56 protein-coding genes, 1 pseudogene and 1 riboswitch are annotated in these 54553 nt (G+C 69.6%); of the genes and pseudogenes, 22 read left to right on the plus strand and 35 right to left on the minus strand.

Translation table 11 applies throughout. The annotated features are described in order from the left end of the window. Positions 1-111: 111 nt before the first annotated feature. Positions 112-549 carry a DUF4442 domain-containing protein gene (locus tag ABZS64_RS31345; protein WP_355837147.1) on the minus strand — a complete coding sequence of 146 codons (438 nt, stop codon included), beginning with the start codon at positions 547-549 and terminating at the stop codon, positions 112-114. Positions 550-659: 110 nt separating this feature from the next. Between ABZS64_RS31345 and ABZS64_RS31350 the strand changes: the two genes are divergently transcribed. Further along, positions 660-1697 carry a hypothetical protein gene (locus ABZS64_RS31350; protein ID WP_355837051.1) on the plus strand — a complete coding sequence of 346 codons (1038 nt, stop codon included), beginning with the start codon at positions 660-662 and terminating at the stop codon, positions 1695-1697. 41 nt (positions 1698-1738) lie between these two features. Next, complete coding sequence (locus ABZS64_RS31355) at positions 1739-3061, plus strand: MFS transporter (protein WP_355837053.1); 1323 nt, start codon at positions 1739-1741, stop codon at positions 3059-3061. Here ABZS64_RS31355 and ABZS64_RS31360 read toward each other — a convergent pair. The 5 genes from ABZS64_RS31360 to ABZS64_RS31380 form a co-directional block, all read right to left on the minus strand. Then, a complete protein-coding gene (locus ABZS64_RS31360) occupies positions 3023-3868 on the minus strand; it encodes a fused MFS/spermidine synthase (protein ID WP_355837055.1) in 846 nt (281 codons plus the stop codon). The two genes, ABZS64_RS31355 and ABZS64_RS31360, sit on opposite strands and share 39 nt — an antisense overlap. A gap of 4 nt (positions 3869-3872) precedes the next feature. After that, on the minus strand, positions 3873-4715 hold the full coding sequence (locus ABZS64_RS31365) for a patatin-like phospholipase family protein (protein WP_355837057.1): 843 nt from the start codon (positions 4713-4715) through the stop codon (positions 3873-3875). Between the two features lie 64 nt (positions 4716-4779). After that, positions 4780-5955, minus strand: a complete 1176-nt coding sequence (tuf, locus tag ABZS64_RS31370) for an elongation factor Tu (protein WP_355837059.1) — start codon at positions 5953-5955, stop codon at positions 4780-4782. Positions 5956-6055: 100 nt separating this feature from the next. Continuing rightward, entirely contained in the window at positions 6056-6178 is a 123-nt protein-coding gene (locus tag ABZS64_RS31375; RefSeq protein WP_324983621.1) for a hypothetical protein, read from the minus strand. Between the two features lie 67 nt (positions 6179-6245). Next, entirely contained in the window at positions 6246-6956 is a 711-nt protein-coding gene (locus tag ABZS64_RS31380; RefSeq protein ID WP_355837061.1) for a DNA alkylation repair protein, read from the minus strand. Between the two features lie 49 nt (positions 6957-7005). Here ABZS64_RS31380 and ABZS64_RS31385 point away from each other — a divergent pair, with 49 nt between their 5' ends. The 4 genes from ABZS64_RS31385 (at position 7006) to ABZS64_RS31400 (ending at position 10258) form a co-directional block, all read left to right on the plus strand. Further along, entirely contained in the window at positions 7006-7770 is a 765-nt protein-coding gene (locus ABZS64_RS31385; RefSeq protein ID WP_355837063.1) for a TVP38/TMEM64 family protein, read from the plus strand. A 146-nt stretch (positions 7771-7916) separates the two neighbouring features. Then, positions 7917-8792, plus strand: coding sequence for an undecaprenyl-diphosphate phosphatase (locus ABZS64_RS31390; RefSeq protein ID WP_355837064.1), 876 nt, complete (start codon positions 7917-7919; stop codon positions 8790-8792). A gap of 53 nt (positions 8793-8845) precedes the next feature. Further along, positions 8846-9019: a hypothetical protein gene (locus tag ABZS64_RS31395; RefSeq protein WP_355837066.1), complete on the plus strand. Its 174-nt coding sequence runs from the start codon at positions 8846-8848 to the stop codon at positions 9017-9019. 81 nt (positions 9020-9100) lie between these two features. After that, entirely contained in the window at positions 9101-10258 is a 1158-nt protein-coding gene (locus ABZS64_RS31400; protein WP_355837067.1) for a methyltransferase, read from the plus strand. A 45-nt stretch (positions 10259-10303) separates the two neighbouring features. Here ABZS64_RS31400 and ABZS64_RS31405 read toward each other — a convergent pair whose 3' ends face one another. Then, positions 10304-10927, minus strand: coding sequence for a flavin reductase family protein (locus ABZS64_RS31405; protein ID WP_355837069.1), 624 nt, complete (start codon positions 10925-10927; stop codon positions 10304-10306). 147 nt (positions 10928-11074) lie between these two features. On the opposite strand from ABZS64_RS31405, the gene ABZS64_RS31410 reads away from it, so the two are divergent. Together ABZS64_RS31410 and lnt are read left to right on the plus strand one after the other, a co-directional pair. After that, positions 11075-11533: a nuclear transport factor 2 family protein gene (locus ABZS64_RS31410; RefSeq protein ID WP_355837070.1), complete on the plus strand. Its 459-nt coding sequence runs from the start codon at positions 11075-11077 to the stop codon at positions 11531-11533. A gap of 95 nt (positions 11534-11628) precedes the next feature. Then, positions 11629-13245 carry an apolipoprotein N-acyltransferase gene (lnt, locus tag ABZS64_RS31415; protein ID WP_355837072.1) on the plus strand — a complete coding sequence of 539 codons (1617 nt, stop codon included), beginning with the start codon at positions 11629-11631 and terminating at the stop codon, positions 13243-13245. Here lnt and ABZS64_RS31420 read toward each other — a convergent pair. Next, positions 13169-14074 (minus strand): Gfo/Idh/MocA family oxidoreductase, encoded by a 906-nt coding sequence (locus tag ABZS64_RS31420; protein WP_355837074.1) that lies wholly within the window; start codon positions 14072-14074, stop codon positions 13169-13171. The two genes, lnt and ABZS64_RS31420, sit on opposite strands and share 77 nt — an antisense overlap. A gap of 122 nt (positions 14075-14196) precedes the next feature. On the opposite strand from ABZS64_RS31420, the pseudogene ABZS64_RS31425 reads away from it, so the two are divergent. Then, a pseudogene (locus ABZS64_RS31425) lies at positions 14197-14457 on the plus strand (TetR/AcrR family transcriptional regulator); the annotation flags it as partial. A 127-nt stretch (positions 14458-14584) separates the two neighbouring features. Continuing rightward, positions 14585-14995 (plus strand): hypothetical protein, encoded by a 411-nt coding sequence (locus ABZS64_RS31430; protein WP_355837076.1) that lies wholly within the window; start codon positions 14585-14587, stop codon positions 14993-14995. A gap of 3 nt (positions 14996-14998) precedes the next feature. Here ABZS64_RS31430 and ABZS64_RS31435 read toward each other — a convergent pair whose 3' ends face one another. The 7 genes from ABZS64_RS31435 to ABZS64_RS31465 all read right to left on the minus strand — a co-directional run bounded on the left by ABZS64_RS31435 (position 14999) and on the right by ABZS64_RS31465 (position 21046). Next, complete coding sequence (locus ABZS64_RS31435) at positions 14999-15502, minus strand: hypothetical protein (protein ID WP_355837149.1); 504 nt, start codon at positions 15500-15502, stop codon at positions 14999-15001. A 134-nt stretch (positions 15503-15636) separates the two neighbouring features. Continuing rightward, positions 15637-16320 carry a uracil-DNA glycosylase gene (gene ung / locus ABZS64_RS31440; RefSeq protein ID WP_355837078.1) on the minus strand — a complete coding sequence of 228 codons (684 nt, stop codon included), beginning with the start codon at positions 16318-16320 and terminating at the stop codon, positions 15637-15639. A gap of 68 nt (positions 16321-16388) precedes the next feature. Beyond that, the gene (locus ABZS64_RS31445) at positions 16389-17969 is read right to left on the minus strand and encodes an ABC transporter substrate-binding protein (protein WP_355837080.1); all 1581 of its coding nucleotides are present in this window, start codon (positions 17967-17969) and stop codon (positions 16389-16391) included. Between the two features lie 116 nt (positions 17970-18085). Next, positions 18086-18847 (minus strand): SDR family oxidoreductase, encoded by a 762-nt coding sequence (locus tag ABZS64_RS31450; RefSeq protein ID WP_355837082.1) that lies wholly within the window; start codon positions 18845-18847, stop codon positions 18086-18088. Positions 18848-18864: 17 nt separating this feature from the next. Beyond that, complete coding sequence (fabG, locus tag ABZS64_RS31455) at positions 18865-19626, minus strand: 3-oxoacyl-ACP reductase FabG (RefSeq protein ID WP_355837084.1); 762 nt, start codon at positions 19624-19626, stop codon at positions 18865-18867. 188 nt (positions 19627-19814) lie between these two features. Then, a complete protein-coding gene (locus tag ABZS64_RS31460) occupies positions 19815-20198 on the minus strand; it encodes a DUF3037 domain-containing protein (RefSeq protein ID WP_355837085.1) in 384 nt (127 codons plus the stop codon). Continuing rightward, positions 20195-21046: a HipA family kinase gene (locus ABZS64_RS31465; protein WP_355837087.1), complete on the minus strand. Its 852-nt coding sequence runs from the start codon at positions 21044-21046 to the stop codon at positions 20195-20197. The genes ABZS64_RS31460 and ABZS64_RS31465 overlap by 4 nt, the downstream gene beginning before the upstream one ends. Before the next feature lie 84 nt (positions 21047-21130). On the opposite strand from ABZS64_RS31465, the gene ABZS64_RS31470 reads away from it, so the two are divergent. Together ABZS64_RS31470 and ABZS64_RS31475 are read left to right on the plus strand one after the other, a co-directional pair. Continuing rightward, positions 21131-23266, plus strand: coding sequence for a prolyl oligopeptidase family serine peptidase (locus ABZS64_RS31470; protein ID WP_355837089.1), 2136 nt, complete (start codon positions 21131-21133; stop codon positions 23264-23266). 80 nt (positions 23267-23346) lie between these two features. Then, complete coding sequence (locus ABZS64_RS31475; RefSeq protein WP_355837091.1) at positions 23347-23793, plus strand: Rieske (2Fe-2S) protein; 447 nt, start codon at positions 23347-23349, stop codon at positions 23791-23793. On the opposite strand, the gene ABZS64_RS31480 is transcribed toward ABZS64_RS31475, so the two are convergent. Next, the gene (locus ABZS64_RS31480; protein WP_355837093.1) at positions 23780-24442 is read right to left on the minus strand and encodes a cysteine hydrolase; all 663 of its coding nucleotides are present in this window, start codon (positions 24440-24442) and stop codon (positions 23780-23782) included. The two genes, ABZS64_RS31475 and ABZS64_RS31480, sit on opposite strands and share 14 nt — an antisense overlap. Before the next feature lie 125 nt (positions 24443-24567). On the opposite strand from ABZS64_RS31480, the gene ABZS64_RS31485 reads away from it, so the two are divergent. Then, positions 24568-25035: a pyridoxamine 5'-phosphate oxidase family protein gene (locus tag ABZS64_RS31485; protein WP_355837095.1), complete on the plus strand. Its 468-nt coding sequence runs from the start codon at positions 24568-24570 to the stop codon at positions 25033-25035. 84 nt (positions 25036-25119) lie between these two features. On the opposite strand, the gene ABZS64_RS31490 is transcribed toward ABZS64_RS31485, so the two are convergent. Then, positions 25120-26040, minus strand: a complete 921-nt coding sequence (locus ABZS64_RS31490) for a LysR family transcriptional regulator (RefSeq protein WP_355837097.1) — start codon at positions 26038-26040, stop codon at positions 25120-25122. A gap of 38 nt (positions 26041-26078) precedes the next feature. On the opposite strand from ABZS64_RS31490, the gene ABZS64_RS31495 reads away from it, so the two are divergent. Then, positions 26079-27095, plus strand: coding sequence for a DMT family transporter (locus ABZS64_RS31495; RefSeq protein ID WP_355837099.1), 1017 nt, complete (start codon positions 26079-26081; stop codon positions 27093-27095). Here the strand turns inward: ABZS64_RS31495 and ABZS64_RS31500 are convergent. Then, positions 27086-28417, minus strand: coding sequence for an aminotransferase class I/II-fold pyridoxal phosphate-dependent enzyme (locus ABZS64_RS31500; protein ID WP_355837101.1), 1332 nt, complete (start codon positions 28415-28417; stop codon positions 27086-27088). The genes ABZS64_RS31495 and ABZS64_RS31500 overlap by 10 nt on opposite strands. Before the next feature lie 23 nt (positions 28418-28440). Between ABZS64_RS31500 and ABZS64_RS31505 the strand changes: the two genes are divergently transcribed. Next, positions 28441-29109, plus strand: coding sequence for a pyridoxamine 5'-phosphate oxidase family protein (locus ABZS64_RS31505; protein ID WP_355837103.1), 669 nt, complete (start codon positions 28441-28443; stop codon positions 29107-29109). Between the two features lie 49 nt (positions 29110-29158). Here the strand turns inward: ABZS64_RS31505 and ABZS64_RS31510 are convergent, their stop codons facing one another. The 3 genes from ABZS64_RS31510 to ABZS64_RS31520 all read right to left on the minus strand — a co-directional run bounded on the left by ABZS64_RS31510 (position 29159) and on the right by ABZS64_RS31520 (position 32027). Further along, entirely contained in the window at positions 29159-30106 is a 948-nt protein-coding gene (locus ABZS64_RS31510; protein WP_355837104.1) for a DMT family transporter, read from the minus strand. A 231-nt stretch (positions 30107-30337) separates the two neighbouring features. Then, the gene (locus tag ABZS64_RS31515; protein ID WP_355837106.1) at positions 30338-31393 is read right to left on the minus strand and encodes an EamA family transporter; all 1056 of its coding nucleotides are present in this window, start codon (positions 31391-31393) and stop codon (positions 30338-30340) included. Between the two features lie 121 nt (positions 31394-31514). Then, entirely contained in the window at positions 31515-32027 is a 513-nt protein-coding gene (locus ABZS64_RS31520; RefSeq protein WP_355837108.1) for a Clp protease N-terminal domain-containing protein, read from the minus strand. 210 nt (positions 32028-32237) lie between these two features. Between ABZS64_RS31520 and ABZS64_RS31525 the strand changes: the two genes are divergently transcribed. Both ABZS64_RS31525 and ABZS64_RS31530 read left to right on the plus strand, forming a co-directional pair. Next, a complete protein-coding gene (locus tag ABZS64_RS31525) occupies positions 32238-32432 on the plus strand; it encodes a hypothetical protein (protein WP_355837110.1) in 195 nt (64 codons plus the stop codon). Between the two features lie 89 nt (positions 32433-32521). Further along, positions 32522-32950 carry an SRPBCC family protein gene (locus ABZS64_RS31530; protein ID WP_355837112.1) on the plus strand — a complete coding sequence of 143 codons (429 nt, stop codon included), beginning with the start codon at positions 32522-32524 and terminating at the stop codon, positions 32948-32950. A 64-nt stretch (positions 32951-33014) separates the two neighbouring features. Here the strand turns inward: ABZS64_RS31530 and ABZS64_RS31535 are convergent, their stop codons facing one another. Then, the gene (locus ABZS64_RS31535) at positions 33015-33623 is read right to left on the minus strand and encodes a PadR family transcriptional regulator (protein ID WP_355837113.1); all 609 of its coding nucleotides are present in this window, start codon (positions 33621-33623) and stop codon (positions 33015-33017) included. A gap of 138 nt (positions 33624-33761) precedes the next feature. Between ABZS64_RS31535 and ABZS64_RS31540 the strand changes: the two genes are divergently transcribed. After that, the gene (locus tag ABZS64_RS31540) at positions 33762-34583 is read left to right on the plus strand and encodes a PhzF family phenazine biosynthesis protein (protein ID WP_355837115.1); all 822 of its coding nucleotides are present in this window, start codon (positions 33762-33764) and stop codon (positions 34581-34583) included. A gap of 102 nt (positions 34584-34685) precedes the next feature. On the opposite strand, the gene ABZS64_RS31545 is transcribed toward ABZS64_RS31540, so the two are convergent. After that, entirely contained in the window at positions 34686-35465 is a 780-nt protein-coding gene (locus tag ABZS64_RS31545) for a type II CAAX endopeptidase family protein (protein ID WP_355837117.1), read from the minus strand. Positions 35466-35647: 182 nt separating this feature from the next. On the opposite strand from ABZS64_RS31545, the gene ABZS64_RS31550 reads away from it, so the two are divergent. Further along, a complete protein-coding gene (locus tag ABZS64_RS31550) occupies positions 35648-37447 on the plus strand; it encodes a hypothetical protein (RefSeq protein WP_355837119.1) in 1800 nt (599 codons plus the stop codon). Positions 37448-37470: 23 nt separating this feature from the next. On the opposite strand, the gene ABZS64_RS31555 is transcribed toward ABZS64_RS31550, so the two are convergent. Beyond that, a complete protein-coding gene (locus ABZS64_RS31555; protein ID WP_355837121.1) occupies positions 37471-38982 on the minus strand; it encodes a glutamate--cysteine ligase in 1512 nt (503 codons plus the stop codon). Between the two features lie 483 nt (positions 38983-39465). Here ABZS64_RS31555 and ABZS64_RS31560 point away from each other — a divergent pair, with 483 nt between their 5' ends. Together ABZS64_RS31560 and ABZS64_RS31565 are read left to right on the plus strand one after the other, a co-directional pair. Continuing rightward, positions 39466-40053 carry a hypothetical protein gene (locus ABZS64_RS31560; RefSeq protein WP_355837123.1) on the plus strand — a complete coding sequence of 196 codons (588 nt, stop codon included), beginning with the start codon at positions 39466-39468 and terminating at the stop codon, positions 40051-40053. A 329-nt stretch (positions 40054-40382) separates the two neighbouring features. Next, complete coding sequence (locus ABZS64_RS31565; RefSeq protein WP_355837125.1) at positions 40383-40574, plus strand: DUF5999 family protein; 192 nt, start codon at positions 40383-40385, stop codon at positions 40572-40574. A gap of 103 nt (positions 40575-40677) precedes the next feature. Here ABZS64_RS31565 and gcvP read toward each other — a convergent pair whose 3' ends face one another. Next, positions 40678-43563: an aminomethyl-transferring glycine dehydrogenase gene (gene gcvP / locus ABZS64_RS31570; protein ID WP_355837127.1), complete on the minus strand. Its 2886-nt coding sequence runs from the start codon at positions 43561-43563 to the stop codon at positions 40678-40680. A gap of 177 nt (positions 43564-43740) precedes the next feature. Further along, positions 43741-43837: riboswitch (glycine riboswitch) on the minus strand. Between the two features lie 114 nt (positions 43838-43951). On the opposite strand from gcvP, the gene ABZS64_RS31575 reads away from it, so the two are divergent. Further along, on the plus strand, positions 43952-44332 hold the full coding sequence (locus ABZS64_RS31575) for a PRC-barrel domain-containing protein (RefSeq protein WP_355837129.1): 381 nt from the start codon (positions 43952-43954) through the stop codon (positions 44330-44332). Here the strand turns inward: ABZS64_RS31575 and ABZS64_RS31580 are convergent. From ABZS64_RS31580 to ABZS64_RS31625, 10 genes are all read right to left on the minus strand, one after another. Continuing rightward, entirely contained in the window at positions 44245-45759 is a 1515-nt protein-coding gene (locus ABZS64_RS31580; RefSeq protein ID WP_355837131.1) for a DNA polymerase IV, read from the minus strand. The genes ABZS64_RS31575 and ABZS64_RS31580 overlap by 88 nt on opposite strands. A gap of 68 nt (positions 45760-45827) precedes the next feature. Beyond that, complete coding sequence (locus ABZS64_RS31585) at positions 45828-46424, minus strand: MerR family transcriptional regulator (RefSeq protein ID WP_355837133.1); 597 nt, start codon at positions 46422-46424, stop codon at positions 45828-45830. A gap of 167 nt (positions 46425-46591) precedes the next feature. After that, positions 46592-47065, minus strand: coding sequence for a bifunctional nuclease family protein (locus ABZS64_RS31590; protein ID WP_006123076.1), 474 nt, complete (start codon positions 47063-47065; stop codon positions 46592-46594). A 53-nt stretch (positions 47066-47118) separates the two neighbouring features. Continuing rightward, positions 47119-47862 carry a MerR family transcriptional regulator gene (locus ABZS64_RS31595; RefSeq protein ID WP_355837135.1) on the minus strand — a complete coding sequence of 248 codons (744 nt, stop codon included), beginning with the start codon at positions 47860-47862 and terminating at the stop codon, positions 47119-47121. Positions 47863-47904: 42 nt separating this feature from the next. Further along, positions 47905-48441, minus strand: coding sequence for an FHA domain-containing protein (locus ABZS64_RS31600; protein WP_355837137.1), 537 nt, complete (start codon positions 48439-48441; stop codon positions 47905-47907). A 493-nt stretch (positions 48442-48934) separates the two neighbouring features. After that, positions 48935-49798: a DUF881 domain-containing protein gene (locus tag ABZS64_RS31605; protein ID WP_355837139.1), complete on the minus strand. Its 864-nt coding sequence runs from the start codon at positions 49796-49798 to the stop codon at positions 48935-48937. A 5-nt stretch (positions 49799-49803) separates the two neighbouring features. Further along, the gene (locus ABZS64_RS31610) at positions 49804-50136 is read right to left on the minus strand and encodes a small basic family protein (protein ID WP_003970459.1); all 333 of its coding nucleotides are present in this window, start codon (positions 50134-50136) and stop codon (positions 49804-49806) included. Then, complete coding sequence (locus ABZS64_RS31615; protein ID WP_355837141.1) at positions 50133-51059, minus strand: DUF881 domain-containing protein; 927 nt, start codon at positions 51057-51059, stop codon at positions 50133-50135. The genes ABZS64_RS31610 and ABZS64_RS31615 overlap by 4 nt, the downstream gene beginning before the upstream one ends. A gap of 97 nt (positions 51060-51156) precedes the next feature. Beyond that, positions 51157-53652 carry a mannose-1-phosphate guanyltransferase gene (locus ABZS64_RS31620; RefSeq protein ID WP_355837143.1) on the minus strand — a complete coding sequence of 832 codons (2496 nt, stop codon included), beginning with the start codon at positions 53650-53652 and terminating at the stop codon, positions 51157-51159. A gap of 112 nt (positions 53653-53764) precedes the next feature. Beyond that, entirely contained in the window at positions 53765-54373 is a 609-nt protein-coding gene (locus ABZS64_RS31625) for a CDP-alcohol phosphatidyltransferase family protein (RefSeq protein ID WP_355837145.1), read from the minus strand. Positions 54374-54553: the final 180 nt, after the last annotated feature.

Genomic DNA, 54553 nt, shown 5'->3' on the forward strand with positions numbered 1-54553 from the left:
CCGATGTGCTCGCTGCGGGGAATACGAGAGACTCCTCCGCGACGAGCTGAACGCCAAACCGCTGGACCGCGCCACGCCGGGCAGCCTACCCCGGGCGCTCAGGCAGTGCGGTCAGGCGTTGGGGCGCAGGGTCCACACGATGGTCATCTCGCCGGTCACCGCGCCGTCCGCGCGCTGGATGGCGATCTCGACGGGGAACTCCGGACGCTCTCCCGCGTCCAGTTCCGCGACGACGTCCGCGATCGGGCGGCCCAGGGTGGCGGTCGCGGTGACGACGCCCATCGCCAGCTTCTTGTAGCCGATTTCCGCCTTGACGGCGAGCGGTACGGCGCGCGTCATCTGGTCGCCGAAGGCGGCGATGACGATGGCGCCGCTCGCGGTCTCGGCGAGCGTGAACATCGCCCCGGCGTGCGGCCCGCCGACGTGGTTGTGGAAGTCGGACTGGTCCGGCATACGGACGACAGCACGCTCGGCGGTGGTCTCCACGAACTCCAGGTTGAGGGTCCGGGCCATGGGGACTGTGGCGGCGAGCATCTCGCCGACGGACATCTGATCAGCGCTCATGGGACGCGATGTTACCCACGAGTAGCCGACTTGGCCATCCCCTGCGTGGGGGCGGACGTAGCACCTGTGGCGCCGCACCTCTATCGTTACTCGCCATGTGGCCAGGACAGCAGCCGCCCGGGGGCGAGCAGAACCCGCAGGACCAGAACCCGTACCAGCAGCCGGGGTACCAACAGCCGAATCCCTATCAGCAGCCGGGACATCAGCAGCCGGGGTACCAGCAACCTGGTTACCAGCAGCCCAATCCGTACCAGCAGCCGACGGCGCCGCAGTACGCCGTGCCCGGGCAGCCGCCCGGTGCGCCCCAGCCGCCGCAGGACGACAAGAAGAAGACGACCATCGTCGCGATCGTCGCGGCCACGGCGGTCGTGGCGGCCGCGGTCGTCACCGGCGTCATCGTGCTGAAGGACGACGGCAAGGGCACCGGCGACGAGGGCAGCAAGGTCAGCGCCTCGAAGACGCCCGCCACGAAGAAGCCCAGCCAGGCACCCGCGGCGCCGACCGAGAACCCGCGCGGCGGCGAGGACGCCAAGCCGCTCATCGCAGGCTGGAAGGTCGTCACCAACCCCAAGCGCGGTACGCAGTTCGACGTCCCGCCCACCTGGGAGGTCGCCGGCTCCAGCATGAGCACCTTCTTCGAGGACGAGAAGAAGGGTGACGGTTCGCCCGTCGTCGTCATGTCGGCCCCGGCCCACTACAAGTCCAAGTGGTGCACGTTCGACACCGACAAGGACGGCAAGCCCGAGCAGTGGGGCCTGAGCACGACCGGCACCAAGGGCGGCAAGGGCGCGACCGACACAGCCACCGGTGCCTACAACGAGGCGGGCAACTGGGTCTGGGCGGGATACGCGCAGAAGGAGCCCAAGGGCACGGTCAAGATCACCAAGGCCAAGCCGTACACCACCAAGTCCGGGCTCACCGGAAGCGTCGCCACGGCCACCGCTCTCGGCGTCAAGAAGACCAACCAGTGCATGTCCGACGGCAAGTCGATCGCGTTCACCTTCAAGAACAGCAAGGGTGACTTCGCGAGCTGGGTCCTGTACGCCAACACCGGCGTCAAGGACGAGGTCCCGGACGCGACCATCGCGCAGATCCTCAGCACGGTGCGGCTCGCGGGAACGCCCACCGACTAATCCGTTTGGCAATGCGGCCGGGCAGCGGGGATAGTCCCGAGGTGACCTCTCCAGCCACCTCTCCCCGCCGCCTGGCACGCCGCCCGGAATGGGCCGGACGCAACTACACCCTGCTGACCGCCGCCGCGATCGTCACGAGCCTGGGCACCCACGGTGCGATGATCGCGGCGGCGTTCGCGGTTCTGCAGTCCGGCGGGGACGGCGGCGACGTCGGGCTGGTGGTGGCGGCGCGCACCCTCCCCCTCGTCCTGTTTCTGCTGATCGGCGGCGCGATCGCCGACCGGCTGCCGCGGCATCGGGTAATGGTCGCCGCCAATGCGCTCAACTGCGTCTCGCAGGCGGTCTTCGCGGTACTCGTCCTGGCCGGGGATCCGCGGCTGTGGCAGATGATGCTGCTGAGCGCGCTGTGCGGCACCGGCCAGGCGTTCTTCAACCCGGCCGCCGAGGGCATGCTCATGTCCAGCGTCAGTGGCGAACAGGTCAGCCGGGCCTTCGCGCTCTTCCGGATGGCGATGCACGGCGCGGCCATCGGCGGAGCCGCACTCGGCGGCGCGCTGATCGCGGCGGTCGGTCCCGGCTGGGTACTCGCCCTGGACGCCGCGGCCTTCGCAGTCGCGGGTGCGTTGCGTGCCTTCCTCGACGTCGGCCACATCCGCGAACGCGAGCCCGGCGGCGGTCTGCTGTCCGATCTGCGGGAGGGCTGGAAGGAGTTCAGCAGCCGGCCGTGGCTCTGGGGCATCGTCGCCCAGTTCTCGGTGGTCGTCGCTGTCGTCGGCGCGGCCGAGTCGGTCTACGGACCGCTGGTCGCCCGGGACGAGCTGGGCGGCGCGGGCCCCTGGGGCGTGGCGCTCGCCGCGTTCGGTGTGGGCACGATCGGCGGGGCGCTGCTGATGATGCGCTGGAAGCCCCGGCGGATGCTGCTCGCCGGGACGCTGTGCGTCTTCCCGCTGGCCGCGCCGTCGGCCGCGCTCGCCGTACCGCTGCCTGCGGCGGGGCTCGCCGCGGTGATGCTGGTCAGCGGACTGGCGATCGAGGTGTTCGGTGTGGCGTGGATGACGGCCCTGCACCAGGAGATTCCGGAGGACAAGCTCTCCCGGGTCTCGGCGTACGACTGGTTCGGCTCGGTCGCGATGCTTCCGCTGGCCACCGCGCTCGCCGGTCCGGCGGAGGGCCTGTTCGGACGGCGCGAGTCGCTGTGGGGCTGCGCGGCGCTCGTCATTGTGGTCACCGCCGCCGTGCTGCTCGTCCCCGACGTACGGAACCTGACCCGTCGTACGAAGCAGGTGGCGGCGGCCCCGACTGCTGTCTCAGCCGATGCCGCTGTCTCAGCCGATGCTGAAAGCGCCGTCGGGCGGCTCGGGTGACGCCACCGCGTCCACGTCCCGTACCGCCGTCGCGTCCCCGATGAGCCGGGTCAGCGACGGGCCGTGCTCGACTCGCGCCGGGAAGGGATCGGCGGAGGTGCGGCGGGTGAGGGCCGCCGTGTCGATGGGGGTGTGCGAGGCGAGCAGCAGCGCGTTGCCGAAGCGCCGCCCGCGCAGCACGGAGGGTTCGGCGATCAGCGCGAGCTCCCCGAACACCTCCGCGAACGTGGCCAGTTGGGAGCGGAGGAAGGCGAAGGGCGCGCCGTCGGCGAGATTGGCGGCGTAGATCCCGCCGGGCCGCAGGACGCGTTCGGCCGCCCGCGCGTACTCGACCGAGGTGAGATGGGCGGGTACCCGCGAGCCGCCGAAGACGTCCGCGATCAGCAGGTCCACGGAGTCCGCGGGGGCCGCTTCGACCCAGGCGCGGGCGTCTGCTCCGTGCACCTCGATGCCTGATCCCTCGGGCAGCGGCAGCTGCTCGGCGACCAGCGCCAGCAGTCCGCGGTCCGCCTCCACGACGTCCTGGCGCGAGCCCGGCCGGGTCGCTGCCGCATAGCGCGGCAGGGTCAGCGCCCCGCCGCCCAGGTGGAGAAGGTCGAGCGGGACACCTTCGTCCGCGGCGCAGTCGACGACATGGCCGAGGCGCTGCGCGTACTCGAACTCCAGATATGTGGGCGCGTCCAGGTCGACATAGGACTGGGGCGCGCCGTCCACGGTCAGCAGCCAGGCCCGCTCCCGGTCGATGTCGGGCATCAGCTTGGCGGTGCCCCCGTCGACCTGGCGGATGACGGGTATCTGCTCGTTCACCGTCTCATTGTGCCCATACCGCGGCGACCGCCTCGGCGTGCGCGGCGGCCTGGGCCAGCCCGGCGCGGGCGGCGGGGGCCCGCCGGGCGGGGTCGAGAACGTTACGGCCGAATGCCTTCTTCGCTGCGGCGTCCGGGGTGATGACCTCGACCCGGGCTCCCCCGGCCGCGAGCTGTGCCGCCTGGGCCCGGGGCGAGGGGATCGTCTTGGTACCGGAGGCGATCGGCGCGATGACGACCACTCGCTCGTATCCGGCGGCGAGGTGGGCGTTGGCCGTGGTGTGCACTCCCCCGTCGATCCACTTGCGGCCCTCGATGGTGACCGGCGGCCAGACGCCGGGGACCGCGCAACTGGCGGCGACGGCGTCCACGAGCGGAACACCGCTGTCCTTCCCGTAGGCCTTCAACTCGCCCGTCAGCGCGTCGACCGCGGTGACGAGCAGCTGCCGCTCGGGCCATTCGGCCGAAGCAAGCCGCCCGGCGATCACCTTGCGCCGTTGGGCCTCGTCGACGGTGTCGGTGGCGAGTGCCAGCCGGCCGAGCCTGCGTCCGTACTCCTCGGGCGTACGGGACATGGCGATCCCCCGTACATACCTCAGCATCGTCGGGAGACCGAAGCGGGCCGCGATCTCGCCTTCGTGAGCGGCGAGTTGCCTCTGGTACAGCTCGGCGAGGCTCAGCTTCCCGGAGGTGAGCTGGGCGGCGACGACGGCGCCCGCCGAGCTGCCGACGACGAGGGAGGCGGAGGTCAGATCCACTCCCGCTTCGGCGAGTCCGTGCAGGATGCCGATCTCCCAGCCCACCCCGGTGATTCCGCCTGAGCCGAGTACAACTGCCGTGTCAGCCATGGGAATCAGTGTCGCGCATGATTGCGGGCCCGCCTCCCGCGAGGTGCGGGAAGCGGGCCCTGGATCACACCAGCTCGGTCACCGTTCCGGCGCCGACCGTGCGACCGCCCTCCCGGATCGCGAAGCCGAGACCGGGCTCCAGCGGGATGTCACGTCCCAGCTCGACGGTCATGGTGACCGTGTCGCCGGGCCGCGCGACCGCCGCCTCACCGAGGTCGATGTCGCCGACGACGTCCGCGGTGCGGATGTAGAACTGCGGCCGGTAGCCGGTGGAGACCGGAGTAGTACGGCCGCCCTCGCGGCCCGAGAGCACATACACCTGGGCGGTGAAGCGCCTGCTCGGCACGACGCTGCCGGGCGCCGCCACCACATGGCCGCGGCGCACAGCGTCGCGCGCCATGCCACGCAGCAGCAGGGCGACATTGTCACCGGCCTCCGCGGACTCCATCGGCTTGCCGAAGGTCTCCAAGCCGGTGACGACCGTCTCGGTGTCCGCGCCGAGCACCTGCACCCGGTCGCCGACGCGGACGGTGCCGCGCTCGACGGCGCCGGTGACGACCGTGCCGCGCCCGGTGATGGTGAGCACGTTCTCCACCGGGAGCAGGAACGGCGCGTCCGTGTACCTGACGGGCATCGGCACATAGGTGTCGACGGCGTCGAGGAGCGCCTCGATGGCGGCCGCCCAGCGTGGGTCGCCCTCCAGCGCCCTGAGTCCCGAGACGCGCACGACCGGTGCGGCGTCACCGCCGTACCCGTGGGAGGTCAGCAGCTCGCGGACCTCAAGCTCCACCAGGTCGGTGAGCTCGTCGTCGCCCGCGTCCGCCTTGTTGAGGGCGACGACGATGTGGTCGACGCCCACCTGGCGGGCGAGCAGGACGTGCTCGGCGGTCTGCGGCATGACCCCGTCGAGCGCGGAGACGACGAGGATCGCCCCGTCGAGCTGCGCGGCTCCGGTGACCATGTTCTTGACGTAGTCGGCATGGCCCGGCATGTCCACATGCGCGTAATGCCGGGTGTCGGTCTCGTACTCGACGTGCGCGATGTTGATGGTGATGCCGCGCAGCGCCTCCTCGGGCGCCCGGTCGATGCGGTCGAACGAAACGTAGGAGGTACCGCTGCCGGTGCGCTCGCTGAGAACCTTGGTGATGGCTGCGGTGAGAGTGGTCTTGCCGTGGTCGACATGGCCCATGGTGCCGATGTTGAGGTGCGGCTTGGTGCGCACGTATGCCGTCTTGGGCATGGCTGTTGTCCTCGGTTTCCTCGGAACTCGAAGCGTGAATGGGACCCCTGGGCCTTGCCGACCCTCCCCCTGTGGGGTCCGCCGGACGATCCGGGAAGGGTCAGCTTCGGGCGCCGTCGAGGGGCGCTGCGGCAGCGGCGGCTGCGGCCGCTGCGGGGAATGCGGCAGCCTTCGGCGCGTCCGCGACTGCGGACGGCGCTGCGAGGAAGGCGTACCGGAACATGTCGACGATGATCGCTCAGGGCGCTTCGCCGCGTCGAATGGTTTTCCCTGTGCGGGAGTTCAGCAGCTCACAGATTCTTGAGCGCTTCGCGTACGGACAGCGGCGCGAGCCGGTCCCGGTGCCGCTCGACGAACTCGCGTACCGCGTCCGGATCGGACTTGGCGTACTCGCGCAGGCACCAGCCGATCGCCTTGCGGATGAAGAAGTCGGGGTGGTCGGCGCGGCGCAGGCAGTAGGCGAAGAGCCGCCCGGTGTCGGTCGCGTCCTTGTGGCGGAGCTGGTGGAGCAGCGCGGTGCGCGCGACCCACAGATCGTCGTCCTCGATCCAGCTGTCCATGACGGATTTCAGCCTGGGATCGGCGGTCACGAGCGGGCCGACGACGTGTGAGGCGAGCGCGTCGACGGTGTCCCACCAGGAGAGTGTGACGACGAGATGGCGCACGACCGGAAGGAAGCCGGAGGAGCAGCGCTTCACATGGCGGCGCAGATAGTCGACGGCGAAGTAGTGGTATTCGCGCTCGGGCAGCGCCCAGCAGCGCAGGGCGATCGCCGTGCAGTCGGCTTCGTCGGGGGCAGTGGTGCCTTCGAGGACGGTGCGGGAGAGCTCGCGGCGGGCTGCGGTGTACAGCCCGAGGAAGGGCGCGATGCCCTTCATGTACGCGCCGGCTCCCTCGGCCCTGGTCGCGTCGGCGCCGGTGGGATAGACGGCGGTGAGCCGCTGAAGGACGGCGTCGGCGAGCTCGCTGCGCGGGACGGCCGGGGGCTTGACCGGGGTCATGCCGCCCACATTACGGCGATCACACCCAGTTGTCGGTTAGTCTCCCCGGATGCTCGACCCCGTCCCCCGGCCCGCCTCGGGCCTAGCCGTGCGCTGCACCCGGGCGCTGTTCTCGCCGTGGTCGCGGCTGTCGCTGCTCCTGGCGATGCTGGCTGCCGCGGCGGTGATGGTGGTCCTCTACGAGCCGCAGCGGCTGCTCTCGGCAGGCTGGCCGGCGCAGCTGAGCGGAGCGGCGGCGGTGGTGCTGTTCGGTGTCGCGTACGGGGCGTGCACCGCGGCTTTCGTACCGCGGCCGCTGCTCAATCTGGCAGCGGGCGCGCTCTTCGGCTCCCAGGCCGGGTTTGTCTCGGCGCTCGCAGGGACGGTGCTGGGCGCGGGCATCTCCTTCGCCTTGGGGCGTCTCCTCGGCCAGGGTGCGCTGCGGCCGCTGCTGAGGGGCCGCTGGCTGAAGGCGGCCGACACCCAGCTGAGCAGGCACGGCTTCCGCTCGATGCTGGCGCTGCGGCTCTTCCCGGGTGTGCCGTTCGCCGCGGCGAACTACTGCGCCGCCGTCTCACGTATGGGCTATGTGCCTTTTCTGCTGGCGACCGCGCTCGGCTCGGTCCCGAACACGGCGGCCTATGTGGTCGCGGGCAGCCGGGCGGGCTCACCGACGTCCCCCGCCTTTCTGATCGCGATGGGCTTCATCGTGGTGACGGGGATGGCCGCGGCCTGGATCGCCTGGCGCAAGCGGCACCGGCTGCGGGAGGCCCGTCCGGCATACGCCGTCGACGATGCGGCACTGCCCACCCGGCAGGCGCCGGGCGGGAGTTGAGCAAGCCGGGTCGCCCGCTACCTGTGCTGACAGGGGCTGCGACATTCGCCTCGATCCGGGGACGCTACGCTTCCTCAGAACTGGCGCATGATCGGGAACGCGCGCGCCGTCAGACCGTGATCATTTCTTGGGTGGCGTAGTTTTCGATGTCTTGGTTCGAATCATTCATCCTCGGGCTCGTCCAGGGACTGACCGAGTTCCTGCCGATCTCCTCCAGCGCGCATCTGCGGCTCACCGCCGCGTTCGCGGGCTGGAACGACCCGGGCGCCGCCTTCACCGCCATCACCCAGATCGGCACGGAGACGGCCGTCCTCATCTACTTCCGCAAGGACATCGCCCGGATCGTTTCCGCCTGGTTCCGTTCCCTGACAAACAAGGCCCTGCGCAGCGACCACGACGCCCAGATGGGCTGGCTCGTCATCATTGGCTCGATCCCGATCGGTGTGCTCGGTGTCACGTTCAAGGACCAGATCGAGGGCCCCTTCCGTGATCTGCGGCTGATCGCCACCACCCTCATCGTGATGGGCATCGTCCTCGGCATCGCCGACCGCCTGGCCGCACGCGACGAGACGGGCGGCAAGCACCGCGCCATCAAGCAGCGCAAGACGCTGCAGGAGCTGGGCGTCAGGGACGGTCTGATCTACGGCCTCTGCCAGGCCATGGCCCTGATTCCGGGCGTCTCGCGCTCGGGCGCCACCATCAGCGGCGGTCTGCTGATGGGCTACACCCGCGAAGCGGCGGCTCGCTACTCGTTCCTGCTGGCCATCCCTGCCGTGCTCGCCTCGGGCGCCTTCGAGCTCAAGGACGCGAGCCAGGGCGGGCATGTGGACTGGCCGCAGACCGCCTTCGCGACGGTCATCGCCTTCGCGGTGGGCTACGCGGTGATCGCCTGGTTCATGAAGTTCATCACTACGAAGAGCTTCATGCCGTTCGTGATCTACCGCATCGCGCTCGGAATCCTGCTGTTCATCCTGGTCGGGTCGGATGCGCTGAGCCCGCACGCGGGTGAGTCGGCCGGCTGAGGCCCTTTGTCGCGGGGCTGACGGGTGTCCTACCCAGGCCTTAGCCTGTCTGCATGTCCCCCTTGTCCCGCGAGTCAGAAACCGCGATGTCCGCCGCCGAGCTCAATGCCCGGATCCGTGAGCTGTGGGCGGACGGCGAGCTGCCCGACGACCGGCGCCCGGAGTACGAGGCGCTGGTGGTGGAGTGGGCCGCGGCCGCGCTCGTGGACGTACAGCGCGCCGCCTGACCGTCCGGCGGGACGGGGCCGGGAGCGCTCGCAGTGACCGTGCGTCGCAGTGATCGTGCGCTCGGCTAGCCTGAGTGCACAATGAACCGTTTGACCACGTCATGGGGCGGCTTCGAGCTCGCCCGCTTCCCCGAGGACCCGCGCGACACCCTCCGCGCCTGGGACGCCGCCGATGAGTACCTCCTGCGGCAGCTGAAGGGAACCGACGACGCCGAGTCCACGGACCTGAGCGGCACAGTGGTCGTCGTCGGCGACCGCTGGGGCGCCCTCACCACCTCGCTCGCCGGGCACCGTCCCATACAGATCACCGACTCCTTCCTCGGCCAGGAGGCGACCCGGGCGAATCTGGCGCGCAACGGCATCGACGCGGACGCGGTACGCCTCCAGTCGGTCAGGGACATGCCGCCCGAGCGGATCGACGTACTGCTGATCCGGGTGCCCAAGAGCCTCGCGTTGCTGGAGGACCAGTTGCACCGGCTCGCGCCCGCCGTGCACGCGGACACGGTCGTCGTCGGCACCGGGATGGTCAATGAGATCCACACCTCCACGCTGAAGCTGTTCGAGCGGAACCTCGGTCCGACCAGGACCTCGCTCGCGGTGAAGAAGGCGCGGCTCATCTTCTGTACGCCGGACGCGCGTCTCGCGCGCACGCCCAGCCCCTGGCCGCTGCGTTACGCGCTGCCGGACGATGTGGGCGCGCTCGCGGGCCGGACCGTCACCAATCACGCGGGCATCTTCTGCGCCGAGCGCCTCGACATCGGCACACGGTTCTTCCTGCGGAGCCTGCCGGAGCGGCACGGTCCCGACCGGGTCGTCGACCTGGGCTGCGGAAACGGCGTGGTCGGCACGGCCACAGCGCTGGCCAATCCGGAGGCCTCGGTGACCTTCATCGACGAGTCGTTCTCCGCGGTCGCATCGGCCGAGGCGACGTACCGGGAGAACGTCGCATCGGAGGCGAAGGCGGAGTTCCTGGTGGGCGACGGTCTGTCCGGAGTGGCGGACGGGACGGTCGACCTGGTGCTGAACAATCCGCCGTTCCATTCGCACCGGGCGACGACGGACACGGCGGCCCGCCGGATGTTCGGCGGGGCGCGCCGCGTCCTGCGGCCCGGGGGCGAGCTGTGGGTCGTCGGCAACCGCCACCTCGGGTATCACGTGAAGCTGCGCCGCCTCTTCGGCAACTGCGAAGTCGTCGCCAGCGACCCGAAGTTCGTGGTCCTACGGGCCGTCAGGAAGTAGCGGCTCCGGCCATGGCAGACCCGGCAGGGGCGGTCCGGGCCGTGCTCAGCGGCCCAGGCCGTCGGCGCCGTCCTGCCACTGCGCGTACGGGATACGGGAGATCTCGCGTACGCCGCCGAGCGTGCCCCATTCGTCCTTGCCGAGCCGGGTGAGCGGCGCCAGCTTCGTCACCTCGGGGTGGCCGCCCGCCATCACCTCCTGGCTGACCGCCGCATGGACGACGCGGCCGAAGACGACCGTCGAGTCGCCGAGGCGCACGGTGCTGTGCAGTTCGCATTCCAGGGCGACCGGAGAGGCGGCCACGCGCGGAGGCTTCACGCGCAGACTCGTCTCACGGGCGATGCCCACCGCGTCGAACTCACTGATGCCGCGCGGAAAGTCGGTGGCGGTCGCGTTGATCTGCTCGAAGAGCGGCTCAGGCGCGAAGTTGACCACGAAGGCCCCGGTGTCCTCGATATTGCGCAGCGAGTCCTTGCGGCCGACGGAGGTGAACTGCACGACGGGCGGTGACACGCACGAGATCGTGAAGAAGGAGTGCGGGGCGAGATTGTCCGTGCCGTCGGCCGATGTGGTGGAGACCCAGGCGATGGGCCTGGGGACGACGGTGGCGGTCAGCAGCCGGTAGAAGGTGTCGCGGTCGCACTGGGCTGGGTCGTAGTCGATGCGCATGAGGGCAGTATGGCCCGGGACACCGAACCTGCCTCGGGACGCCGAACTGGCGGAGATCGACCGTTTGCCGAACAAGAGCGGGTGAAGAGCAGGTGACTGGCGTGCACAGCTCTTGGCCTTGGGCGCTCACTGCCCGAAACTGACCCGATGACGCAGCGCGTGGATCTCGCGACCGTGATGGACCGGCTGACCATCGATGAATTGATCACCAGTTACGCGGTGGCGGTGGACGATGCGGACTGGGGCGCCTACCGGGCGCTGTTCACCCGCGAGGGGCGCGCGGACTACCGCAGCTCGGGCGGGATCGAGGGTCCGGCCGCCGAGGTCGCCGACTGGATGGCGGAGACCATGCGGCTCTTCCCCGTCCGCCAGCACCTGATCGTCAACCGGCGGCTGCAGATCCAGGACCTCGGCGGCTATCCCGGCGACCGGGCCGAGGTGCAGGCCGACTACGTGAACCCGATGCGGCTGGAGTCGGGCGACGACTTCGTCTCCGGCGGCCGGTACAGCTTCGGCCTGCTGCGTACGGACGCGGGCTGGCGGCTGCGCACGGTGGTGATCCACGAGAAGTGGCGGCGGGCCTCGGGAGAGCTCGGCGGCGCCTGACGCCCCTGGGCGCTCTGGCCCCGCAGATCCCGCACGCGCACACTGAGAGGACAACACTGCTCGCGGTCATTGCGAGGCGGACGAGGAGGCGCTGCATGCGGATTCCGGTCGGCCGGCCTGACGGGGCCCGCGCGAGACAGTTCGCGGCCCATCCGCGCGGGCGTGCCGTCGCCGCCGTGGCGGCCGGTGCGCTGCCCGTGCTCGCCTTTCCCGAGCCCTCGCTGTGGTGGTTCGCATATGTCGCGCTGGTGCCGTGGATGCTGCTGGTCCGGAGCGCGCCGACGGGCCGCAGGGCGGCGGTCGAGGGCTGGCTCGGCGGCCTCGGCTTCATGATCGCCGTGCATCACTGGCTGATCCCGAGCCTGCATGTGTTCATCGTGTTGATAGCCGCGCTCCTGGGGCTGCTGTGGGCGCCCTGGGGGTGGCTGGTGTGGTCGCTGCTGTCGGGTGCGCCCTCGCCCGTGCGTGCTGCCGCTGCGCTCGCGGCAGTGCCTTCGGGCTGGCTGATGATTGAACTGGCCCGGTCCTGGGAGGGTTTGGGCGGCCCCTGGGGGCTGCTCGGGGCGAGCCAGTGGGAAGTCCCCCCAGCCCTGCGGCTCGCTTCGGTGGGCGGCGTCTGGCTGGTGAGCCTGCTGGTGCTGGCGGTGAACACCGCGGTGACGGTGCTGATCGCGGTGCCGAAGGCCCGGACGGCCGCGGTGGGCGGCGGGGTCATCTGCGCGCTCACCACGACCGCGGTCTGGATCTGGCTTCCGCAGCCGGAGCAGACTGGGCGCGCCCGTATCGCCGTCGTACAGCCAGGTGTCGTCGACGGCATCGACAGCGTCGAGCGGCGCTTCGCCCGCAGTGAGGAGCTCACCCGCCAACTGGCCGGTCAGGACGTCGATCTGGTGGTCTGGGGCGAGAGCAGCGTCGGAGCGGATCTGCGCGAGCGCCCCGATCTCGCGGCCCGTATCGCCGTGCTCTCGCGGGCGGTTGGCGCGGAGGTGCTGGTCAATGTCGACGCCCGGAGCAAGGACGGCGAAGGCCGGTCGGGAATCTTCAAGAGCTCGGTCCTGGTGGGCCCGCAAGGTCCGACCGGGGATCGCTATGACAAGATGCGGCTGGTCCCCTTCGGGGAGTACGTACCGGCGCGTGGGCTGCTGGGCTGGGCGACCTCGGTGGGCAAGGCGGCGGGCGAGGACCGGCTGCGCGGCACCCGTCCGGTGGTGATGGTGCTGCCCGGTACAGGTACGGGCGGACTGCGTATTGGCCCCCTGGTCTGCTTCGAGTCGGCGTTCCCCGACATGAGCAGGCGGCTGACCCGGGACGGCGCGCAGCTGCTGGTCGCCCAGTCGGCGACCTCGTCGTTCCAGGGGAGTTGGGCGCCCGAGCAGCATGCCTCGCTGGCGGCGCTCCGGGCGGCGGAGAGCGGCCGGCCCGTCGTGCATGCCACGCTCACCGGCGTCAGCGCGGTGTACGGCCCCGACGGCAGCCGAGTCGGCGGACTGCTCGGCACGGACAGCAGCACCGCCGCCGTCTACGACGTCCCGCTGGCACGCGACACCACGCTCTACGTCAGGTTCGGCGACTGGCCGGTCTACGGAGCGCTCGCGGTCCTTGCCGCGCTCTGCGCCGCCGAGGGAGCGCGCACGCTCAGGAGACCTGCTCCAGGGCTCGCAGCACCACCCGTTCACACAGCTCATGAGTCCGCAGCGCATCATGCGCACTGAGGAACTTCCCGGCGCGTACGGCGTCCACGAATGCCAGTACCGACTGTTCGATACCGCGTTGGCGGGCGACCGGCACCCAGTCGCCCCGGCGCCGCACGGTCGGCTGCCCCTTGTGGTCGACGACCTCCGCGAGATTGCGGACCTCGCGCTTGGTGTCCTGGCCCGACACTTCGAGGATCTCCTCGGTGGAGCCGCTCATCCGGTTCATCGTCCCGATGGCGGTGAAGCCGTCGCCTGACAGTTGCAGCACGACGTGGTGCATCAGACCGCCGACGATCCGGGCCCGTACATCGGTGTGGTCGACCGGTCCGGGGGCCAGGAAGCGCAGGGTGTCGACGACATGGATGAAGTCGTCGAGGACGAGGGTGCGCGGATCCTCGGCGAGGCCGATGCGGTTCTTCTGCATCAGGATCAGTTCGCGCGGGTGCTCCAGGCATTGGGCGTAGCCCGGCGCGAGACGGCGGTTGAAGCCCACGGCCAGGCTGGTGCCGCGCGCCTCGCCGAGGGCCACCAGCCGCTCGGAGTCGGCCAGTTCGTACGCGAGCGGCTTGTCGACATAGGTCGCCACACCCGCTGTGAGTAGCCGGGTCACAATCTCGGCGTGCACGGAAGTGGGGGCGTGTACGAAGGCGGCGTCCAGGCCCTGGGCGAGCAGCGATTCGAGGTCGGTGTGGCAGCGTTCGGCCGGGATGTGATGGGTCTCGGCGATCCGCGCGAGGGTGGCGGGGGTGCGGGTCTGCAGATGCAGTTCGACCCTGGGCAGCGTGGTGAGCACGGGCAGATAGGCCTTCTGCGCAATGTCGCCGAGCCCGATGCAGCCGACCTTCACAGGGGCCTCCCTTGGCGCTGTGCCGGTTGTCCTTCAGTCACGTCGTGTGCTTCGGCAGCATACGTGCGCTGTGGCGGCCGCCAGTCGGCGATGCGTGTCGAAGGTCCGCAGGACGAGGCCCGGTGGCACTGGAGGCCACCCGCCGACCGGAGCTGCGGGAGTTCTACGACGCGGCGGGCAGCCGGTTCCGCGGCCCGCTCAACGCCCTGATGGCGGCGGCCGGCTCGCCGGAGCCGGAGCGCCATGCGCTGTCGCTGGTGGCCTGGTGCGAGGGGCTGATGTTCTCCTGCGACGCGGCCGGGTCGTACCACGCGGGCGTCCCCGACCGGGCGGAGCTGCGCACCGGATTCACCGAGCTGCTGCGCGGACTGCTCGGCGAGTAGGCCCTGGCGGCCGACTGCCCTCGGCGTCACCCGTGCGGGCCATTGTCTGCTGGTACGACGGTGAACGCGCCCCGCGCACAGCAGAGTTGCGCGGGTGCACCGAACAAGAACAACTGTCCTGGCCGGGATGGCCGCCTTGGCCGTGTCCGGCTGTGTCGCGCTGAGCGGGTGCGTGGCTGTGGAGCCGCGGCCCGCGCCACCACCGCCGCCGCCGAACGACCGCCCGGCGCAGGTCGTGGAGCCGCAGATCGTGCAGAGCCCGGCGCGGGAGGTCCTTGAGCCCCCGGCGACACCCACCCCTGCCGCGGCTGGTCCGGGAGAGCGGCCGAGGCCCCGGCCGCCGGAGCCCGGGGCCGCCGAGCCGCCCGCCCGGCCGCACCGAAAGCCCGAGAGACCCGGGCGGCCCGAGAGGCCCGTAAAGCCCGCGGCTCCGGCGCCGGTCGTCCGGCCGGACGTCTGCGCCCTGGGCGAGGGCTACGGCCGCTGGCGCCCCGGCAGCCCCGAGGCCCGGATCTGCCGGGAGGTCCACGGGAATTGAGCCTCATTCCCCCCGCAGCCGGTCCTCCAGCCGCTCGATCGCGGCCCGCACACCGTTGCCGTATCCGTCGTCCCCCAGGGCATCCGTCGCGGCGCGCGCCCGGTCGAGGTGGACCCACGCGGCCTCGGGGCGTTGCAGCTTCACATAGTCGGCGGCGAGGTTGAGATGGAGCGAGGGGTAGAAGGCCCGCACCGCGACCCCCGCCTCGCGCCGGGCCGGCTGCTCCTCGCTCAGCCTTTGCTCGCTCAGCCCTTCCTCGCTCAGCCCCTCCGCCGCGGCCAGCGCCCGGAGATCCCAGGCGAGCTCGTCACCGGGGTCGTCCTGGGTGTCCGCCATGTAGTGCGCCAGGGTGCAGCGATGGAGCGGTTCGCCGGCCTCGCCGATCTCCGACCAGAGGGCGCCGAAGCGATTGCGTGCCTCCTCGCGGTCTCCGCCGTGCAGCAGCATGATCGCCTGCCCGATCCGGGTCATGACGGCGTCGTCCGACGCCTCCTGCTGCTCCATCACTGCGGCCTCCCACGTCCGTGCGGCGATTGCGGCGGCATACGCCGGTCCACGGGGCACGACGCTAGCCGCCGCCCGTGACAATGCCGTTCAGGCTCGGGCACGGGCCCGAGCCTGTCAGCCGGGTGCGCGAACGCTCAGCCGAGGTCCGGGATCCGCCAGTCGATGGGTTCGTGGCCCTGGGCGGCCACCGCCTCGTTGATCTGCGTGAAGGGATGGGAGCCGAAGAACTTCTTCGCCGAGAGCGGCGAGGGGTGGGCGCCCTTCACCACCACATGCCGCGTCTCGTCGATGACGGGCAGCTTCTTCTGTGCGTACGCGCCCCACAGGACGAAGACGGCAGGGTCGGGCCGCGAGGCCACGGCGCTGATCACCGCGTCCGTCACCTTCTCCCATCCCTGGCCCTTGTGGGAGTTGGCTTCGCCCGCCCGCACCGTCAGCACCGCGTTGAGCAGCAGGACACCTTGCTCGGCCCACGGCATCAGATAGCCGTTGTCCGGGATGGGGTGGCCCAGCTCCGCCTGCAACTCCTTGTAGATGTTCCGCAAGGAGGGCGGGGTCTTGACACCCGGCCGCACGGAGAAGCAGAGGCCATGCCCCTGCCCCTCTCCGTGGTACGGGTCCTGGCCGAGAATCAAGACCTTGACCTGGTCGTACGGTGTCGCGTCGAGGGCGGCGAAGACCTCGTCGCGCGGCGGATAGACCGGCCCCTTGGCCCGCTCCTCCTCGACGAACTCGGCGAGCTCCTTGAAGTAGGGCTTCTGCAGCTCTTCGCCGAGGACGCCGCGCCAGGACTCGGGCAGCATGTCGGTGTCGGTCACGTCAACAACCTCCGGAATGGGACCAGTTCTCGACCACAGAACCTACCGGGGGCCACTGACAATGGCGTCTACCAGCTGGCCTTGCGGTAGAGCTCCCACATCTGCATGACCGTCTGCGGGTCGAGCGCGCGCTCACCGCCGCCGATCTCCTCGCTGGAGGCGACGTACAGCTTGCCCTGCCACAGCGGTAGCAGGCGCACATCGTCGACGAGGATCTCCTGCGCCCGCTCGAACTGCTTCGTGACCGCGCCGCGGTTGCTCTCGCGCCGGGACGCGGGCAGCAGCTGGTCGGTGATCTCGGGGCTCTCGTACGGAATGTTGAGCACGTTCTTCTGGCCGACGAACGGCGCTATGAAGTTGTCCGGGTCCGGGAAGTCGGGGAACCATCCGCGGCCGAAGACGGGGTACTCGCCCGCCTTGTAGCCCTTCTGGAAGTCCTTCTCCTGCCTGCCCTGCACCGTGATCTTGAACAGGCCGGTGGCGTCGAGCTGCCGCTTGAGCTCGGCGAACTCGGGGGTGGCGGCGGAGCCGTAGCGGTCGGAGGAGTACCAGAACGTCAGCGGCACCGGCTTGGTGATACCCGCGTCCTTGAGGAGTTCCCGCGCCTTGGCGACATTCGGCTCGCCGTAGCGGTCGAAGAACTCGGTGGTGTGGCCGGAAATGCCCTTGGGGACCATGGAATACAGCGGCTCGGCCGTGCCCTGGTAGACCTTGGCGACCAGCGCGCCGCGGTCGACGATCTGGGCGATCGCGCGGCGTACGGCGAGCTTGCCCGCCATCGGGTCCTTGGAGTTGAAGACCAGGTAGCGGATGTCGGCGCCGACCGTCTCGATGAGCTGGAGGCCCTCGTCCTCCGGCAGCTTCTTCTGCAGCTCGACGACCGCCGGCGCGGTCAGACCGCGGTAGATCGCGTCGACCTTCTTCTTCTTGAGAGCTCCGAACAGCACGTCGGAGTCCTTGAAGTAGCGGATCGTGACGGCCGAGTTCTTGACCTTCGCGAACCCCTCATACTTGGAATTCTTGGTCAGCTCAGCCTTATCGCCCTTGTCATACGAACTCAGGACATACGGCCCCGAACCGGTCAGCCCGCCATCCTCACGGAGCTTGTCCGCCGGGTACTGGTCGGGCGGGACGATGGACATCGCGGGCGTGGCCAGGATGAACGGGAACGTGGCGTCCGGCGTCTTGAGGTGGAACTTCACAATGCGGTCGCCGGCCGCTTCGACCTTGTCCAGGGAGCCGAGCAGACCGCTCGGACCGCCCTTCACATCGATCTTCTGGATCCGGTCGATGGAGTACTTGACCGCCGCGGCGTCCAGTTTGTCGCCGTTGGAGAAGGTCAGCCCCGACTGGAGCTCGCACTCGAAGAGCTTGTTGGTCGAGTCGGAGAAGCGGCACAGCTTCGCGGCGTCGGGCTGCGGCGTGGTACTCCCGGTCGGGAAGCTCACCAGCGTCTGGAAGACATTTCGGAACAACTCCCATGAGCCGTCCCAGGCGGCGGCAGGGTCGAGAGTCGTGGGCTCACTCGTCGTACCGACCGTAATCTTCTGCTCGCCATTGGCGCCCTCACCAGCGAAGACACTGCATCCGGCCAGCAGAGATATGGACGCTAGGGCTGCAGCGGCCTGCAGGCAGGTCCGGTAGAACACGTGCACGCTCCTCGTTCAGCCATGGGTCGGCCGACCATACCGCAGCGCCCCGCCGGGTCAATCTGCTGGCCCGGCAGGGCACTTGACTCATTCAGGAACAAAACGCCTGAGGGCCCTCAGTGCACTCCGGCATTGAGGAAGATACCCCCGTCGACGACCAGCGTCTGCCCCGTGATCCAGTCCGACTGGTCAGAAGTCAAAAATGCTGCCGCTCCGCCGATGTCCTCCGGCACACCGAGGCGCGCGAGGGGGTAGGCCGCGGCCGCCTCGGCCTCCCTGCCCTCGTACAGCGCCTGGGCGAACTTGGTCTTGACCACTGCCGGTGCGATCGCGTTGACCCGGACACCCGGCGCGAACTCGTGCGCCAGCTGCACGGTCAGATTGATCATCGCCGCCTTGCTCATGCCGTAGGAACCGATGAAGGGCGAAGGGGCGAGACCGGCGACGGAGGCGATGTTCACGATCGCACCGCCGTTCTCCTTCTGCCAGGCCTTCCAGGTCTGCTGGGCGAAACCGAGCGCCGAGATCACATTGGTCTCGTACACCTTGCGCGCCACATTCAGGTCGAGCTCGGCCATCGGGGAGTAGACCGGGTTCGTACCGGCGTTGTTGATCAGGAAGTCGACGCGGCCGAAGGCCTCCATCGCGCGCTCCACGGCGGCAGCCTGGTGGGCCTCGTCGTGGGCCTTGCCCGCGATGCCGATCGCACGGTCGGCGCCGAGCTTCTCCACGGCCTCCTTGAGCGCGTCCTCACCACGGCCGGTGATGCACACCCGGTCGCCGCGGGCGACGAGCGCCTCGGCGATGCCGTAGCCGATGCCGCGGCTCGCGCCCGTGATCAGCGCGACCTTTCCGCTGTCCTGTACCTCTGCGGTCATGTCCGTCGTCTCCCGATTCAGTTGAGCGGTCCGCCGGCCACGTACATGACCTGGCCGGAGACGAAGCCGGCCTCGTCGCCCGTGAAGAAGGCGATGGCGTTGGCGATGTCCTCGGGGAACCCGACGCGCGCGACCGGGATCTGCGTGGCGGCAGCGGCCTGGAACTCCTCGAAGCCCATGCCGACGCGGGCGGCCGTCTGGGCCGTCATCTCGGTGACGATGAAGCCGGGGGCGACGGCGTTGGCGGTGATGCCGAACTTGCCGAGCTCCTTGGCGAGGGTCTTGGTGAAGCCCTGCAGACCGGCCTTGACGGCGGAGTAGTTCGCCTGGCCGCGGTTGCCCAGCGCCGAGCTGGAGGAGAGCGAGACGATACGGCCGAATCCGGCGTCCACCATGTGCTTCTGACAGGCCTTGGCCATCAGGAACGCGCCCTTGAGGTGCACGTTCATCACGGTGTCCCAGTCGGACTCGCTCATCTTGAAGAGCAGGTTGTCGCGGAGCACGCCCGCGTTGTTGACGAGGATCGTCGGCGCGCCGAGTTCGGCGGCGACGCGCGCGACGGCGGCCTCCACCTGGGCGCTGTCGGAGACGTCGCAGCCGACGGCGAGGGCCTTGCCTCCGGCCGCGGTGATCTTCTCGACGGTGTCCTTGCAGGCCGCCTCATCGAGGTCGAGTACGGCTACGGCGCGGCCCTCGGCCGCCAGCCGTACCGCGGTGGCTGCGCCAATGCCGCGCGCCGCCCCGGTCACGACCGCGACGCGCTGCTCGGTGGTGGACATGCTGGTTCTCCTCGCCCTTGGATGCGGTTCACCCGGTACGTCCCACGTCCCACGGATGAGCGACCGCTTAGTACCTTCAGCAGACGAGACGCTAGAAGCCCTGGCACCCGGTGTCAACGGCCCACCGGGTGCGCCCCGTCACTCACCGCACGAGCAGGGCGGAACTCACCGCACGAGCAGGGCGGAACTCACCGCACGAGCAGGTCGAGCAGCCGCTCCACCTCGGCCTCCGGATCGGAGGTCAGTCCGGTGTGCACAGGCCCCGGCTGGACGACGGTCGAGCGCGGCGCGATCAGCCAGCGGAAGCGGCGTCCCGCGTCGTCACGTGCCGCCTGGCCTGCGTACTCGCCGCCGCGGCAGACGCCCTCGACGGCTCGCAGGGCGGCCCGCACGCCCGTCACATCGGCGCGCGGGTCGAGCGCCCTGAGTTTCACCTCGTCGAGGTACGTACGGGCGGCGACGAAGGACTTGGCGCGGCAGTAGACCACCACACCGGCGTTGAAGCACTCACCCCGCTCGACCCGCGGCACCACACGCAGCAGCGCGTACTCGAAGACATCGCGCTCGCTCACTCGCCCGCGCCCTTCTTGCTCTTGGTCGGGTGCGGCCAGGGGGTCAGTTGTTCGGTCAGCCAGCCGGGAGCCTGCGAGGGGCGGGGCTTGGAGGGAGCGCTCAGCGTGATCCGCTCATGGATCGTCGCGGCGCGCGGCAGCAGCGTCTCGACATAGGCGCGGCGCAGCGCGTCGGTGGTCTCGAAGCCCGGCTCGTCGACGAGCCATTCGTCCGGGACGTCGGCGGCGACCTCGGTGAGAAGCTCCTCGGTGACCAGCGGCGCGAGTTCGGCGGCGGCCGCGGCGATGTCCGGCTTGAAGGGTGCGAGGACATGGTCGGATGCGTCGTACGGCTTGGCCGCCGATGCCGCGGCACCCGGCCAGTTGTGGTGCCAGATCATAGTGGCGCCGTGGTCGATGAGCCACGGGTCGCCGTGCCAGATCAGCATGTTGGGGTTGCGCCAGGAGCGGTCGACGTTGTTGATCAGCGCGTCGAACCAGACGACCTTGCCGGCCTCGGCCGAGTCCACCTCGTAGGCGAGCGGGTCGAAGCCGAGCGAGCCGGGCAGGAAGTCCATTCCGAGGTTCAGCCCGCCGCTGGCCTTCAGCAGCTCCTGTACCTCCTGATCGGGCTCGCCGAGGCCGATGACGGGGTCGAGCTGGATGGTCACGAGCTCGGGCACCCGCAGGCCGAGCCGCCTGCCGAGCTGTCCGCAGATGACTTCGGCGACCAGGGTCTTGCGGCCCTGTCCGGCGCCGGTGAACTTCATGACGTACGTACCGAGATCGTCGGCCTCGACGATGCCCGGGAGCGAGCCGCCTTCACGCAGGGGCGTGACGTAGCGGGTCGCTGTGACTTCGGAGAGCATTGCCCCACAGTACTTCGGGGCGGCTCGCGTGATCGCTCGGGTTTTCGCTTGTCATGGCCTGCGCCGACATGCCAACGATGCCTCATGGCCGATTACGCGCAAGACCTCATGGATGCCCAGGACTTCCCCCGTCAGTACGCCCGGACCCGGCGTTTCTCGCTCGGTGTCCCCCGTCGTTTCACCGTCTCGCCGGACGGCTCGCGTGTGCTGTTCGTCCGCAGCACGGGTGGCGAGGACGGCGTCAGCAGGCTGTGGCTGTACGAGGACGGACAGGAGCGTGTACTCGCCGATCCCCTCGCTCTGGGTGGCGAGGAGGACGTGCCGGAGGCGGAGAAGGTCCGCCGGGAGCGTGCCAGGGAGACATCGTCGGGCGTGGTCTCGTACGCGACCGACAGCGCGGCCCTGCTCGTGGCCTTCGCGCTGGGCGGTGAGCTGTGGACCGTACGGACGGACGGCGGCCCCCCGCGCAGAATGGCGACGGCGGGCCCGGTGGTCGATCCGCGTCTCGCGCCGGACGGCGAGCGGATCGCGTACGTCACCGGCGGCGCACTCCGTGTCGTACGCACCGACGGGAGCGACGACCGGCTGCTCGCCGCGCCCGAGAGTCCCGAGGTGACCTATGGGCTCTCCGACCATGTGTCGGCGGAGTCGATCGGACGGCCGCGCGGCCACTGGTGGTCGCCGGACGGGGACGCGCTGCTGGTCGCCCGGGTGGACAGCTCCGCGGTGCAGCGCTGGTACATCGCCGACCCCGCGCATCCGACGAAGCCGCCGACGTCGATGCCGTATCCGGCGGCGGGGACGGCGAACGCCGAGGTGACGATGCACATCGTGCGCCTCGGCGGGGCGCGGGTGAGGGTCGAGATCCCTTCAGCGGTGACCGAGGACCACGTCGAGTCGGAATGGACCGACCCCACCTTGGAGTACGTCACGGCGGCGGTGTGGGACAGCCATGGCCCGCTGATCTCCGTGCAGACCCGCGATCAGCGCTCGGTGTACGTCTTGGCCGTGGACCCGGCGACCGGGACGACGGAGATTCTGCGGCACGCGCGTGACGAGGCGTGGCTGTCCCTGATGCCTGGCACTCCCGTGCGCCTCCCGTCGGGCACACCCGTCATCCCGTGGTGCCGCTCCGATACGCAGGGTCTGCGGATCGGGGAGGCCTTCACGCCGGACGGACTTGAGGTCCGTGAAGTCATCGGCACCGTCGGCGAGCGACTCTTCTTCACCGCGAGCGAGGATCCGACCGAGATCCATGTCTGGTCCCACGACCCGGACGCGGGCTTCGTCCGCGTCAGCGAAGGGCCCGGCGTCCACACCGCCGCCGTCGGCGGCGACACCGTCGTCCTGGACAGCGGCACGGACGAGGGGCAGTCGGTGACCGTGCTGCACGGCGGCAAGCCCGTGGGACGCATCGCCGTGCTCGCCGAGGAGCCGCTGGTCACGCCTCGGCCCCGCTTCTTGTCCCTCGGCGAGCGCGAGCTGCGCAGCCAGCTCTTCCTGCCCTCCTGGTACGAGCCCGGCTCCGGCAGGCTGCCGGTGCTCCTCAACCCGTACTCCGGACCCGCCACCCAAATCGTGGTGCGGGCACGCGGCTGGTGGACCGCCGTCTCCCAGTGGTTCGCCGAGCAGGGCTTCGCCGTGCTCGTCACGGACGGCCGCGGCACCCCCGGCCGGGGCCGGGCCTGGGAGAAGGCCATTCACGGCGACCGGCTGACGCCCGTACTGAAGGACCAGATCGACGCGCTGCACGAGGCGGCCGCGCTCCATCCCGATCTGGACCTGGACGCGGTGGCGATCCGCGGCTGGTCCTACGGCGGCTACCTGGCGGCGGGCGCGGTACTGCACCACCCGGAGGTCTTCCACGCGGCGGTCGCGGGCGCCGCCCCCACCGACCGGCGGCTCTACGACACGCACTGGGAGGAGCGCTTTCTCGGCCACCCCGACGTGCTGCCGGAGAACTACGAACGCAGCTCGCTCGTTCCGTACGCACACAAACTGACACGTCCGCTGCTGCTGGTGCACGGTGTCGCCGACGACAACGTGGTCTTCGCGCACATGCTGCGCTTCTCCTCGGCGCTGCTGGCGGCGGGCCGCCCGCACGCGGTTCTGCCGCTCTCGGGAGCCACCCATCTGGTGACTCAGCAGGACCAGGCGAGCAACCTCATGCTGCTCGAAGCGGCCTTTATGAAGAAATCCTTGAATTCCCCGGGTATCTGAACGTGCCGCCCCGCCCACTCGTACAACATCAGGAACCGGCCGCTGTGCGGGCCGGAAGGGACCGTTGAAAGGGAGCCATCATGAGCGGATCGCAGGGGCCGGCGCGGGACATGACACGCCGAACCGTCGTCGCCGCGGTGGGCGGGGCCGGTCTCGCCGTCGCACTGACGGCGTGCGGCAGCTCGGACGACGGCAGTCAGTCGGTGGCCGAGCAGCCGGCGGGCGCAGCGGGCGCCGGCGGTGGCGGCAAGGAGATCGCCAAGATCGCGGACATCCCCGAGGGCGGGGGCAAGGTCATCGGTGATCTGGTCGTCACTCAGCCGAAGCCGGGCGAGTTCAAGGCGTTCTCGTCCAAGTGCACGCACGCGGGTTGCGCGGTGAAGGACATCTCGAACGGCATCATCAAGTGCCCTTGTCACGGCAGCCAGTTCAGCGCGGCGGACGGCAGCGTCACGAAGGGGCCTGCGACTTCGCCGCTGCCGTCTGCGTCGATCACCGTCGACGGCGGTTCGATCAAGCTGGCGTAGCTTTCCCCGCAGCGCGGTGAGGCCGTTTCCAGCAGGACAGAACATCGTCTGTCGTGGTGATCGTGGCGACCAGCGCGAGGGTGTTGCGAACCATCGCGGGGATGTAGTCGGCAGGCACCCCCGCGATGGCGTCCTGCGGAACCACAGCCGTATAGCCCAGGTTGACCGCGTCGAAGACGGCGTTGGGGATGGCGACATTCGCCGAGACCCCGGTGACGACGAGGGTGCGGCAGCCGAGATTGCGCAGCAGCGCGTCGACGTCCGTGCCCGCGATGGGTGACAGGCCGTGCAGCCTCCGTACGACGAGATCCTCGTCCGCGACCTCTATCGGAGGTGCGATACGGACGGCAGTCGTGCCGGAGTGCTGCTGTACGGGCAGCCGTGCCGCGGCGCGGAACAGCCGGGCGTTGTGGTTGGCGCCGCGCCCGTCGGGACGCCGTTCGGCGACCGCGTGCAGTACCTGTACGCCTGTCTCATGGGCCCCGGCGACCAGCCGGGCGACCCGGAGGAGGGCGCCGGACGACCGGGCCTGTGCGGCGAGTTCGGGCAGGGCGCTGTCCTTGCCGACGACACCTTGCTGGCACTCGACGGTGAGCAGCACGGTGGTGGCCGGATCGAGCTGTTCCGCGAGCTGTTCGAAGGACGGCACAGTTCCCCCTCATGCCACTGGGACTGGGCGCGCGACAGTAACGGCCATTGCGCGATGACGGAAGAGCCCCCATGATTTCTGACACACAGTCAGTTCTGTGGTCAGCCACGAGGAGGGGGCCGCGCATGGCCGTCACACAGCGCCGGGGCCGTCGCATCATGATGACGCCCGGCGAGCTGGACGAGTTCCTGGCCGGGCAGCGCACCTGCCGGGTGGCCACCGTATCCGCGGACGGCCGTCCGCATGTCAGCGCCCTGTGGTTCTCCTGGGACGGAACCTCGCTGTGGCTGTACTCCATCACCCGCAGCCGCCGCTGGGCCGAGCTGCGGGCCGATCCGCGGATCGCGGTGGTGATCGACGACGGCGAGGACTACGGCGAACTGCGCGGCGTGGAGCTCTCCGGTACGGCCGTCTTCGTCGGCGAGGCGCCGCGCACCGGTGAACCGTGCCCCGAACTGGACGTACCGGAAAGCCTGTTCGCGCGGAAGAACTTCGGTCTCGACGAGATGCCGCACGACGGCAGGCACGCGTGGCTGCGGCTGACTCCCGACGCGATCGCATCCTGGGACTTCAGAAAACTGTCGGGCCTGTGAGCTGTCGGGGGCCTGTGAGCCGGTGGGGCTGTGAGCCGTCGGGTCCGTGAGCCGTCGGTCCTCCGTGCCGGGGCAGGCGAGCGGTCAGGCCTCTGAGCCGTCCCCACCCGCCCGGCCCGCGGCCTCGCGCAGCGCCGCGACCGCCGCCCTGATCGACGGTCGGCGGTCGGCGTCCGTCCGCCACACCGCGTAGATGTGCCTGAGCATCCGCTGCCTCACAGGCACCAGCCGTACGCCCCCGGGCACCCAGCCCCGCCCCAGTCTCGGCGTCACACACACTCCGAGCCCCGCCTCGATCAGCGCCAGCTGCGTGTGGTGCTCCTCCGCCATGTGCGCGATCCGCGGCTCGAAGCCCTTCGAGCGCAGCGTGAACATCAGCCACTCGTAACAGAATTCGCCCTCCGGCCAGGACACCCACTCGTCCTCGGCGAACTCCTCCAGGTCCACCTCGGTACGCTCCGCCAGCGGATGATCCGCGGGCATGGCGACATCGGGGACGTCGTCGAGCAGATGGGCTTGCGCGAGCCCGCCCGGCATGGGCAGTCGTTTGTTGCTCCAGTCGAGCACCACGGCCAGGTCGAGGTCGCCGCGGACCACCTCCCTGATCGCCTGCTCGGGCTCCAACTCGCGTGAGCGGACCCGCAGTTCGGGGTGGGCCGTGCGCAGCGAGGTCAGGGCCGCAGGGAAGAGCCCGCGGGCGGCCGTCGGAAACGCCCCGATCCTGACCTCGCCCACGACCTGTCCGCGCTGCGCCTCGATGTCGGACTGGGCGAGCTCGACCTGCGACAGGATGCGCGCTGCATGGTCGGCGAGCAGCTGACCGGCGTCGGTGAGCCGGACTCCGCGTCCGTTCTTCGCCAGCAGCTGCTGCCCCACCTCCCGCTCCAGCTTCGCCATCTGCTGGGAGACGGCCGAGGTCGTCACATGCAGCCCGTCGGCGGCTCCGCTGACCGAGCCGTGGCGGGCCAGGGCATCGAGGGTCCGCAGGCGCTCCAGATTCAACATGTAAGCAATACTAAGCGAACGCAGCAAATAATTCTCGCTTGTCCTACGAGATCGGGGAGGGGATCGTAGACGTCATGAGCACCGCAGTCCCCTCCAGAACGTCTTCGGCAGCCACCTCCAGGACCACGTCCGCGCCCACCCCCGCCCCGACCGGCTCCGTACGCCGCCGCCTCGACTGGCGTATCCGGTTCGCGGTGCTCTCCACCGTCTGGGGCTTCAGCTTTCTTCTCATCAAGGTCGGCACCGGCGCGTACGCCCCCTTTCAAGTGACCTTCGGCCGGCTCTTCTTCGGTACGGCGGTGCTGGCCGTCGCAATGACGGTCCGGCGTGACCGGCTGCCGCGCGGAATCCGCACCTGGATGCACCTCGCCGTGGCCGCCTTCCTCCTCAACGCCCTGCCGTTCTCGCTCTTCGCCTACTCCGAGCTGACGATCCCTTCGACCCTCGCCGGAATCTGCAACGCCACGTCGCCGCTGTGGGGCATGGCCCTGTCGATGGTCGCCCTCTCCGAGGACCGCCCCACCCGCCGCCGGGTCGCCGGGCTCGGTACCGGTTTTCTCGGTGTGCTCACGGTGCTCGGCGCCTGGCAGGGCTTCTCGGGGCTCGACTTCGGCGGCACGGCGATGGCGCTGCTCGCCTCGCTGAGCTATCCGGTCGGCTGGATCTACGTCCGCCGCACACTGGCCGGCAGCAGCCACTCACATCTCTCGCTGACCGGCGCACAGCTGCTGCTCGCGACGGTTCAACTCGCCGTGGTCACACCCCTGTTCACCACGCTGCCGACCTCCTTCCCGCTCGTCCCGCTGCTGGCGGTGATCGCGCTCGGCGCCCTGGGGACCGGCTTCGCACTGCTCATGCAGTACGGCCTGGTCGCGGAGGTCGGACCGACGACCGCGCAGATGGTCACGTACTTCATTCCGGTCATCGCCACCGCCGCGGGTGTCGCCGTACTGAACGAGCAGCTCGGCTGGAACACCCCGGTCGGCGCACTGATCGTCCTTGCGGGCGCGGCACTGACGCAGAGCAGGCCGAAGGCGCCCGCTGCTCAGCCGTAGCTGCGCGCGGGTGCCGGGCCGGCGGCCGCCGCGACCGCGTCGGCGACCGGACCGATCTCGTTCATCGCCAGGCCCGAGACGGTGAGCCGCACGGCGGGCGGCGATGACATCCGGAAGCGCGCCCCGGGCGCGACCGCCCAGCCCGCGTGCAGCAGCCGGGCCACCGCTCCGGTCTCGTCGGGGACGGGCACCCAGACATTCATGCCGCTGCGGCCGTAGGCCTCGATACCGCGCTCCGCCAGGGCCTGTACGAGCGCGTCACGCCGCTGCCCGTACGAGCGCGCGACCTCAAGGGGATCGATCGCGCCGGACGTCCACAGCTGGACGACCGCGCGCTGCAGCAGCCTGCTGACCCAGCCGGGGCCGAGCCCTTGGCGGCCCATCACCCGGTCGACGGTGACGGCGTCGCCGGTGAGCACGGCGACGCGCAGATCCGGGCCGTACGCCTTGGCCGTGGAGCGTACGAGCGCCCAGCTGTCCGTCTCCCCCGCGAGGGGGTACAGCGGGAGGTCGACGATCGCGTGCCCGTGGTCGTCCTCGATGAGCAGCGTGCGGGGGAACTGTGCGAGTACGGCACGCAGTTCACGCGCGCGTGCCTTGCTCACGGCGGCACCGGTGGGGTTCTGGGCGCGGTCGGTGACGATCAGGGCCCTGGCTCCGCCGGCGAGCGCCTTGCGGACCTCGCCCGGCAGCGGCCCGTCGTCGTCGAGCGCCACCGGCACGGGCCTCAGCCCCATGGCCGAGACCAGATCCAGCAGGCTTCCCCAGCCGGGGTCCTCGACGGCGACGGCGTCACCGGGCTTGAGGTGGGCGGCGAGTACGCGCTCGATGGCGTCCAGCGACCCCGACGTGACGGCGACCGGCCCGTCGGGCACCCCGTCGGCGTCCATCGCGGCGCGGGCGAGACGCCCGAACTCCGCGTCGACGGGGGCCTGCCCGTACAGACCGGGCTCCTGCGCATTGCGCTGCGCCGCGGCGGCGAGCGCGTCGTGCAGCGGCGGCAGCAGCGCCGGGTCCGGGTTCCCCTCGCCGAGGTCCCGCACGCCGGGAGGCGCGGCGACCCCGATACTCCCGCGTGCCGTACTGGCCGGGCGCGGGCGCACCCTGCTGCCCTTGCGTCCGGCGGTCTCGATCACCCCGCGCTCGCGCAGCGTCCGGTATGCGGACGCGACGGTATTCGGGTTGACGCCGAGATCGGTCGCCAACTCCCGCATGGGCGGCAGCAGTTGCCCCGGTTCCAGGTCACCCGCGCCGACCGCGCGCTCGACGCTGGCGGCAATCTCCGATGCGCGACGTCCTACGATCCGATACTCTCCTAGCACAAACGTGATTATGCACTAGTGCAATGGAGTACGCAATGCCGGACGCATACGAGCCGACCGAACGCACCGTCCCGACGCGCGCCCGGGAGCGCGCGGCGTACGACAGCGAGCAGGTCCACTCGATACTCGACGAGGCTTACGTCTGCCACCTCGGTTTCGTCCGTGACGGCGCACCGGTCGTCCTGCCCACGCTGTATGCGCGCGTCGACAATCACCTGTACGTCCACGGCTCGACGGGCTCACGCCCCCTGCACATGGCGGGCGAGCCGGACCCCGGCCTCGCCGTATGCCTGACGGTCACGCATGTCGACGGCCTGGTCCTGGCCCGTTCGGCCTTCCACCACTCCATCAACTATCGCTCGGTCGTGGTCCACGGCACGGCCCACCAGGTGACGGACCTCGAAGAGAAGCGCACGGCCCTGGACGCCCTGGTGGACCACGTGGTCCCGGGCCGCTCGCTCGACTCCCGCCCGGCCAACGCCAAGGAGCTGGCGGCGACGGCGGTCCTGCGCCTGGACCTGACGGAAGTCTCGGCGAAGTTGCGCACGGGCGGCCCGAACGACGACCCGGAGGACGCGACGCTGCCGTACTGGACGGGAGTGGTCCCCGTGATCACCCGCCAGGGGACCCCGATCCCGGCGCCGGACCTGGACGAGTCGATCGGCGTACCGGCCTATCTGGCGCAGAGCTGACCTCTCGGTGGGGGCCGCCCCCGCCGCGTGCGCCCCCACCCCGCACCCCCTACCGCCGCCCGACCCGCGTCTCCGCCACCGCCAGCCCCGCCACCGCCGACAGCAGCAGCAACGTCCCCGTCACCGTCGCCCACGTCAGCCGCTCATCCAGCACCGTCACCGCGATCACCGCCGCGCTCACCGGCTCCAGCAGCATGATCACCGAGACCGTCGCGGCCCGTACCACCGCCGCACCGGCGAAGTAGAGGGCGTACGCAAGCGCCGTCGGCACAGCCGCCACATAGGCCAACAGCCAGACCACACGCCCCAGTTCCTCGGTGTGCGGCAGCAGCCCCTCCCCCAGCGCCATCGGCAGCAGCCCCACCGCCCCGATCGCGAACGCCCACGCCGTCGTGGACAGCGAGTCGCCACCTCCCCCGTCTCGCCCGAGCCACCGCGTCAGCAGGGTGATCGCCGCGTACCCGGCGGCGGAGAGCACAGCGAGGGCAACGCCCACCGGCCGCACCGTCCCGCCCTCGCCGCCGAGCACCAGCACGGACAGACCGGCCAGCGCCCCAGTGACGGCCATGACACCGCCCCGCCCGAGCCGCTCGCCCATCGTGAGCCGCGCGCCCACCGCGATCAGAACGGGACCCGCGCCCAGAGTGACGACGGTGCCGACAGCGAGCCCGGTCGCCTGGACGGCCGCGAAGTAGGCGCTCTGGAAGAGGGTGAGCCCGATGCCCGTGGCCAGAATCCGCAGCAGCCGGCGACGCCGCGGCTCGACGAGTCCCGCGCCCCAGGCCGTGCGCCTCGTAAGACGCTGATGCCGGGCACGCAGCGCCAGCGCACCCAGCAACAGCACCAAACCGCCCGCGCAGCGCCAGAACGACAGCGCCAGAGGACCGAGATCACTCACCTGGAAGACCAGCGAGGCGGCCGCGCCCGCGGTCCCCCAGGCGACCCCGGCAAAGATCAGATAGAGGAGGCTGCGCCCGACGGGCAGGGACGTCGGCACAGGTCCTGCGCCCGGCCCCGGCACATGCGCGGGCACGCCGACAGAAGGAGTTGAGGAAACTTTCGACACGTGACTTCTCCGTGTGAAGAACGGGATGGGTGGTCGCTCGGCTCCGTCACGCGGGCAGCGACGAACCGCTCGGGGACACCCCGAGCCCGGTCTTCGTCAACGGCTGGCCGCCCGCGCTAAGCGGCAGGCGGCGGAAGTACGGTCAAATGCATGATCGCCACCCTAGTTCGCGGCCGGTCCGGCCGACAACTCCCCCTCGGGCACGACACCCTCGTTCACGGCACCCTCGGCCACGGCGCCATCAGCCGCGCCCGCATCCCGCACGAGCCCGACGTCGACCGGCCCACCACCGGCAACCGGCCCCGACGGCGCCTTCGGTGCCTGTGACTGGGCGATGAACGCCCCGACCAGCACCACCGCACCGCCGATGATCTGCGGCGCCGACAGATGCTCGCCCAGCAGCACCCACGCCAGCACGGTCGCGATGACCGCCTCCAGGCACGCCACCACACCCGCCACCTGCGGCGAGAGCTTGCGCACCGAGACGACCCCGGTGACGTACGCGAGCACCGTGGCGATCAGCACGATCCAGCCGAGCAGCAGCGCCGCCGGCACCTGCGTCCCGCCCATGTCCGCGCTCCCGCCGAGCAGCGAGAAGTCCATCCCCCACGGCCGCGCGACCAGCGTCAGCACCGCCGCACCGATGAGCAGTCCGTATGCGATGACGCCCAGCGGGTCCGCAGCGTCCTCCCCGTCACCGCCGTGGTCCGACAGGACGAAGTAGCCGACCTGGCAGCACGCCGCGGCCAGCGCGAGCAGCAGACCGATCACGTCGAAGCCGACCCCCGACCACACTTCGACGACACACGCGAGACCGGCGGCGGCGAGGACCACGCCGACCGCCGCGGCCCGGGTGACCGGCCTGCGCTGAACGAAGCGCACCCAGCCGAGTACCAGCGCGGGCGCGAGATATTCGATGAGGAGCGCGACGCCGACCGGGATACGGGAAATCGCCGCGAAGTAGCAGGCCTGCACGCCCGCGACGGCGAGCAGCCCGAAGCCGACGAGCAGCGCGGGCCTGCGCAGCACGAGGTCCCGGTGGCGCCAGGCCACCGGCAGCATGACGAGCGCGGATCCGGCCACGCGCAGCCACACCACATGCAGCGGGTCGAGACCCGCTTCGATCAGCGGCTTGGCCGCGACCCCCGATCCACCGAACGCGAACGCCGAGCCCAGGGCGAGTCCCAGGCCGGCGTTCCTTCTCTGAGACGCCTGCATCGGCACATCATGACAGCGCACGACAGTACCGTCATCCCCGTGACACATGTCGAGACGTCACTCCCGGGCAGCCACCCTCCACGGCTGGGGGAACCCCGCCCACGGCGCCGCCGCCCGGCCGTCAGCCGGCCGCTATCCGCCCGCTCAGCACTTGCGCGTCCACCCCCGCCCGCCGCAGCACCTCCACGGCCCGGCACTCCGGATCCGCAGCGATACAGGCAAGCAGATCGACTGCCCCGGCCCGCGCTTCTCCGCGCAGCCCGGCCCGCTCCAGCGCGCCTTCCATCGCCGCGGCCACCGACGGCGACCACCCCGACATCTCGCCGTCCGTCTCGCGTACGGCGGGAATCGTGCCGGAGTCCTCCACCGAGCCCTGCCACCGCAGCCCGTATCCGATGCTGCGCTGCACGAGATAGCCGAGTACGCGCGCGACCTGCGGCCCGTCGCCGAGCGCCGTACGCACCTCGGCGTTCGACTCGATCAGCGAGTGCAGCAGATGCGCCGTGTCAACCTGACGGTCGCCGTCGCGCAGCGCCCTTCGACGCGCACCCGCGACCACCGATGCCAGCTCCACGGTGAGCCGGGCGTCGATTTCCGTACGGGTGGCGGCGGGCTGCTGAGGCACCCGCGGCATGGGGCTTTGCACATCTCCCACCCCATCAGCTCCCGGAGGCCCGAGCGTCCCCGCGGGGGCCCATTTGCACATCCCACGGAGGTTGGGCACGCACGACCGGTTCCTCGTCCTTACGGATGAGATCGCGACACTTCTCCCCCAAGGGCGCGCGCCGCCTTGCCATGCGCCCCTTGAGCAACCGCGCTACGCCGGGCGCGCGTCCCCCCGGGCATGTTCTGGATGGTCGCTCTGCTCGCGCTCGACGGGCGGCAGTACGTCTACCGGGTGTACGCCCCGGCCTGCGCGCTGCCCGCCGATGTGTTCTGGGCGGCCTTCCACTGCCATGACGAGGGACCCCACCCCCGCGCGTCCGACTGGTTCGACTCCGCGCAGATATGGCGGTTTCACCTGGCCGAACAGATCTGACCTGGATCTGACTGTTCATCAGTATTGAATGTTCCGGCAGGTCCGGCTACGTTCCGCGACACCGTAACCCGACATGGAGGGGTGGTCGTATGGCCGAAGTCAGTGCCGAAGCCCGGATCGAGGCGCCGGCCGAGAAGGTCTGGGCGCAGCTGACGGACTTCACCAGTTACGGCCAGTGGAACGCCACCCACACCAGCTTCCCCAATGGCGGACCGGAGACGCTGGAACTGGGAGCCACCTACGACGAGAACATGAAGCTCATGGGATTCCCGGCCGAAGTCGCCTGGACCGTGGACGAGTTCGAGACCGGCCGGGTGCTGGGGATCAAGGGCAAGGGCCCGATGGGCGTCAGCGTCGCAAACCGCTACACGCTCACGCCGGACGGGGACGCCACACAGGTGCGCATCGACGGCGAGTTCACCGGCGCCGCCGTCTCACTGATGGCGGGCAAACTGAAGGACTCGGCGACCGCCGCGCTGAACGAGTCGCTGCGCAAACTGGGCGGACTCGTCACCTGACACCCTGCAGCTCGGAACGAAAAGGGCCCCGCGCTCGCGCACGGGGCCCTTTTCTCGCCATGAGTCAGTGCTCGTCGGCGAGGATCAGATAGAGCTTCTTACGGGCTTCATTGATGACGGCGACGGCCTTCTGCCGCTGCTCGGTGCTGCCGGTCTTCCAGACCTGGCCGAACGCCTCCATCAGACCGAACCCGGCCTGACGGATCTCGTTGACCGTGTCCCAGTCGACCCCGCGCCCGGCCTCTTCCCACGGGGCGTCCGGCCCCGATTCGGCCTCGGTACGCCCGGCGTCGGTGAGCGTGAACAGCTTCTTGCCGCCCTCGGTCTCATTGGTGATCAGGCCTTCGTCCTCGAGCATCTGGAGCGTCGGGTAGACCGAGCCCGGACTGGGCCGCCAGGCCCCTCCGCTGCGCTCGCCGATCTCCTGGATCATCTCGTAACCGTGCATCGGCCGGTCCTTCAGCAGCGCCAGGATCGAGGCACGTACGTCTCCGCGCCGCGCCCTTCCCCGACCACCGCCACGACCGCGCCCGCCCCCGAAGGGTCCGCCGAACGGCGGCCCGAACGGACCGAATGCCGCGCGCCGCCCCTCGAAGTCGCCCCGACCCTGATGGCCGGGCCCGCAGTGCCCATGACCGTGACCCTGTTCGTGTCCCTGTCCATGTGAACGCATCGCTACGCTCCTTCCATCGTTGATCTGTCGCGATGCGTCAACGATATATCGGAATGTGTCGGCTGGCAACACTCATTCGGTCCAGCAACCCCGAATTGGCCTTGGCCTGCGGCTTTGCTGCGCCACTACGGTCAGGTCATGCGGATGCGAATCGTCGACGCCTTCACCGACCGTCCCTTCGCCGGCAACCCCGCCGGAGTCCTCCTGCTGGACTCCGACCGATTCCCCGAGGACTCCTGGCTCCAGCACGTGGCCAGGGAGGTGAACCACGCGGAGACCGCCTTCGCCCATCCGCTCCCGGCGGGCGGCGAGGCCGACTGGGCGCTGCGCTGGTTCACGCCGGCCACCGAGGTCGACATGTGCGGCCACGCCACGCTGGCCACCGCCCACGTCCTGCACACCACCGGTACGGCGACCGGCACGGTGCGCTTCGCAGCACGCTGCGGCGTCCTTTCCGCCACCGCCGACGAGAGCGGCACCATCACCCTCGACTTCCCCACCGCCCCGCTCGCCCAGGTGGAGATCCCGGACGGAGTCGCCGAGGCACTCGGCGCCGAAGTGCTCTCGGCACACGACACCGGCCCGCACATCGGCGATCTGCTCGTCGAACTCGCCGACGAGAACGCCGTACGCTCCCTGGCTCCGGACATCCGCGCACTCGTCGCCCACTCCGAACGCGGCATCGTCGCGACGGCAGCCGCCGAGGACCCTGCGAACGGCTACGACTTCGTGTCGCGCTGCTTCTTCCCGCGCGTCGGCATCGACGAGGACCCGGTGACGGGCAGCGCCCACTCGGCGCTCGCTCCGTTCTGGTCCGCCCGGCTGGGGCGCGCCGAGCTGACCGGCCTGCAGGCCTCCGCCCGTACCGGCCTGGTCCGTACCTCCCTGCGCGGCGAGCGCACCCTGCTGACCGGCCACGCCGTCACCGTCATCGACGGCGAGTTGCTCTCCGCACCCTGACCGCGGCCGTACAAATCGAAGGGCTCACAGCCCGAAGGGGCGCACAGACCGAAGGGGCGTACGGCACCTGCCGTACGCCCCTTCCGCACACCCTGCACCCGCTCACGGCGTGGGCAGCCACCCCACCCTGCCCACCAGCAGCCCGTACCCGACGAAGGCCACGATGTCGAGCAGCGCATGCGCCGCCACCAGCGGCCCGACCCGCCCCCACCGCCGGTAGAGCAGCACGAACAGCACGCCCATCACCATGTTGCCGACGAACCCGCCGATGCCCTGGTAGAGGTGGTACGAACCGCGCAGCACCGAGCTCGCCACCAGTGCGGCCATCGGGCTCCAGCCCAACTGCCCCAGCCTGCGCAGCAGATATCCGACGACGATCACTTCCTCCAGTACGGAGTTCTGGATCGCCGAAAGGATCAGTACCGGATACTTCCACCAGACGTCCGGCAGCGACTCCGGCACCACCGTGAGGTTGAACCCAAGGGCCCGCGTCACCAGATAGAAGGCGAGCCCGGCGCTGCCGATCCCCGCCGCGACGAGTGCGCCCCGCCCGAGATCGCTCCATGGCCTGCTCCGGTCGAAGCCGATCGACCGCAGCCCCACGCCCTCCCGCAGCAGCAGATGCGCGACGAGCAGTACGGGCACCAGGGCCGTCGCGATGTCGAAGAGCTGCCAGGCGAGATCGAGCCACGGCCGTCCCGGGGCGAACGACCCGTTCAAGGTTGCCGCCTGCTGCTTCAGGCTGCCCGGTTTCGTCAGCGAACCGATAAAGCTGATCAGCGCCGACACCGCACTCGCACCCAGTGAGAGCGCGAGCACGAGCAGTGTCTCGGACCGCAAGATCCTTCGCGACATGCCTTCTTGAGGAAGAGAATCAGCCACCCGTCCCGCTTCCGCCTGCACACCTGCCTCCAGTTGTGTATTCCCGCCTCATCCCCATCCTCGCCCCGCTAGGGTCTCGAATACAGGTACGAAGATCGCGCGCGACAGGCCGGGGGACAAGCGTCATCGCGATGACGCGGTCCCCTTTTCCTTGCTCATCGTTCAAGGAGGGGCACCACCGCATGGGACGTCACAGCTTGCCCGACGGCGAGGCGCAGGACGGAGGCAGGTCCCGTCCGCGCGTACGCAGGCGCACGATCGCCATCTCCACGATGCTCGTTCTCGCCGTGGCGACGGGGACGGGCATCGCAGCACAGAGCGGTCTGCTGTCCTTCGCGACATCGTGCGAGGACTCGGCCGTACGCCTGGACGTCGTCGCCTCGCCCGACATCGCGCCCGCCGTGCGCGAGGTCGCCGACCGGGCCCGCGAGGAGCGGATCAGATCCGACGGTCAGTGCATGGACATACGCGTCACCGCCCGCGAGAACTTCCAGGTCGCGCAGGAACTCGCCGCGGGCACCAGCAAGCCCGGCTACGAGGTGTGGGTGCCCGACTCCAGCGTCTGGGCCGAGCGCGCCAAGGCACTCACGGAGAGAGTCCCGCTCACGCCCGCCGGCAATGTCGCGGTCTCCCCCGTCGCCCTGGCAACGGTCCACTCGGCCGGCTCCACTCTGGGCTGGCCCAAGAAGACGTACTCCTGGGCACAGCTCACGGAGGCCGCCACCGCAACCGGCAAGGTGCGCCTCGGCTCCGCCGACCCGGCCCGCAGCGCGACCGGGCTACTGGCGCTCACCAGCGTCGCCCAGTCCGTCGGGAAGGAGGGCCCGGGGGCCGACACCAAGGTCGCGGCCACCGCCAAACTGCTGTCGCAGCGCGTCTCCGACGCCGACTCCAAGGTCGTGCGCACCCTGGCGCCGGAGGACTCCGGCAAGGGCGGCGGCCCGCAGAACAACCAGGCCGTGTATCTCTCCGAGCAGGCCGCCTTCGCGTACAACTCCGCCACCCGCGACACCGCACGCGACCTCGACCTCTTCTATCCCAAGGACGGCGCGCCCCAGCTCGACTATCCGTACAACCTGGTCGACGAGACCGAACTGAGCACCGACGAGGCCCGGGCCGCCACGCGCTTCATGGCCCTGCTGGGCGAGACGAAGTCCCTGCGGACCCTTGCGGCGCACGGCTTCCGCGCGGCCGACGGCAAGGCCGAGGAATCCGTCGTACAGACCGCTGGCGGCCGCGCGCCACAGCCGTACGCCACGTCCTCGGTCACGGCAGAGCCGCTGCCCTCGGACGCCCTCCAGGAGACGCTCGGCATGTGGACCATCACCGTGCAGAGCGCCAGGCTCACCACGGTCGTCGATGTCTCGGGATCCATGCAGCAGCCCGTGCCCGGCCGTGAGCCGGAGAGCCGGCTCGATGTCACCAAGGCGTCGCTGCTCCAGGCGCTCGGGCAGTTCACGCCGGAGGACGAGATCGGCCTGTGGGAGTTCGCGACCGGGCTCGACGGCGCGAACGACTATCGCAAGCTGGTGCCGACGGCACGGCTCGGCGCCCCCGCCAAGGGCGAGGGCACGCAGCGGGCCCGGCTCTCCAAGGCCTTCAAGGCGCTCGCTCCCGTGCCGGACGGTGCGACCGGTCTGTACGACACGACGCTCGCCGCCTACAAAGAGGCCCGGGCGACCTATGTGAAGGGCAAGTTCAACGCCCTCGTCATCCTCACCGACGGCTCCAACCAGGACCGGTTCAGCATCTCCCGCAGCCAGCTGATCTCCGCGCTTAAGAACCTCAACGACCCGGACCGGCCCGTGCCGCTGATCGGGATCGCGGTCGGCCCCGACGCCGATCAGGCGGAGGTCGACGAGATCGCCAGGGCGGCAGGCGGCGCCGGCTACCAGGTCAGCGACCCCGCCGAGATCCAGGGCGTGATCCTCAAGGCGATCATGGCGGTCGGGCAGACGGGACGGACCACGGCTCAGGAGTGAGCTCCGGGGGCTCAGTGGCGGGCTCAGGAGTGAGCGCCGGGGAAGCCGACCGGCCAGGTGTGCACCGGCTCGCCCTGGTGCATCAGCTCGCAGTAGCGACGGGTGGTGGCTGCTAGAGCGGCTTCCCGTTCGAGACCGGCCTCCAGCGCCCGGTGGTAGGTGTCGGCCTGCCACGTGGCCCCGTTCACGCGTCGCTTGCACCGCTCCTCGATGACACCGAGGTAGAAGTCGCGGTCGGCGGGCTCGACGTTCCACGCATCGAGCCCCGCTGCGGCGAGCGGCAGCAGTTCGTCGCGTACGAGCTTGACGACCGGCACCTTGGTGATGCCGCCTGCCCGCCCCGGGCGCGGCCACTGGAGCTCCGCGTCGATGCCATGGCGGCATGCGCTGTCGAAGTTCTCGGCCGCGGCGGAGAAGGGCAGCTTGCTCCACACCGGTCTGGCCTCTTCGGCGAGTGCGCGCACCAGCCCGTAGTAGAAGGCGACATTGGCGATCACGTCGGTGACCGTGGGCCCGGCGGGCAGTACGCGGTTCTCGACCCGCAGATGGGGTACGCCGTCGACGACTCCGTACACCGGGCGGTTCCAGCGGTAGACGGTGCCGTTGTGCAGTACGAGCTCCTGAAGGCTGGGGATGCCGCCGTCGTCGAGCACCCGCAGCGGGTCCTCCTCGTCGCAGATGGGCAGCAGGGCGGGGAAGTAGCGCAGATTCTCCTCGAAGAGGTCGTACGCGGAACTCACCCAGCGCTCGCCGAACCAGGTACGCGGCCGCACCCCCTGGGCCTGCAGCTCGGGCGGCCGGGTGTCGGTGGCCTGCTGGAACAGGGGCGGCCGCGATTCGCGCCACAGTTCCCGGCCGAACAGGAAGGGGGAATTGGCGCCCACGGCGACCTGGACGGCGGCCACGGACTGCGCCGCGTTCCACACGTCCGCGAACCGCGCGGGCGTCACCTGGAGGTGCAACTGCACGGACGTACACGCCGCTTCGGGCGCTATGGACGTCGACGTGCAGGTCAGCCGCTCCACGCCCTCGATGTCGAGCGCGAAGTCCTCGCCGCGCGCCGCGACGATCTGGTCGTTGAGGAGCATGTACCGGTCGACGTCCGAAAGGTTCGCGGAAACCAGGTCGTGCTGGGCGAGCGTCGGAAGAATTCCGATCATCACGATCCCGGAGCCGAGTTCGACCGCTTTTCTGTGGGCATATCCGAGACCGGTGCGCAACTCTTCGGCCAGCTGGTCCAGAACTCTCCCGCTCAACCGGTGCGGAACTATATTTACTTCCAGGTTGAACATTCCGAGCTCGGTCTGGAAATCATGGCTCGCGATACGCTCGAGAACTTCCGCATTCATCATCCGTGGCAGCCCGTCGGCACCTGCGAGATTCAGCTCGATCTCAAGACCCATGAGATTCTTGGGCCGGTCGAACCTCTTCTCCGCCAGCAGCCTCCCCAGTCCCGCGAGGCACTGCTGCAACTTCCTCCGGTACCTTTGCCGATCGGACAGGTGGAACCCGCCTGCCACGACCTTCTCCCCCATCGAAGCGTCCCTCCTCGAGTGGGCACCACGCTGCACCAGTGGCTCACGTCACGATCGATAATGCCCACACTGACTGATCCATAACGCCCCATGGACGGCCCGCTGCCGGTAGTGTGTGCAAAGCGGCCGAGCGGCACATTCCCTCGGCATGATGCAGTTCGCAGTTTCCTCTGCCCGATGCCTGGTGAAAAACACCGACAGGTTTCAGCCTACCGCGATGACGATAAAGCCCCAGGTCGCGGCCCTGCACTCGCGGAGAATCGACAGATACTTCGCAACACAAAGGCCTGATCCCGCCTTACCGGAAATACGCACGAGCGCTAGCAGAAACACTGCGAGAACACGAGTCGTATAAACTCCGCGAACGAGGCAGAGAGTTGGCGCCCGGTGGGGTTCCCGGCCCCCCTCTGGCCCCGCATGCTGACAGTGCCGTCCGCACCTGCCCCTGCACAAACGTGTCTCCGAAGTGAGAGGCGACCCATCATGCCGCTGCATGTCCCCCCGGCTCCCGCGCCCGCCCTGCGCAGCGTCCTCGCGGCACTCGGCTCCCGTACCGCCGTCCGCGAGGCTCGCACGCCCGCTCTCAGGTCCGTCCAGGGACCTCTGAGCCCCGAACTGCCGCTTCCCGTCCACGTACTGGATCAGATCGTCCCGAGCAGCAGTGCTCCCTACACCCGCCTGACGGGCTGGCGCTTCCTCATCCGCAGCGGCGAACGCGCCGTGGCCGCCGCGGAGACGATGCTCACCCCGGACGGCTGGACCTTTTCCCACTTCTTCGAAGGCCCCTATCTGAGCTCCACCGAGCAGGCGCTGCGCCAGGCCGAGTCGATGAGGACCCACTTCCAGCCGCGGCTGCTGTCCATCCCCGAGCTGTACATGCTCACTCTCTGGCTGCACGGCGACACGGACGCCGACGCCGAGACGGGCACACTCCGCCCCACCGACATACTGGTACCGCTGGCTCCGGCACCTCCGGGCATCGCCGCGCACCGGCCGCACCAGGTCTCCGAACTGCTCCCGGTCATGACCCTGCGCCTGACTCCGGCCCCGCTGCTCGGCTCTCCCGCCTGATCCTCGCGGCCCGGCAAGCGCCCGCACGTGCGCTCCTCACACGCCCTTTGCGCCCCGTGACCGTCCGGTCGCGGGGCGCACTTCTGCCCCAGGTGGACTAGCCCATACCGGCCACCCCGAACCATCCGAAAGGACAATGGAGTTGAGCTGAACCGTCCGCCCGGGTGATACGTCATTAACCAGTAAGAAGAGCTGCCGCGAAATCCCTGCGGATTGACGCCCGTGGGGCAACACTGGGATCGGACCGACAGATACGGGGGGCGGCCATGAACAGCTCATCGAGCCGCAGGACAGTCACAGTCGACACAACGCAGCGAAAGAACCCAGCCATGTGCCAGCACCAGCCAGCCTGCCCGACATCCGACTCAGCCGACCGGGAAGCCGCGCGCCTCACGGCGCACCACCCGGAGCAGGGCTGGAGCCTGCTGTGCAACGGCGTCCTGCTCTTCGAGGACACCGGCGAGCTGCTGCCGGACGGGCAGATCATCGCGCCGCACCGGCAGGTGATGACGGCCGCGTAGAGCCCTCTCTCACAGCGCCGTCCGTTTACGACAAGGGGCCGGCACGGAGACTGATCTCCGCACCGGCCCTGACGCATGCGCGCTGCCTGTCCGGCGCTGTCCGTCAGTTGTCGTACTCGTCCAGCGGCGGGCAGGAGCAGACGAGGTTACGGTCGCCGAACGCACCGTCGATCCGGCGCACCGGCGGCCAGTACTTGTCCGCGGCGCTCACCCCGGCCGGGAAGACCGCCTCCTCGCGGCTGTACGGGTGCTCCCACTCGCCGCCCAGCGCCGCCGCGGTGTGCGGGGCGTTGCTCAGCGGATTGTCCTGCGCGGGCCACTCGCCCGAGGCGACCTTCTCGATCTCACCGCGAATCGCGATCATGGTGTCGCAGAAGCGGTCGATCTCGGTCAGGTCCTCGCTCTCCGTGGGCTCGATCATCAGCGTGCCGGCCACCGGGAAGGACATCGTCGGCGCGTGGAAACCGTAGTCGATCAGTCGCTTGGCGATGTCGTCGACGCTGACGCCGGTCGACTTCGACAGCGGCCGCAGATCCACGATGCACTCGTGCGCGACGAGACCGGCCGGGCCGGTGTAGAGCACCGGGTAGTGCGGCTCAAGACGCTTGGCGATGTAATTGGCCGCGAGCACGGCGACCTGCGTCGCGCGCTTGAGGCCCTCGCCGCCCATGAGACGTACGTACGCCCACGAGATCGGCAGGATGCCCGCCGAGCCCCAGGGAGCGGCCGAGATCGGACCGACACCCGTCTCGGGGCCCGCGGCCGGCTGGAGCGGGTGGTTCGGGAGGTAGGGGGCGAGGTGCGAGCGCACACCCACCGGACCGACGCCCGGACCGCCGCCGCCGTGCGGGATGCAGAAGGTCTTGTGCAGATTGAGGTGCGAGACGTCGCCGCCGAACTTGCCCGGCTTGGCGAGCCCCACCAGTGCGTTGAGGTTGGCGCCGTCGACGTACACCTGGCCGCCGGCCTCGTGGACCTGGGCGCAGATGTCGGCGACGTGCTCCTCGAAGACACCGTGCGTGGACGGGTAGGTGATCATCAGGACCGAGAGCTCGTCGCGGTACTGCTCGATCTTGGCGCGCAGGTCCTCGATGTCGACCTCGCCGTCGTCGGCGGTCTTCACCACGACGACCTTCATGCCCGCCATCACGGCACTGGCGGCGTTGGTGCCGTGCGCGGAGGAGGGGATGAGGCAGATGGTGCGCTGGTCGTCACCGTTGGCGCGGTGGTACGCGCGCACCGCCAGCAGACCGGCGAGCTCGCCCTGCGAACCGGCGTTGGGCTGAATGGACACCGCGTCGTAACCGGTGACCTCGGCGAGGCGCTCCTCCAGCTCATGGATGAGCGTGAGGTATCCGGCGGCCTGCTCGATGGGGGCGAAGGGGTGGATCTGCCCGAACTCCGGCCAGGTGACCGGCTCCATCTCGGTGGTCGCGTTCAGCTTCATGGTGCAGGACCCGAGTGGGATCATGCCCCGGTCCAGGGCGTAGTCCCGGTCGGCGAGCTTGCGCAGGTACCGCAGCATCGCCGTCTCGGAGCGGTGCGCGTGGAAGACCGGGTGGGTGAGGTAGTCGTCCGTACGCAGCAGACCCTGCGGCAGCGCGTCCGCGGTCGCCGCGTCGAGCGCCTCGATGTCGCCTTCGACACCGAAGGCCGCCCAGACAACGTCCAGCTCCGTACGTCCGGTCGTCTCGTCGCAGGCGATCGAGAGGGTGTCGGCGTCGACGAGGTGGAGGTTGACCCCGCCCGCGCGGGCGGCGGCGAGCGCCTCGGCGGCCTTGCCGGGCACGCGCGCGGTCAGGGTGTCGAAGTACGAGCCGTGCACGACCTCGACGCCACCGGCCCGCAGTCCCTCGGCGAGCAGCGTCGCGTAGCGGTGGGTGCGCTGCGCGATAGACCGCAGGCCGTCGGGGCCGTGGTAGACGGCGTACATGCCCGCCATGACGGCGAGCAGCACCTGGGCGGTGCAGATGTTGCTGGTGGCCTTCTCCCGGCGGATGTGCTGCTCACGGGTCTGCAGCGCGAGCCGGTAGGCCTTGTTCCCGTCCGCGTCGACGGAGACTCCGACGAGCCGTCCCGGCAGGCTGCGCGCGAACTTGTCACGGACGGCCATGTAACCGGCGTGCGGGCCGCCGAAGCCCATCGGGACGCCGAAACGCTGCGTGGTGCCCACCGCGATGTCTGCTCCCAGCTCGCCGGGCGAGGTGAGCAGGGTCAGCGCCAGCAGGTCGGCGGCGACGGTGACGATCGCGCCGAGCTCGTGCGCCTGCTCGATGACGGGCTTGAGGTCACGGACGGCACCGGAGGCGCCGGGGTACTGGAGCAGTACGCCGAAGACGCCGCGCTCGGCGATCTCGGCGGGGATGCCCTCGCTCAGGTCGGCGCTGACGACCTCCACACCGGTCGGCTCGGCGCGGGTCTCGATCACCGCGAGGGTCTGCGGCAGAGCATCGGCGTCGACCAGGAACACACCGTTCTTGACCTTGCCGATCCGGCGGGCGAGCGACATGGCCTCGGCTGCGGCCGTGCCCTCGTCGAGCAGCGACGCGCCCGAGGTGGGCAGGCCGGTCAGATCGGCGACCATCGTCTGGAAGTTGAGCAGCGCCTCGAGGCGGCCCTGGGAGATCTCCGGCTGGTAGGGCGTGTACGCGGTGTACCAGGCCGGGTTCTCCATGACATTGCGCAGGATGACCGGCGGTGTGAAGGTGCCGTAGTAGCCGAGGCCGATCATCGGCGCGAGGACCTGGTTACGGTCGGCCAGGGTGCGCAGCTCGGCGAGGACGTCGGCCTCGGTGCGCGCGCCCGGGAGGTTCAGCGCCTCCGCGCTCTTGATCACGTCAGGCACCGCGGCGGCGGTCAGCTCGTCGAGCGAGCCGTACCCCACGTGCGCCAGCATCTTGGCCTGGGCCTCGGCGTCGGGCCCGATGTGGCGCTGCTCGAAGGGGATGCCCTGCTCGAGCTGAGAGAGCGGAATGCGGTTGGCGGTCATTTAGGAGGCCTCCTGGTCTGACACGACCGGCGAGGGGCATCACGGCGCGGATGCCCGGACGGCCTCCCCCTCTGTCATCTCAACCTGAGAGCTTCACCGGCGCGCACGGGGGCACACCGGCTTTCACCGTCGGTGAGAGCGGATGCCGTCGACGCCCGCCCTGCTTTCCAGAGTGACCTCGTCCGTGCGGTACAGGGGCCTGAGAGATTCCGGGGAGGATTTGCTCCTTCGGCGCCGCCGGAGTGTTACCGGTGGACTCTCCCGCACGGGGTCAGCAGCCGCCTGCCAGCCTACCAGCGCGGCCTCGCACCGATCGCTCAAGTGGCCGACAGCCTCGATGTGCACTTTTGTAGTATTTAAACAGCAGTTGCGACCTATTGGAGGGACCGTGCAGACCGACATCGATCCGCGCAGCCTGATCGGCCGCAAGGCGTTCGACCGCAACGGCACCAAGATCGGGACTGTGGACGAGGTTTATCTCGACGATGCAACAGGCGTCCCCGAGTGGGCGGCTGTGCGCACCGGCCTGTTCGGCAGGGACGCTTTCGTCCCGCTGGAGCCCAGCAAGGTGGTCGACGACACCCTGCATGTCCCGTACGAACGCTCGCTGATCAAGGACGCGCCGGACTTCGGCGTCGGCCGTCATCTCTCCCCGGAGCAGGAGCTGCAGCTCTATCACCACTACGGCCTCGATCTCTCCGAGGCACCCGAGACGCCGACTCCGTCCGGGGACACCTCCTTCGGCCGCGTCGCGGGCCAGGAGGACTGACCAGGGCCCTGCTCCGCAACGGCCTGATCCGTGGGCAGCGGCACCAGCGGCAGCGGGTCCGAGGGCTCGAGATCCGGGTCGTCGACGCGGAAGGTGCGTACCCGTCCCGGCGGCGACCCCGGTTCCTCGAAGCGCACGGTGACCCGTCCGACGCCGCTGCCCTGCACCCACCCCGCCCCGTACTCGGCATGCCGTACATCGTGCCCGGCCGCCCAGCGCCGCTCCGCGTGCGCCACGGGCTCCGCAACGCCCGCCACGTCCCCCTCATGGGCCTCGCGGTCGCCCGGCGCCGCATCGTGTGCCGATCCGGCCGGCTCGTCGGCAGCATGCTCCTCAGCTGCGGCCTGTTCCTCGGCCGCAGCCTGGGCGAAGAGGTCCTCCTGGGTGTAGTCGGTGAGCCCGGTGACGCCCACCCCCAGCAGCCGTACCCCGCCCGTGGTGTCCACGGCCTCCAGCAGCCGCCCGGCGGCCTCCCGCACCACCGAGGGATCGTCGGTCGGCCCGCGCAGCGTCTCCGAACGCGTCAGCGTCGAGAAGTCGTACCTCCGCACCTTCAGCACAATGGTCCGCCCCGAGTGACCTGACGCCCTCAGCCTCTGCACACATCGGTCGGCGAGCCGCTCCACCTCGATCCGCACTCGCACCCGGTCGTGCAGATCCACATCGAAGGTGTCCTCGACCGACACCGACTTCGTGTCCCGCTCGGCGACCACCGGCCGGTCGTCGTACCCCACGGCCATCCGGAACAGCGCGGCCCCGTGCGCCTTGCCCAGCAGCCGTACGAGCTCGTCCTCGCCCGCCTCCGCGAGCTCGGCGACGGTCGTCATACCGGCCCGCCGCAGATGCTCCCCGGTCGCCGGGCCGACCCCGGGCAGCGTCCGCACCGACATCGGCCCCAGCAGCTCACGCTCCGTACCCGGCTCGATGAGCAGCAGACCGTCGGGTTTCGCCTGCTCGGAGGCGATCTTGGCGAGCATTTTGGATCCGGCGAGGCCGACGGACCCGGTGAGACCCGTGAACGCGCGGATGTCCGCGCGCAATCGCTCGCCGGTCGCCCGGGCGGAGGCGGAGTCGTCGGCAGCGCCGCCCGCCTCCAGGTCCACGAAGGCCTCGTCCAGGCTCAGCGGTTCCACCAGCGGTGAGAGCCTGCCCAGCAGCTCCATCACCTGCTCGCTGATTGTGCGGTAGAGCGAGAAGCGGGGCACGAGATACGCGGCATTGGGCGCGAGCCGTCTGGCCTGCGCCATCGGCATCGCGGAGTGGACCCCGAAGCGCCGCGCCTCGTACGAGGCGGTGGCCACGACCCCACGCGGCCCCAGCCCGCCGACGACCACCGGCTTTCCGCGCAGACTCGGCTTCGCCGCCTGCTCGGCGGCGGCGAAGAACGCATCCATGTCCAGATGCAGAATCGTCGGCGCGGATCTCACATCTCCGATGCTGCCCTACGCCACTGACAATGGCCCCAACCAGAGCGGGTCCTCGTCGGCCGCGGCGCTCAGACGGCCCGGTCGCGCCTGCGCCTGGCCAGCTCGTCCGCGGGGTTGTTCCCGATCAGCGTCTCGCCGGTGTCGATCAGCTCGCCGTGCAGCTGCGACAGCGCCGCCTCGACATCCCGCCAGACCACGCCGACGGCGATCCCGAAGATCCCCTGACCGCCCTGGAGCAGATCGACGACCTCGTCGGGCGACGAGCACTCGTAGACGGTGGCACCGTCGCTCATCAGCGTCATGCGCTCCAGGTCCGAGAAGCCACGCGCCCGCAGATGCTGCACCGCGGTACGGATGTTCTGCAGAGCGACTCCGGTGTCCAGGAAACGCTTGACGATCTTGAGGACGACCACATCGCGGAAGCTGTAGAGCCGCTGGGTTCCCGATCCGTACGCCGGCCGCACGCTGGGCTCGACCAGCCCGGTGCGCGCCCAGTAGTCGAGCTGGCGGTAGGTGATGCCCGCCGCCGCACACGCGGTCGGCCCTCGGTAGCCGATCGTCTCCCTCGCGGGGTCGGCCACACTCTCGTGAAGCGGATGCAGCCCGCCCTCCCCCAGACTCCGTCCGGGGGCACCCCCAGCCGTACCGTCGCCGCTGCTTCTCACGCCGACCTCCGTCCTTGACCTGCCCACTCGACGGTAGGCAGTCACCAGGGGTGCGTCAACGATCGCCACACTCGGCACGCCGAGTGATAATCACCCTGAGAGTGGTTTCCCGTGCCCCTGTTCGGGGAAAGGCTACTCGAATGCGCCCACGCCGCCCGTCCGGACGGTCACTGGCTGTTGGTGCCGAAGTCCTCGGGCGAGATCTGATCGAGGAACTCGCGGAACTTCTCCACCTCGTCCTCCTGCTCGTCCGGGATGGCGATTCCCGCGTCGTCGAGGACCCCGTCGCTGCCGTAGATCGGCGTACCGGTGCGCAGGGCCAGCGCTATGGCGTCGGACGGCCTTGCGCTCACCTCGACTCCACTGGCAAAGACCAGTTCCGCGTAGAAAACACCTTCGCGCAGGTCAGTGATGCGAACCTCGGTGAGCTCCTGGCCCACCGCCTCCAGCACATCCTTGAAGAGGTCATGCGTCAGCGGCCGCGCCGGGGCCATGCCCTGCTGGGCAAAGGCAATGGCGGTGGCCTCCCCCGGACCGATCCAGATGGGGAGGTACCGGTCGCCTCCCACTTCACGCAGGAGCACGATCGGTTGGTTCGAGGGCATTTCGACCCGGACACCCACAACGTCGAGCTCGTTCACACAGCAACCCTAGGACGTGCCCGACCGGTTTGGGTAGTCGGGCTCCCCCATGATCAGTGCAGCCTGACCCCGAGTGCCGTCTGTACCAGGGCCGCGTGCAGCCGCACAGACAGGGCCGCGAGCTCTTTCGTGGTCGCCTCGGCATGTGCCCTGGTCTGCGGATTACGGTGCCGCCGCAAGGGTGCAACCAGCTGCTCGACCAAACCCGCCTCCCGGTCCGCGGCGGCTTTCATCGCCCGCAGGTGCCGCGGCTCAAGACCGAATCTCCCCAGATCCGCAACGAGCCTGGCCACCGTCACCGACTCGGCGTCGTAGGCACCGTCCTCGTCCTGCGCCAGCAGGCCGTACGACTCCCACTCGGCCAGGTCCGCCTCGCTCACGTCGGCGGCGGCGAGAAGCTCGGGACGGCCCACCCGGGCGGCCGTCGGCCGCTCGGCATCGGATTCCCACGCGCCGTCGAGCAGCTCCCGCTGAGGGCTCTGCGCGGGCAGCTGAACCTGCTCACCGCGCCCCAGGGCGTCGAGATGCTCACGGATGACCTTCAGCGGAAGATAGTGATCCCGCTGCATCCGTAGCACCTGCGCCAGCCGCTCCACGTCCTCGGGGCTGAACTTGCGGTACCCGGACGGTGTCCGCCGCGGCTCGACCAGCCCTTCGGCCTCCAGAAATCGGATTTTGGAGATGGTCACTTCGGGAAACTCGTCCCGCAGCCGGCTGAGCACCGTACCGATGCTCATCAGCCTCTCGCCCGCGGTGGCGGTGCCGTGTCCGGCACCGCCCGTCGGTGTTCGCAGCATGTAACTTCCTGTGGGTCCCCCCGGACGGAGTCTGGGGCAGGGTTACACGCCCCGCTGGCTCGCGTAGAAGACCAGCCGGTACTTGCCGATCTGGACCTCGTCACCGTTCGACAGGACGACGGAGTCGATCCGCTCGCGGTTGACGTACGTGCCGTTGAGGCTGCCGACGTCCGCGACGCTGAAGCGGCCGTCCGGGCCCCTGCGGAACTCCACATGACGCCGCGAGACGGTCACGTCGTCGAGGAAGATGTCGCTCTGCGGGTGGCGGCCGGCCGTGGTCAGCTCGCCGTCCAGCAGGAAGCGGCTTCCGGAGTTCGGACCGCGGCGCACCACGAGGAGCGCCGAGCCGAGCGGCAGCGCGTCGACGGCAGCCTGGGCCTCGGGAGAGAGCGACGGAAGCTGCGTCTGCCCCGTCACCTCCGAGTCGTACGCCTCAAGGCCGGAGATGGAGATCGTCGAGGTCGTCTCCGAGGGACGCTCCGCGGGCGCTCCGCCACGCAGCGGCGCGCCGCAGTTGGAACAGAACCGGCTGGCCTCGGCATTGCGGTGCCCGCACCTCGTACAAACCAAGGCCGACATGGACGGATCCTCCTGCCGCGGCTGACCCGCGTGGGGATTGGTCGCATACGGGTCTTGGGCAAACCCTCCACCCGTACTTGAGGTTGATGGTTCCCCGAAACCTATGCGGCCGGAACCGGCAGGGTCAACAGACGACGCGCCCTGACCGCCCGAATTGTCACCGCCCGGACCAGCGACCTCATCCCGGAAGAGCGGCCGCTCCGCGCCCTGCTCCTCACCCTGGCCATGGCGCGGCGCGCGATGCCGGGCGTTGCCGCCGTCCTCGCGTGCGCTCTTGCCGAACAACTTCGCAAACAACTTCACGGGCGATTCCCCTTGACCGAAATAGACCCGCCCGTGGGGCAGGACGAACCCTCAATGATCAGACCTGCAGACCCGGACATCCTCACAACGTCCGTAACCACCAGACAGTTTCCATTACGCAGGATGCTTGTGATGTGACGACCCCCCGCAACCTCATGCCCTTGTCCGCCGGGCCCCATGCACCCCCGCCTCACTGCGCCGACGACCGAGCGTAGTCAGGCCGCTTCGCGGGTCGCAAGGCGTCCACGACGATCTTCTGCGAGCGCGCCACCGTGGCGGTGGCCTGCTCCTTCTCCAGCGTCTGCACCACACCGCCAGGGATGTTCAGGGCGGGCTCCAGATCCTGCGGCTTGCCGATGACCTTGAAGCTGTACGGGGCCTTGACCGGCTTGCCGTCCACCTCTATGTCGGCGCCGGTTCCTGTGAAGTAGGTGTCCGCGACGACCCTGATGTTGTTGACCTGGATCGCTTCTGCACCGGCGGCGCGCAGCTCCTGGATCGCGTCCAGCAGCATGTCGGACTCCACGGTGCCGGACGGATCCTGGACGGTGAGCGTGATGCCCGGGCCCTGGGCCGCGACCGTACCGGCCAGGATGCCGAGCTGCTGCTCCTTCTGCAGGGTCTGCTTACGAGCCTCTTCGGCCTGGTCCGAGCTGTTCTCCAGTTCGGTGCGCTGGTCCTCCAGGCGCTGCTTCTCGTCCTCGAGACGCTGCGTACGGTTGTCGAGCTCGTCGAGAATGCGCACCAGGTCCTCCTGGCGGGCGCCGCGCAGCGCGCTGTTGTCGCTGGTGGAGCGGACCTGGATGGCGAGCCCAAGACCGAGGACGAACAGCAGGACGGCGACGATGAGTTGAGCGCGGCTGACCCGCGGCGGCCACAGCACCGCGACAAGCCGCTGCCGACCGGTCTGCTGCTCGGGCGTCCCTACCTGCTCGGCCTGCGCGGCCTGCTCGGACCCGCCCGGCTCCGGCGCGGGCTGCCCGGGCTCGCCGTTGTCCGCCTTCGGCGTCACTGCCTCCGGCTCCTCGCCCTTGGGATTCTCTTCGCTGTTCATCGGCCTCACGCCCGGAACACGTGCCGGCGGATCGCGGCAGCGTTGGAGAAGATCCGGATCCCGAGCACGACCACCACACCCGTGGACAGCTGGGCGCCGACGCCCAACTTGTCGCCCAGGAAGACGATCAGCGCTGCCACCACCACGTTCGACAGGAAGGAGACGACGAAGACCTTGTCGACGAAGATTCCGTCGAGCATGGCCCGCAGGCCACCGAAGACCGCGTCGAGAGCCGCGACGACGGCGATCGGCAGATAGGGCTCGACCACCGCCGGCACTTCGGGCCGGACCAACAGTCCGACCACGACTCCGACGACGAGGCCCAGTACGGCGATCACGATGTGCCCTTCCCTGTGTCAGCCGTGCCCTGCCCGTTGCCCTTGCCGGCGTCGGCGGTCTTCGGCTCTGCTGTACGTACGATCAAGCTCGGCGCCGCCGGCAGGCGCACCTTCTCCTCAGTGGAGATGCTGGTGCGAATACCGAAATTCTCCTGCAACGCGTGCAGATACTGCCCGTCGGCACTGTCCTGGAACGCGGTGCTCAACCTCTTCCCGTCCCCCACCGCGAGCACCGTGTACGGCGGCACCAGCGGCTTGTTGTCGACCAGTATGGCGTCGCCCGCCGCACGGATCGCCGACAGGGCCGTCAGCCGCTGCCCGTTGATCGCGACGGCCTCCGCGCCCGACTCCCAGAGCCCGTTGACGATCCGCTGCATATCGCGGTCGCGCACCCGGCCCGTGTCGTTGAAACCGCTGCTCTCACGCGGCCCGCCGCCGCCCTGGTCGGTGCCCTTCGCATCGTCGACGACGAGCCTGACGCCCGGCCCCTCCACTTCGGTGGCGCCGGAGAGCAGCGCGACAAGTTCGCCCTGACCGCCCTGCGTCTTGAGGGCCTTGCGCTGTCGGTTCCCCACCTCGTCCCGGAGCGTGTCGACGCTTCGCTCCAGCGCGTCCGCGTGCGCGGTCTCCGCGTCGATCCGGTCGATGAGCTCCTCGCGCTCCTTCGCCACCACCGGTGCCGATATACGCGCCTCCGCTGCTCCGACGGTGACGACGAGAGCGGCCAGCACCAGGCCGGCCGCGAGTCCGAGCTTGGCACGCAACGTACGGGGAAGGCCCCCGCCCTCGGCCTTCCTGCGGGCCGTCGCCTCCGCGTATCCGTCGTCGAGGCTGTGCTCCATCACATTCGTCAGCAGCGACATGGACGCATCGGGACGTGCGGGTGGAGAGCCGGTGCTCCGAACGGGGGGCTGCTGCGACATGCCGCACATCGTCGCACGTCGCAGCTGCTACCGCCGAATGGCCCCACCGGTGTGCCGGAAGCCGTCCGCAGACAACTCCCGGCACACCCGTCCCACGTCAGTGACCTGCGCTGTCCACGACGGCGGACCACTCGTCGAGCAGCGCCTGGGCCGAAGCGTCATCCGGGCCCTCTGCCCACAAATGAGTGACGGCCTCCGCGGGATCGGGAAGGACCATCACCCAGCGGCCGTCGGTCTCGACCACCCGTACACCGTCGGTCGTGTCGACGTGCCGGTCTCCGGCCGCCTCGACGACACGCCGCATCACCAGCCCCTTGACCGCCCATGGCGTCGCCAGATCACGCCGCAGCACATGCGCCCGCGGGATCCGGGCGTCGATCTGGCTGAGCGTGAGCTGCGTACGAGCCACGAGACCGACCAGTCGTACGAAGGCCGCCGCTCCGTCGAAGACACTGCTGAACTCCGGCACGATGAAGCCACCACGGCCGTCGCCGCCGAAGATGGTGGTCTCCTCCCGGCCCACCCGCGTCAGGTCGTCGGGCGATGTGGTCGTCCACTCCACCTGGGTGCCGTGATATGCCGCCACCTGCTCGGCGATCCTGGTGGTCGTCACCGGAAGCGCGACCCGCCCGCTGCGCCGTTCCGCGGCGACGAGGTCGAGCAGCACCAGCAGCGCGCGGTCGTCCTCGACGATCCGCCCTCGTTCGTCGACGAGGGACAGCCGCTCGCCGACAGGGTCGAAGCGGACGCCGAAATCGGCCCGCGACGAGGCCACCATCTCGCCCAGCCGCACCAGCCCCGACCTGCGCGTATCGGCCGACTCCGTGGGCCGGGACTCGTCGAGCCCAGGGTTGACCGTGAGCGCGTCCACCCCGAGCCGCCCGAGCAGGCTGGGCAGAACCAGTCCTGCGCTGCCGTTGGACGCATCGATGACGACCTTCAGCCCGGATTCGGCGATCCCGGAGGTGTCGACGTTGCGCAGCAGGGAACCGGTGTACGAGTCGAAGACGCTGGACGGGAAGTGCAGATCGCCGATCTCGCCGGGGAACGCCCGCCGGTACTCCTGACGTGCGAAGACCCGGTCCAGCTTCCGCTGCCCTGCCTGCGAGAGGTCCGCACCGCGCTCGTCGAAGAACATGATGTCCACGGAGTCCGGGACACCTGGCGATGTACGGATCATGATGCCGCCGGCGCTGCCGCGTGCCGTCTGCTGCCGTGCGACGGGCAGCGGCACGTTCTCCAGATCCCGAACGTCGATGGCACTGGTCTGCAGCGCCGAGATCACGGCCCGCTTCAGCGCACGCGCACCCCGGGAGTGGTCACGCGCCGTGGTGACCGTCGCCCCCTTCTTGAGGGTGGTGGCGTACGCACCGGCCAGCCGCACGGCCAGCTCCGGGGTGATCTCCACGTTCAGGATTCCGGACACTCCGCGGGCCCCGAAGAGATGCGCCTGGCCCCGCGACTCCCAGATGACCGAGGTGTTGACGAAGGCACCGGCCTCGATCGTCTTGAACGGGTAGACCCGCACATTGCCCTGGATGATCGATTCTTCGCCGACGAGGCACTCGTCACCGATGACTGCGCCGTCCTCGATGCGGGCAGCACGCATGATGTCGGTGTTCTTGCCGATCACACAGCCGCGAAGATTGCACTGCTCTCCGATGTACACGTTGTCGTGGATCACGGCCTTGTGGAGAAAGGCACCGCTCTTGACGACGACGTTGGACCCGACGACCGTGTGCTCGCGGATCTCCACATTGGCCTCGATCTTGGCGTAGTCGCCGATGTACAGCGGACCGCGCAGCACGGCGTCCGGATGCACCTCGGCACCTTCGGCCACCCAGACACCGGGAGAGATCTCGAACCCGTCGAGTTCGACATCGACCTTGCCCTCAAGGACATCGGCCTGGGCCTTCACATAGCTCTCGTGCGTACCCACGTCCTCCCAGTAGCCTTCGGCGACATAGCCGTAGATCGGCTTGCCTTCCTTCATGAGCTGCGGGAAGACATCACCGGACCAGTCCACGGGAACATCGGCTTCGACGTAGTCGAACACCTCGGGCTCCATCACATAGATGCCCGTGTTCACCGTGTCCGAGAAAACCTGTCCCCAGGTCGGCTTCTCGAGGAAGCGCTCGACCTTTCCTTCCTCGTCCACGATGGTGATACCGAATTCGAGAGGGTTCGGCACTCGCGTCAGACACACCGTGACCAGTGCGCCCTTCTCCTTGTGGAAGGAGATCAGGTCGCTGAGGTCAAAGTCGGTGAGCGCATCACCGGAGATGACGAGAAACGCATCGTCCTTCAGCGCTTCTTCGGCATTCTTCACGCTCCCCGCAGTGCCGAGTGGCTTCTCCTCATTGGCATAGGTGAGCTCCATCCCGAGCTCTTCACCGTCACCGAAGTAGTTCTTGACGAGTGAGGCGAGAAACTGCACGGTAACGACGGTCTCATTGAGCCCATGCCGCTTGAGCAGGCGCAGCACATGCTCCATGATCGGCCGATTGGCCACTGGCAGGAGCGGCTTGGGCATGCTCGAGGTCATTGGGCGAAGTCGGGTTCCTTCGCCACCGGCCATCACGACGGCCTTCATGTCGGAAGCGTCCTCCTTGAAGAGACGACGGTCTAGCCGACTTGACCCGTCCAATGAGGCACTCTGGCGTCACGCACGGCCGGCAACACTGCACGGCACGGCATCGACGAGGTCAATCGGCCACTGCATCCGCCTTGACGAGGCGGCGGACCTGGACCACGTAGAGGATCCCTGCCCACCAATACAGAGTTGTACCCCATCCTGCGAACGCCCATCCGAAAATAGCAGCGAGTGACGCAAGCCACCCACTTCCGTCACTCAGGAGCAGGAGGGGGAACGCATACATGAGGTTGAACGTGGCGGCCTTCCCCAGGAAGTTGACCTGGGGCGGCGGATAGCCGTGCCGACGGAGGATACCCACCATCACCAGCAGCATCAGTTCCCGCGCCAATAGGGCCGCGGTGAGCCAGATGGGCAGAATCTCTCGCCAGGTCAGCCCGACGAGGGTGGAGAGGATGTACAGCCGGTCGGCAGCCGGGTCGAGAAGCCGCCCCAGACTGCTGATCTGATTCCAGCGCCGCGCGAGCTTGCCGTCGAGATAGTCACTGACGCCGCTCAGCATCAGCACGAGCAAAGCCCAGCCATCACTCTTGGGGCCCCCGAACTCGGGGCGGAGAATCAGCCATAGGAAGAGCGGCACACCGAGGAGACGCGCCATGCTGAGGATGTTGGGGATGGTGAGTACCCGGTCCGTCTGAACGCGGGTCTCCTGGACCTCCACCCGGGGGCCTCCTGTGTGGAACGTGCCGATGATGCCCCCTGACCCTACCCTCAGCCATGGCCACCGGATACACAGGGGTTCAGCCCCGGGTCTTGAACGCAGAAAAGCCCCGCACCAGAAGGTGCGGGGCTTTCCCACAATGATTGTTCGGCGGCGTCCTACTCTCCCACAGGGTCCCCC

Source organism: Streptomyces sp. NPDC005408, from assembly GCF_040606445.1.
Lineage (GTDB): Bacteria > Actinomycetota > Actinomycetes > Streptomycetales > Streptomycetaceae > Streptomyces.

Excerpts from the sequence above, each read along its gene's own strand:
- ABZS64_RS31345 (WP_355837147.1), bottom strand. The coding sequence starts at position 549 with ATGTCCGTCGGCGAGATGCTCGCCGCCACAGTCCCCATGGCCCGGACC.
- ABZS64_RS31350 (WP_355837051.1), top strand. The coding sequence starts at position 660 with ATGTGGCCAGGACAGCAGCCGCCCGGGGGCGAGCAGAACCCGCAGGAC.
- ABZS64_RS31365 (WP_355837057.1), bottom strand. The coding sequence starts at position 4,715 with ATGGCTGACACGGCAGTTGTACTCGGCTCAGGCGGAATCACCGGGGTG.
- tuf (WP_355837059.1), bottom strand. The coding sequence starts at position 5,955 with ATGCCCAAGACGGCATACGTGCGCACCAAGCCGCACCTCAACATCGGC.
- ABZS64_RS31375 (WP_324983621.1), bottom strand. The coding sequence starts at position 6,178 with ATGTTCCGGTACGCCTTCCTCGCAGCGCCGTCCGCAGTCGCGGACGCG.
- ABZS64_RS31380 (WP_355837061.1), bottom strand. The coding sequence starts at position 6,956 with ATGACCCCGGTCAAGCCCCCGGCCGTCCCGCGCAGCGAGCTCGCCGAC.
- ABZS64_RS31385 (WP_355837063.1), top strand. The coding sequence starts at position 7,006 with ATGCTCGACCCCGTCCCCCGGCCCGCCTCGGGCCTAGCCGTGCGCTGC.
- ABZS64_RS31390 (WP_355837064.1), top strand. The coding sequence starts at position 7,917 with ATGTCTTGGTTCGAATCATTCATCCTCGGGCTCGTCCAGGGACTGACC.
- ABZS64_RS31395 (WP_355837066.1), top strand. The coding sequence starts at position 8,846 with ATGTCCCCCTTGTCCCGCGAGTCAGAAACCGCGATGTCCGCCGCCGAG.
- ABZS64_RS31400 (WP_355837067.1), top strand. The coding sequence starts at position 9,101 with ATGAACCGTTTGACCACGTCATGGGGCGGCTTCGAGCTCGCCCGCTTC.
- ABZS64_RS31405 (WP_355837069.1), bottom strand. The coding sequence starts at position 10,927 with ATGCGCATCGACTACGACCCAGCCCAGTGCGACCGCGACACCTTCTAC.
- ABZS64_RS31410 (WP_355837070.1), top strand. The coding sequence starts at position 11,075 with ATGACGCAGCGCGTGGATCTCGCGACCGTGATGGACCGGCTGACCATC.
- lnt (WP_355837072.1), top strand. The coding sequence starts at position 11,629 with ATGCGGATTCCGGTCGGCCGGCCTGACGGGGCCCGCGCGAGACAGTTC.
- ABZS64_RS31430 (WP_355837076.1), top strand. The coding sequence starts at position 14,585 with ATGGCCGCCTTGGCCGTGTCCGGCTGTGTCGCGCTGAGCGGGTGCGTG.
- ABZS64_RS31450 (WP_355837082.1), bottom strand. The coding sequence starts at position 18,847 with ATGACCGCAGAGGTACAGGACAGCGGAAAGGTCGCGCTGATCACGGGC.
- fabG (WP_355837084.1), bottom strand. The coding sequence starts at position 19,626 with ATGTCCACCACCGAGCAGCGCGTCGCGGTCGTGACCGGGGCGGCGCGC.
- ABZS64_RS31465 (WP_355837087.1), bottom strand. The coding sequence starts at position 21,046 with ATGCTCTCCGAAGTCACAGCGACCCGCTACGTCACGCCCCTGCGTGAA.
- ABZS64_RS31470 (WP_355837089.1), top strand. The coding sequence starts at position 21,131 with ATGGCCGATTACGCGCAAGACCTCATGGATGCCCAGGACTTCCCCCGT.
- ABZS64_RS31475 (WP_355837091.1), top strand. The coding sequence starts at position 23,347 with ATGAGCGGATCGCAGGGGCCGGCGCGGGACATGACACGCCGAACCGTC.
- ABZS64_RS31485 (WP_355837095.1), top strand. The coding sequence starts at position 24,568 with ATGGCCGTCACACAGCGCCGGGGCCGTCGCATCATGATGACGCCCGGC.
- ABZS64_RS31490 (WP_355837097.1), bottom strand. The coding sequence starts at position 26,040 with ATGTTGAATCTGGAGCGCCTGCGGACCCTCGATGCCCTGGCCCGCCAC.
- ABZS64_RS31505 (WP_355837103.1), top strand. The coding sequence starts at position 28,441 with ATGGAGTACGCAATGCCGGACGCATACGAGCCGACCGAACGCACCGTC.
- ABZS64_RS31515 (WP_355837106.1), bottom strand. The coding sequence starts at position 31,393 with ATGCAGGCGTCTCAGAGAAGGAACGCCGGCCTGGGACTCGCCCTGGGC.
- ABZS64_RS31520 (WP_355837108.1), bottom strand. The coding sequence starts at position 32,027 with ATGCCGCGGGTGCCTCAGCAGCCCGCCGCCACCCGTACGGAAATCGAC.
- ABZS64_RS31525 (WP_355837110.1), top strand. The coding sequence starts at position 32,238 with ATGTTCTGGATGGTCGCTCTGCTCGCGCTCGACGGGCGGCAGTACGTC.
- ABZS64_RS31530 (WP_355837112.1), top strand. The coding sequence starts at position 32,522 with ATGGCCGAAGTCAGTGCCGAAGCCCGGATCGAGGCGCCGGCCGAGAAG.
- ABZS64_RS31535 (WP_355837113.1), bottom strand. The coding sequence starts at position 33,623 with ATGCGTTCACATGGACAGGGACACGAACAGGGTCACGGTCATGGGCAC.
- ABZS64_RS31540 (WP_355837115.1), top strand. The coding sequence starts at position 33,762 with ATGCGGATGCGAATCGTCGACGCCTTCACCGACCGTCCCTTCGCCGGC.
- ABZS64_RS31550 (WP_355837119.1), top strand. The coding sequence starts at position 35,648 with ATGGGACGTCACAGCTTGCCCGACGGCGAGGCGCAGGACGGAGGCAGG.
- ABZS64_RS31555 (WP_355837121.1), bottom strand. The coding sequence starts at position 38,982 with ATGGGGGAGAAGGTCGTGGCAGGCGGGTTCCACCTGTCCGATCGGCAA.
- ABZS64_RS31560 (WP_355837123.1), top strand. The coding sequence starts at position 39,466 with ATGCCGCTGCATGTCCCCCCGGCTCCCGCGCCCGCCCTGCGCAGCGTC.
- ABZS64_RS31565 (WP_355837125.1), top strand. The coding sequence starts at position 40,383 with ATGTGCCAGCACCAGCCAGCCTGCCCGACATCCGACTCAGCCGACCGG.
- gcvP (WP_355837127.1), bottom strand. The coding sequence starts at position 43,563 with ATGACCGCCAACCGCATTCCGCTCTCTCAGCTCGAGCAGGGCATCCCC.
- ABZS64_RS31595 (WP_355837135.1), bottom strand. The coding sequence starts at position 47,862 with ATGCTGCGAACACCGACGGGCGGTGCCGGACACGGCACCGCCACCGCG.
- ABZS64_RS31600 (WP_355837137.1), bottom strand. The coding sequence starts at position 48,441 with ATGTCGGCCTTGGTTTGTACGAGGTGCGGGCACCGCAATGCCGAGGCC.
- ABZS64_RS31605 (WP_355837139.1), bottom strand. The coding sequence starts at position 49,798 with ATGAACAGCGAAGAGAATCCCAAGGGCGAGGAGCCGGAGGCAGTGACG.
- ABZS64_RS31615 (WP_355837141.1), bottom strand. The coding sequence starts at position 51,059 with ATGTCGCAGCAGCCCCCCGTTCGGAGCACCGGCTCTCCACCCGCACGT.
- ABZS64_RS31620 (WP_355837143.1), bottom strand. The coding sequence starts at position 53,652 with ATGAAGGCCGTCGTGATGGCCGGTGGCGAAGGAACCCGACTTCGCCCA.